Source organism: Sphingobium sp. B8D3A, assembly GCF_025961995.1.
GTDB lineage: Bacteria > Pseudomonadota > Alphaproteobacteria > Sphingomonadales > Sphingomonadaceae > Sphingobium.
Map to the genome: position 1 here is coordinate 1,866,534 of NZ_JAOQOS010000001.1, position 57,671 is coordinate 1,924,204.

50 protein-coding genes and 1 riboswitch (2 of these 51 cut by a window edge) are annotated in these 57,671 nt (G+C 65.4%); of the genes, 35 read left to right on the forward strand and 15 right to left on the reverse strand.

Annotation, left to right across the window (positions count from 1 at the left end; translation table 11 throughout):
• The 5 genes in view from M2342_RS08585 to trxA are tightly spaced (at most 29 nt apart) and all read left to right on the forward strand, a layout consistent with a single transcriptional unit that may run on beyond the window.
• Positions 1-356: the 3' end of an aminoglycoside phosphotransferase family protein gene (locus tag M2342_RS08585; RefSeq protein ID WP_264580018.1), read on the forward strand. 637 nt of this gene lie to the left of the window's left edge; only the last 356 of its 993 coding nucleotides appear in the window; its start codon lies off the left edge, out of view; the stop codon is at positions 354-356.
• Positions 353-1,078: a nucleotidyltransferase family protein gene (locus tag M2342_RS08590; RefSeq protein ID WP_264578766.1), complete on the forward strand. Its 726-nt coding sequence runs from the start codon at positions 353-355 to the stop codon at positions 1,076-1,078. Before M2342_RS08585 ends, M2342_RS08590 begins: the two co-directional genes overlap by 4 nt.
• Positions 1,071-4,100 carry a double-strand break repair protein AddB gene (gene addB, locus M2342_RS08595; protein ID WP_264578767.1) on the forward strand — a complete coding sequence of 1,010 codons (3,030 nt, stop codon included), beginning with the start codon at positions 1,071-1,073 and terminating at the stop codon, positions 4,098-4,100. The genes M2342_RS08590 and addB overlap by 8 nt, the downstream gene beginning before the upstream one ends.
• Positions 4,093-7,569: a double-strand break repair helicase AddA gene (addA, locus tag M2342_RS08600; protein ID WP_264578768.1), complete on the forward strand. Its 3,477-nt coding sequence runs from the start codon at positions 4,093-4,095 to the stop codon at positions 7,567-7,569. Before addB ends, addA begins: the two co-directional genes overlap by 8 nt.
• A gap of 29 nt (positions 7,570-7,598) precedes the next feature.
• Positions 7,599-7,919, forward strand: coding sequence for a thioredoxin (trxA, locus tag M2342_RS08605; protein ID WP_181559514.1), 321 nt, complete (start codon positions 7,599-7,601; stop codon positions 7,917-7,919).
• 103 nt (positions 7,920-8,022) lie between these two features.
• On the opposite strand, the gene M2342_RS08610 is transcribed toward trxA, so the two are convergent.
• Entirely contained in the window at positions 8,023-8,820 is a 798-nt protein-coding gene (locus M2342_RS08610) for an inositol monophosphatase family protein (protein ID WP_264578769.1), read from the reverse strand.
• Between the two features lie 5 nt (positions 8,821-8,825).
• Complete coding sequence (gene argJ, locus M2342_RS08615) at positions 8,826-10,049, reverse strand: bifunctional glutamate N-acetyltransferase/amino-acid acetyltransferase ArgJ (RefSeq protein ID WP_264578770.1); 1,224 nt, start codon at positions 10,047-10,049, stop codon at positions 8,826-8,828.
• Positions 10,050-10,241: 192 nt separating this feature from the next.
• On the opposite strand from argJ, the gene M2342_RS08620 reads away from it, so the two are divergent.
• Entirely contained in the window at positions 10,242-10,706 is a 465-nt protein-coding gene (locus tag M2342_RS08620) for an energy transducer TonB (protein ID WP_264578771.1), read from the forward strand.
• Between the two features lie 85 nt (positions 10,707-10,791).
• Here the strand turns inward: M2342_RS08620 and M2342_RS08625 are convergent, their stop codons facing one another.
• Complete coding sequence (locus tag M2342_RS08625) at positions 10,792-11,259, reverse strand: Hsp20 family protein (RefSeq protein ID WP_181559518.1); 468 nt, start codon at positions 11,257-11,259, stop codon at positions 10,792-10,794.
• A 589-nt stretch (positions 11,260-11,848) separates the two neighbouring features.
• On the opposite strand from M2342_RS08625, the gene M2342_RS08630 reads away from it, so the two are divergent.
• From M2342_RS08630 to M2342_RS08640, 3 genes are read left to right on the forward strand one after another with little or no spacing between them, the layout of a single operon-like run.
• On the forward strand, positions 11,849-13,099 hold the full coding sequence (locus tag M2342_RS08630; protein WP_264578772.1) for a lipoprotein-releasing ABC transporter permease subunit: 1,251 nt from the start codon (positions 11,849-11,851) through the stop codon (positions 13,097-13,099).
• Positions 13,092-13,763, forward strand: coding sequence for an ABC transporter ATP-binding protein (locus M2342_RS08635; protein ID WP_264578773.1), 672 nt, complete (start codon positions 13,092-13,094; stop codon positions 13,761-13,763). The genes M2342_RS08630 and M2342_RS08635 overlap by 8 nt, the downstream gene beginning before the upstream one ends.
• Positions 13,764-13,816: 53 nt before the next feature.
• Entirely contained in the window at positions 13,817-14,482 is a 666-nt protein-coding gene (locus M2342_RS08640) for an SDR family oxidoreductase (RefSeq protein WP_264578774.1), read from the forward strand.
• A 70-nt stretch (positions 14,483-14,552) separates the two neighbouring features.
• Here M2342_RS08640 and M2342_RS08645 read toward each other — a convergent pair whose 3' ends face one another.
• Positions 14,553-15,716, reverse strand: coding sequence for a Yip1 family protein (locus tag M2342_RS08645; protein WP_264578775.1), 1,164 nt, complete (start codon positions 15,714-15,716; stop codon positions 14,553-14,555).
• A gap of 186 nt (positions 15,717-15,902) precedes the next feature.
• On the opposite strand from M2342_RS08645, the gene dnaE reads away from it, so the two are divergent.
• Both dnaE and M2342_RS08655 read left to right on the forward strand, forming a co-directional pair.
• A complete protein-coding gene (gene dnaE / locus M2342_RS08650; RefSeq protein ID WP_264578776.1) occupies positions 15,903-19,439 on the forward strand; it encodes a DNA polymerase III subunit alpha in 3,537 nt (1,178 codons plus the stop codon).
• Between the two features lie 193 nt (positions 19,440-19,632).
• Positions 19,633-20,235 carry a PEPxxWA-CTERM sorting domain-containing protein gene (locus M2342_RS08655; RefSeq protein WP_181559524.1) on the forward strand — a complete coding sequence of 201 codons (603 nt, stop codon included), beginning with the start codon at positions 19,633-19,635 and terminating at the stop codon, positions 20,233-20,235.
• Positions 20,236-20,261: 26 nt separating this feature from the next.
• Here the strand turns inward: M2342_RS08655 and M2342_RS08660 are convergent, their stop codons facing one another.
• Positions 20,262-21,341, reverse strand: coding sequence for a PA0069 family radical SAM protein (locus M2342_RS08660; RefSeq protein WP_264580019.1), 1,080 nt, complete (start codon positions 21,339-21,341; stop codon positions 20,262-20,264).
• A gap of 107 nt (positions 21,342-21,448) precedes the next feature.
• Between M2342_RS08660 and M2342_RS08665 the strand changes: the two genes are divergently transcribed.
• Entirely contained in the window at positions 21,449-21,961 is a 513-nt protein-coding gene (locus M2342_RS08665) for a YbjN domain-containing protein (RefSeq protein WP_264578777.1), read from the forward strand.
• A 132-nt stretch (positions 21,962-22,093) separates the two neighbouring features.
• Entirely contained in the window at positions 22,094-23,482 is a 1,389-nt protein-coding gene (gene rmuC, locus M2342_RS08670) for a DNA recombination protein RmuC (protein WP_413715164.1), read from the forward strand.
• Here the strand turns inward: rmuC and M2342_RS08675 are convergent.
• Positions 23,479-24,171 carry an HAD family hydrolase gene (locus tag M2342_RS08675; protein ID WP_264578779.1) on the reverse strand — a complete coding sequence of 231 codons (693 nt, stop codon included), beginning with the start codon at positions 24,169-24,171 and terminating at the stop codon, positions 23,479-23,481. The two genes, rmuC and M2342_RS08675, sit on opposite strands and share 4 nt — an antisense overlap.
• 112 nt (positions 24,172-24,283) lie before the next feature.
• Here M2342_RS08675 and M2342_RS08680 point away from each other — a divergent pair, with 112 nt between their 5' ends.
• Both M2342_RS08680 and M2342_RS08685 read left to right on the forward strand, forming a co-directional pair.
• Positions 24,284-25,576, forward strand: coding sequence for an amidohydrolase (locus M2342_RS08680; protein ID WP_264578780.1), 1,293 nt, complete (start codon positions 24,284-24,286; stop codon positions 25,574-25,576).
• Between the two features lie 92 nt (positions 25,577-25,668).
• Positions 25,669-26,202, forward strand: a complete 534-nt coding sequence (locus tag M2342_RS08685) for a TPM domain-containing protein (RefSeq protein WP_264578781.1) — start codon at positions 25,669-25,671, stop codon at positions 26,200-26,202.
• Positions 26,203-26,242: 40 nt separating this feature from the next.
• Here M2342_RS08685 and M2342_RS08690 read toward each other — a convergent pair whose 3' ends face one another.
• The gene (locus M2342_RS08690) at positions 26,243-26,623 is read right to left on the reverse strand and encodes a hypothetical protein (protein ID WP_264578782.1); all 381 of its coding nucleotides are present in this window, start codon (positions 26,621-26,623) and stop codon (positions 26,243-26,245) included.
• 246 nt (positions 26,624-26,869) lie between these two features.
• Between M2342_RS08690 and prsK the strand changes: the two genes are divergently transcribed.
• Entirely contained in the window at positions 26,870-28,957 is a 2,088-nt protein-coding gene (gene prsK / locus M2342_RS08695) for an XrtA/PEP-CTERM system histidine kinase PrsK (RefSeq protein WP_264578783.1), read from the forward strand.
• Entirely contained in the window at positions 28,957-30,321 is a 1,365-nt protein-coding gene (prsR, locus tag M2342_RS08700) for a PEP-CTERM-box response regulator transcription factor (RefSeq protein WP_264578784.1), read from the forward strand. Before prsK ends, prsR begins: the two co-directional genes overlap by 1 nt.
• A 58-nt stretch (positions 30,322-30,379) precedes the next feature.
• On the opposite strand, the gene M2342_RS08705 is transcribed toward prsR, so the two are convergent.
• From M2342_RS08705 to M2342_RS08715, 3 genes are all read right to left on the reverse strand, one after another.
• Positions 30,380-30,745, reverse strand: coding sequence for a glycine zipper 2TM domain-containing protein (locus M2342_RS08705; RefSeq protein ID WP_181559532.1), 366 nt, complete (start codon positions 30,743-30,745; stop codon positions 30,380-30,382).
• A gap of 110 nt (positions 30,746-30,855) precedes the next feature.
• Positions 30,856-31,212 (reverse strand): GntR family transcriptional regulator, encoded by a 357-nt coding sequence (locus M2342_RS08710; RefSeq protein WP_264578785.1) that lies wholly within the window; start codon positions 31,210-31,212, stop codon positions 30,856-30,858.
• Positions 31,213-31,270: 58 nt separating this feature from the next.
• Entirely contained in the window at positions 31,271-31,849 is a 579-nt protein-coding gene (locus M2342_RS08715; protein ID WP_264578786.1) for a nitroreductase, read from the reverse strand.
• Between the two features lie 219 nt (positions 31,850-32,068).
• Here M2342_RS08715 and M2342_RS08720 point away from each other — a divergent pair, with 219 nt between their 5' ends.
• From M2342_RS08720 to M2342_RS08765, 10 genes are all read left to right on the forward strand, one after another.
• Entirely contained in the window at positions 32,069-33,652 is a 1,584-nt protein-coding gene (locus tag M2342_RS08720; protein WP_181559535.1) for a peptide MFS transporter, read from the forward strand.
• Positions 33,653-33,702: 50 nt separating this feature from the next.
• Positions 33,703-35,055 (forward strand): phosphoglucosamine mutase, encoded by a 1,353-nt coding sequence (gene glmM / locus M2342_RS08725; protein ID WP_264578787.1) that lies wholly within the window; start codon positions 33,703-33,705, stop codon positions 35,053-35,055.
• On the forward strand, positions 35,048-35,272 hold the full coding sequence (locus tag M2342_RS08730; RefSeq protein WP_264578788.1) for a DUF1272 domain-containing protein: 225 nt from the start codon (positions 35,048-35,050) through the stop codon (positions 35,270-35,272). Before glmM ends, M2342_RS08730 begins: the two co-directional genes overlap by 8 nt.
• A 90-nt stretch (positions 35,273-35,362) precedes the next feature.
• A complete protein-coding gene (locus M2342_RS08735) occupies positions 35,363-35,686 on the forward strand; it encodes a TraR/DksA family transcriptional regulator (protein ID WP_264578789.1) in 324 nt (107 codons plus the stop codon).
• 52 nt (positions 35,687-35,738) lie between these two features.
• On the forward strand, positions 35,739-36,860 hold the full coding sequence (gene thiD, locus M2342_RS08740; RefSeq protein WP_264578790.1) for a bifunctional hydroxymethylpyrimidine kinase/phosphomethylpyrimidine kinase: 1,122 nt from the start codon (positions 35,739-35,741) through the stop codon (positions 36,858-36,860).
• Positions 36,857-37,438, forward strand: a complete 582-nt coding sequence (locus tag M2342_RS08745; protein WP_264578791.1) for a ribonuclease HII — start codon at positions 36,857-36,859, stop codon at positions 37,436-37,438. Before thiD ends, M2342_RS08745 begins: the two co-directional genes overlap by 4 nt.
• 37 nt (positions 37,439-37,475) lie before the next feature.
• Positions 37,476-37,661: riboswitch (yybP-ykoY riboswitch) on the forward strand.
• A gap of 3 nt (positions 37,662-37,664) precedes the next feature.
• Positions 37,665-38,234 (forward strand): TMEM165/GDT1 family protein, encoded by a 570-nt coding sequence (locus M2342_RS08750; protein ID WP_181559541.1) that lies wholly within the window; start codon positions 37,665-37,667, stop codon positions 38,232-38,234.
• A gap of 238 nt (positions 38,235-38,472) precedes the next feature.
• Positions 38,473-39,612, forward strand: a complete 1,140-nt coding sequence (locus tag M2342_RS08755; protein ID WP_319801088.1) for a site-specific DNA-methyltransferase — start codon at positions 38,473-38,475, stop codon at positions 39,610-39,612.
• 114 nt (positions 39,613-39,726) lie between these two features.
• The gene (folP, locus tag M2342_RS08760) at positions 39,727-40,869 is read left to right on the forward strand and encodes a dihydropteroate synthase (RefSeq protein WP_264580020.1); all 1,143 of its coding nucleotides are present in this window, start codon (positions 39,727-39,729) and stop codon (positions 40,867-40,869) included.
• A gap of 26 nt (positions 40,870-40,895) precedes the next feature.
• Positions 40,896-41,993 carry a Gfo/Idh/MocA family oxidoreductase gene (locus tag M2342_RS08765; RefSeq protein ID WP_319801089.1) on the forward strand — a complete coding sequence of 366 codons (1,098 nt, stop codon included), beginning with the start codon at positions 40,896-40,898 and terminating at the stop codon, positions 41,991-41,993.
• A gap of 15 nt (positions 41,994-42,008) precedes the next feature.
• Here the strand turns inward: M2342_RS08765 and M2342_RS08770 are convergent, their stop codons facing one another.
• The 3 genes from M2342_RS08770 to M2342_RS08780 all read right to left on the reverse strand — a co-directional run bounded on the left by M2342_RS08770 (position 42,009) and on the right by M2342_RS08780 (position 45,569).
• On the reverse strand, positions 42,009-42,614 hold the full coding sequence (locus M2342_RS08770) for a TadE/TadG family type IV pilus assembly protein (RefSeq protein ID WP_264570190.1): 606 nt from the start codon (positions 42,612-42,614) through the stop codon (positions 42,009-42,011).
• Between the two features lie 95 nt (positions 42,615-42,709).
• Complete coding sequence (locus tag M2342_RS08775; RefSeq protein WP_264578792.1) at positions 42,710-43,372, reverse strand: TadE/TadG family type IV pilus assembly protein; 663 nt, start codon at positions 43,370-43,372, stop codon at positions 42,710-42,712.
• A 1-nt stretch (position 43,373) separates the two neighbouring features.
• On the reverse strand, positions 43,374-45,569 hold the full coding sequence (locus tag M2342_RS08780) for a TadE/TadG family type IV pilus assembly protein (RefSeq protein WP_264578793.1): 2,196 nt from the start codon (positions 45,567-45,569) through the stop codon (positions 43,374-43,376).
• Positions 45,570-45,714: 145 nt separating this feature from the next.
• On the opposite strand from M2342_RS08780, the gene M2342_RS08785 reads away from it, so the two are divergent.
• Both M2342_RS08785 and M2342_RS08790 read left to right on the forward strand, forming a co-directional pair.
• A complete protein-coding gene (locus M2342_RS08785; protein WP_264578794.1) occupies positions 45,715-46,386 on the forward strand; it encodes a hypothetical protein in 672 nt (223 codons plus the stop codon).
• A gap of 21 nt (positions 46,387-46,407) precedes the next feature.
• Complete coding sequence (locus M2342_RS08790) at positions 46,408-46,890, forward strand: EF-hand domain-containing protein (RefSeq protein WP_264578795.1); 483 nt, start codon at positions 46,408-46,410, stop codon at positions 46,888-46,890.
• Positions 46,891-46,929: 39 nt separating this feature from the next.
• On the opposite strand, the gene M2342_RS08795 is transcribed toward M2342_RS08790, so the two are convergent.
• Both M2342_RS08795 and M2342_RS08800 read right to left on the reverse strand, forming a co-directional pair.
• Positions 46,930-48,279, reverse strand: a complete 1,350-nt coding sequence (locus tag M2342_RS08795; protein ID WP_264578796.1) for a neutral/alkaline non-lysosomal ceramidase N-terminal domain-containing protein — start codon at positions 48,277-48,279, stop codon at positions 46,930-46,932.
• A 131-nt stretch (positions 48,280-48,410) separates the two neighbouring features.
• Positions 48,411-50,039, reverse strand: a complete 1,629-nt coding sequence (locus M2342_RS08800; RefSeq protein WP_264578797.1) for a GMC family oxidoreductase — start codon at positions 50,037-50,039, stop codon at positions 48,411-48,413.
• A 63-nt stretch (positions 50,040-50,102) separates the two neighbouring features.
• Here M2342_RS08800 and M2342_RS08805 point away from each other — a divergent pair, with 63 nt between their 5' ends.
• The 6 genes from M2342_RS08805 to M2342_RS08830 form a co-directional block, all read left to right on the forward strand.
• Positions 50,103-51,533, forward strand: a complete 1,431-nt coding sequence (locus tag M2342_RS08805) for an aldehyde dehydrogenase family protein (protein ID WP_264578798.1) — start codon at positions 50,103-50,105, stop codon at positions 51,531-51,533.
• Positions 51,534-51,546: 13 nt separating this feature from the next.
• On the forward strand, positions 51,547-52,221 hold the full coding sequence (ligK, locus tag M2342_RS08810) for a 4-carboxy-4-hydroxy-2-oxoadipate aldolase/oxaloacetate decarboxylase (RefSeq protein ID WP_319801101.1): 675 nt from the start codon (positions 51,547-51,549) through the stop codon (positions 52,219-52,221).
• Between the two features lie 86 nt (positions 52,222-52,307).
• On the forward strand, positions 52,308-52,574 hold the full coding sequence (locus tag M2342_RS08815) for a DUF2171 domain-containing protein (RefSeq protein ID WP_181559551.1): 267 nt from the start codon (positions 52,308-52,310) through the stop codon (positions 52,572-52,574).
• 1 nt (position 52,575) lies between these two features.
• Complete coding sequence (egtB, locus tag M2342_RS08820; protein WP_264578800.1) at positions 52,576-53,850, forward strand: ergothioneine biosynthesis protein EgtB; 1,275 nt, start codon at positions 52,576-52,578, stop codon at positions 53,848-53,850.
• Positions 53,851-53,852: 2 nt separating this feature from the next.
• Positions 53,853-54,842 (forward strand): L-histidine N(alpha)-methyltransferase, encoded by a 990-nt coding sequence (gene egtD, locus M2342_RS08825; RefSeq protein ID WP_413715127.1) that lies wholly within the window; start codon positions 53,853-53,855, stop codon positions 54,840-54,842.
• Positions 54,843-55,101: 259 nt separating this feature from the next.
• A protein-coding gene (locus M2342_RS08830; RefSeq protein ID WP_264578801.1) for a TonB-dependent receptor plug domain-containing protein crosses the window boundary here: on the forward strand, positions 55,102-57,671 show its 5' portion. It continues 370 nt past the right edge of the window; only the first 2,570 of its 2,940 coding nucleotides appear in the window; the start codon lies at positions 55,102-55,104; its stop codon lies beyond the right edge, outside the window.

Here is a 57,671-nt window from a genome sequence, read left to right on the forward strand (position 1 = left end):
CCGGCCACCCGGCTTATGACCTCGTCTCGCTCCTGCAGGATGCCCGGCGCGATGTGAGTCTCGCTGTGGAGCAGGCAATGCTGGCGCGTTATCAGGCGCGCGCGAAAGTCTCGCCGGATTTCAAGGCGGCTTATGCGGTGCTGGGAGCTCAGCGCAATGCCAAGATCATCGGCATTTTCACGCGGCTGTGGAAGCGCGATGGCAAGCCGCGCTATCTCGATTTCCTGCCGCGCATGTGGGGGCTGCTGGAGCGCGATCTTGCCCATCCCGCGCTCGCGCCGGTGGCCGACTGGTTCGCGCAGAATGTGCCCGCCTCGGCGCGGGGCCGGCTGGATGCGGGGCAATCCGCGCAATGAGCACCACGCTTGAGACGGCGATGCTGATGGCCGCTGGCCTCGGCAAGCGGATGCGTCCGCTCACGGCCACACGGCCCAAGCCACTGATCCGCGTGGCCGGCCAGCCGCTCATGGATCACGCGCTGGACCGCATCGAGGACGCCGGCATTCGCCGCACGGTGGTGAACGTCCATTATCTTGCCGGGCCCATCGAGGCGCATCTGGACTCGCGCACCCGGCGGACGGGTGCGAGCTATCCGGTCTCCGACGAGCGCGCCCGGTTGCTGGAAACCGGCGGCGGCCTCGTCAAGGCGCTGCCGCTGCTTGGCGACAAGCCCTTCCTCTGCGCGAACAGCGACAATCTGTGGATCAACGGGCCGTTCGATTCCATCCGTGCGCTGGCCGACCGCTGGGATGATGATGCGATGGATGCGTTGCTGCTGCTCATCCCGCACGCCCGCGCCACCGGTCATCGTGGTCTTGGCGATTTCCACATGGAGGCCAATGGTCGCCTGAGCCGGCGCAAGCCCGGCCGCGTGGCGCCGTTCGTCTTCACCGGCGTGCAAATCCTCTCGCCGCGCCTGGTGCGCGATCCGCCGGGCGAGGTCTTCTCGACCAATATTTTCTGGGACCGCGCGATCGAACAGGGCCGCGCCTTTGGCCTCAGCCATGGCGGCCAATGGTTCGATGTCGGCACCCCGCAGGCGATTCCGCTGGTCGAGGCAGGATTGGCTGATGGCTGAGCGCCGCGCGCCGGCCATCTTTACCATCCCCGCTCACCGGGCATTTTCGGATGCGCTCGCCGCCGGGCTGCTCGCCCAGCATGGTGGGCGTGATGGCGGGCTGTCGCTCGCACGCGGCATCATATTGCTGCCGAACAATCGTGCGGTGCGGGCGGTGCGCGATGCGTTCGTGCGCGCCTCCGGCAACGGGTTGCTGCTGCCGAGGCTGGTGCCCATCGGCGATATCGATCTCGATGAAGCGCTGGGCAGCGCGCTCAGCCCGATCGGCGCGGAAGCGGATATTCCGCAAGCCATCGCGCCGGCCGAGCGGCTGATGATCCTGACCCGGCTGGTGATCGACCAGCGCGCACGGCGGGGCGAGCGGCTTGAGACGGGCGAGGGCTGGCGGCTGGCGACGGCGCTGGCGGGCGCCTTCGACCAGTTGACCGTCGAGCGCAAGGCGCTTGCCGATCTCAAGGCGCTGCAGCCCGATGACCTCTCGCACCACTGGCAGGCCGCGTTCAGCGATTTCGATGCATTGGCGGCCCAATGGCAGCAGGAGCTGGCCGCGCGCGGGCTGATCGACATGGCCGAGCGGCGCAATCGCCTGCTCGATCATGTTGCGGCCCGCTGGCGCGAGGTGCCGCCGGAGCGCTTCGTTGTCGCCGCTGGTATCGTCACCAATACGCCAGCCGTGGCCGGGTTGCTCAAGACGGTCGCCGGCCTGCCGCGCGGCGCTGTAGTGCTGCCCGATCTCGACCAGAATCTCTCGGATGAGCAATGGGATGCGATCTGCCCCGTCGCGCGCCCGGAGCCGGGGCGCGATCTGCCGCCGCCCGCCAATGAATCGCACCCGCAATTCGCGCTCAAGCTGCTGCTGGAGCGGATGGATGCCCACCGCGCCGAGGTCGCGCTTTGGCGCTGGGGCAGCGAGCATGATGCCCGCGCCGCACGGGGGAAGGCCATCAGCAACGCCATGCTGCCGGCCTTGCTGACCGGAGGCTGGCCGGATGTGCCGACCGCGCAGCGTTCGCTCAAGGATGTCCGCGCCATCGAGGCGGCAAACCCGGCCGAGGAGGCGCAGGCCATCGCCATCGCCCTGCGCGAGGCGGTGGAGACGGAAGGGCGCACGGCCGCGCTCGTGACGCCGGATCGCGCGCTCGCGACGCGGGTGTCCGCGCATCTGCGCCGCTGGGGAATCGACGCTGACGACAGCGCCGGCCGTCCACTCTCCCAGCTTCCGCCCGGCACGCTGCTGCTGGCGCTCGTGCAGGCCGGTGCCGAACAGTTCGCGCCGGTGCCGCTGCTGGCGCTGCTCAAGCATCCGCTGGTGATGGCTGGTGACGAGCGGCTGGCGTGGCTCGAATCCGTGCGCCGCCTTGATCTGGTGCTGCGCGGCCCCCGGCCGGCGGCGGGATTGGCCGGTGTCACCGCCTTGCTCGCGGAAAAGGGCAGCCGGCAGCAGGTGATGAGGGAAACGCTGCGTCCCTGGTGGGCGCAGGTCGTGGCACTGCTGACGCCTCTGGAGGCCGCCTTTTCTGAAGAGCAGAGCCTGCCTGGCCTGTTTGCTGCCGTCCGCGAGACGGCCTCGGCCTTGACGGAGGAGCGCGTCTGGGCCGGTCATCAGGGTCATGCCGCCGCGCAATGCCTGGGCGATGCGGAAGCCGCAGCACCGCAAGGGCCGGCGCGCGCGGATGGCGCCGGCTTCGTGGGGATGCTCGCGCAGATCCTCGGCGGGCAGGCCGTGCGTCCCCCGCAGGGTGGTCACCCGCGCCTGCAGATCCTGGGCTTGCTGGAAGCGCGGCTGCAGCAGGCCGATCTGATGATCCTTGCCGGCCTCAATGAAGGCGTCTGGCCGGGCCTGCCGTCTCCGGACCCATGGCTCGCCCCGCGCATCCGCCGCGCGCTTGGCCTGCCGGGGCTGGATTATCGCATCGGTCTCTCCGCGCATGATTTCGCCAATGGGCTAGGCGCGCCGCAGGTGATCCTCTCCCGTGCCCGGCGGGATGCCTCCGCGCCCACCGTCGCCTCGCGCTTCTGGCTGCGGCTCAAGGCCATGACCGGCGCGCGCTGGGTGGAGGATGACAGGCTGATCGCGCTGGCACGGGCCATCGACAGGCCCGATGCTCCTGCGCCGGCCTATCGCGCACCGGCGCCTCGCCCACGCGCCGACCTGCGCCCGCGCGAGATCGCCGTCACCGATGTCGATCGCTTGCGGGCCGATCCTTATGCCTTCTACGCCGCGCGCATTCTGCGTCTGGCGCCGCTGGACGTCGTGGATGCCGACCCCGGCCCGGCCTGGCGTGGTACCCGCGCGCATGATGTCCTCCAGCGCTGGATGGAAGAAGGCGGGCACGATCCGGCGCGGCTCTCTGCGCTGGCGCAGGAAATGATCGCGCAGGCGCAAGCCCATCCGCTGCTCAAGACGCTCTGGCAGCCGCGTTTGCTGGCCGCGCTCGACTGGGTGGCGAGCGCCGTGCGCGGTCAGGCCGGCCAGGGGCGCGAGGTGCTGTTCGGCGAAAAATGGGGCCGCATCGAGCGGGCAGGCGTGACCCTGCGCGGCAAGCCCGACCGAATCGACCGGGTTGCGGACGGCACGCTGGCCATAGTTGATTACAAGAGCGGCGCGACCGCCTCGGTCAAGCAGGTCAAGGCCGGCTTCTCGCTCCAGCTCGGTTTGCTAGGGCTGATCGCGCAGGCCGGCGGGTTTGCGAAGGAAGCGGGTCTTGCCGCCGGATCGGATGTGAGCGCCTTTGAATATTGGAAGCTCGGCAAGGGCACGGATGGCAATTTCGGCTTCAAGCGTCCGTTGACCGACCCCAAGGGCAGCTACAGGCGGATCGTGACGGCAGATTTCCTCGCGATGGTCGCCGGCTTCTTCGATGATGCCGTGGCGCGCTGGCTGACAGGCGACGAGCCGTTCGCCGCACGCCCGCACAGCGATGCACCCGTGTTCACCGATTATGACCAACTCATGCGGCTGGATGAGTGGTTCGCGCGGGATCGGCGGGCCGAGCCCCTGCCGGAGGTGAACTATGGCTGAGGCGGGCGAACTCAACCGGCTGACGCACGAGCAGGCCAGCGCCTCGGACCCCGCCGCCCATCGCTGGGTGCGCGCCTCCGCCGGCACCGGCAAGACCGCTGTGCTCTCGGCCCGGGTTCTGCGGCTGCTGCTGAGCGGCGTCGCGCCCGAGCGCATTTTGTGCCTCACCTTCACCAAGGCGGGCGCTGCGGAAATGGCCGAGCGCGTGCACAGCCGGTTGGCGCGCTGGGTGCAGGGGCAGTCCGTCGACGTCGCGCGCGATCTGGTGGCGCTCGGCGAGGATCCGGGGCCGGAGGCGATCGCCCGCGCCCGCCTGCTGTTCGCGCGCGTGCTGGATGCGACCGGCGGCGGGCTGCGCATCCAGACCATTCACAGCTTCTGTCAGGCCCTGCTGACTGCCTTCCCGCTGGAGGCAGGGCTGGTCCCCGGGTTCCGGCCGCTCGACGAGCGCGGGCAGGGCGAGCTGGCCCGGCGTGCGTTGATCGCGATGATCGAGGAGGCCGGGCAGGCGCAGGACGATCCGGTGCTGGCGGCGCTGGAGATGCTGGCCCTGCGGCTGGGCGAGGAAGGCACGCAGGCCTATCTCGCGCGCTGCGTGCCCGCGGCGCAACTGCTGGAGATGTTGCCGGAAGATCTGGCGGGCTTCCTCCTTGCCTTCCTCGACCTGCCGGATGGCGACATCGATGCGCATCTGGCGGATCGCTGCGCCGAGGGCGTGTTTCCGGTGGCCGCGTTGCAGGCCGTCGCGCGGGCCAATGGTGCATGGGGTGCCAAATCCGGCCTAGCGTGCGCTGATATGATCGCGGCTTGGCTAAGCGGCTCCGAGGTCCAGCGCGCCGAGGGACTGGCGGACCTGCTCGGCGTGCTGCTCACCAAGGAAGGCGAGGTCAAGAACCGCGCCAACAAGAACCTGCTGGAAGCCGAGCCGGATTATGTCGATCTCGCCAGCGCGTGCGGCGCGGCGATCAAGGCTCTGCTCGATCTGCGCAAGCAAGCCGCCTTCGCGCGCACGGCGGCGCAGGGACTGACGGCGGGCCGTGCTTATGCGCGGGCCTATGCCAAGGCCAAGCGACAGGCTGGCGCTGTCGATTTCGATGATCTGATCGGCCGCGCGAGCGCGCTGCTCATCCAGCCCGGCATGGCGGACTGGATCCGCTACAAGCTCGATCAGCAGGTCGACCATATCCTGGTGGACGAGGCGCAGGACACCAATGACGCGCAGTGGGACATCGTCTGGTCCATCGTCGAGGAGTTCCTCGAGGTTGAGCCCGACGAGCAGGCGCGGCTGCGCACCCTGTTCGTGGTGGGCGATACCAAGCAGGCGATCTTCGGCTTTCAGGGCACCAGTCCCGAGGCCTTTTCCAGCGCCCTGCAGCGCTTCCGCGAGGCAACCGAGCGCGTCGGCCACCCCTTCGCCGAATTGCCTTTGGCCCGCAGCTTCCGCTCCATGCCGGCCGTGCTCGATGTCGTCGACGCGGTGCTGGACGCGGTGGGGCATGATCGCCTGGGGCTGGAGTCGCCGTCCGCCCCCCATCAGGCCGCCCGCCAGCATCCCGGCGAGGTGCTGCTGCTTCCGCCGACCTCATTGCTGCCGAGCGAGAGCGATGAGGACGGCGAGGCTGACGAGACTGCCGGCGAGGGAGAGGAAGACTGGCTGGCCGATCAACAGCGCCGCCATGCCGAGAAGATCGCGCGGCTGGTCAAGGGCATGATCGGCACGCCGCTGGCCACGCAAGGTCGCCCGGCGCGCGCCGGCGATGTGCTGATCCTGCTCCGTAGCCGCAGCGCGCTCTCCCGGCTGATCGTCGCGCGGCTGTATGAGGTGGGGGTGCCGGTGGCGGGTGTGGACCGGCTGCGGCTTCAGGCCCCGCTCGCCGTGCGCGATCTGTTGGCGGCCCTGCGCTTTGCGGTGCAGCCCGAAGACGATCTCAATCTCGCCAACCTGCTGGTCTCGCCGCTGATCGGCTGGACGCAGGATGAATTGCTGGCGCGCGCCGTCCCGCGCGATGGCTCGCTGTGGAGCCATGTCCGGGCCACGTTGGCGGCGGAGCTTCAGGCCCCGCTGCGCACGCTGCTGGGGCAGGCCGATTTCACGACGCCCTATCGCTATCTCGAGGCCATTCTCTCCGGCGCCATGGACGGTCGGCGCAAGCTGATCGCCCGGCTCGGCGAGGAAGCGCGCGATGCCATTGACGAGCTGCTCAATGTCGCTCTGGGCTTCGAGGCCGACGATCATCCCTCGCTGCAGCGGTTCATCGACTGGTTCGACCGTGGCGACGCGGACATCAAGCGCGAACTGGGCGAGGGCGGTGACATGGTGCGGGTGATGACCGTGCATGGCGCCAAGGGGCTGGAGGCGCCCATCGTCATTCTGGCCGATGCCGCCTTTGATCCCAGCCAGCGCCCCCGCGCCGACGCCGTGAGCCTGCCGGTGACCGAGGCCGCCCGCTTGCCGCTCATCCGCCCCGCCAAGGGCGAAGCCGCGCCGGCGATCGAACAAGCCATGCAGTCCGCCGAGCGGCTCGACATGGAGGAACATTGGCGCTTGCTCTATGTCGGCCTCACGCGCGCAGAAGAGCGGCTGATCGTCACCGGATCGCTCGGTAGCCGCGCCAAGGGTGAGCCGCCCAGGGAAAGCTGGTATCAGGCTGTCGATCTCGCGATGCGGACGCTCGGGGCTGCCGAGGCGGACGTGCCCGACTGGGGCAAATCCCTGCGCTGGTCCGGCCCGGCGGGTCTTGCGCCAGCCAAGCCGAAGAAGGCCCGCGAGGCAGATGCCAGCGCCGCAGAACCCGCGCTGCCCGCCTGGCTGCGCGCGCCGGCGCCGCAGGAAGCACGGCCGCCGCGTCCGTTGTCTCCCTCCGCGCTGGTCGAGGATGACGTGCCCAATCCGCCGCCGGATGCCGCCATGCGTGCCGCCGCAGAGCGGGGCCGGCTGCTCCACGCGCTGTTCGAGCGTCTGCCGGATCTGCCTGCCGCCGAGCGCTCTGCTGCCGCCTCGCGCTGGCTGCAGCGGGCCGGCGTGGCCGATGCCGGGATGCGCACCGACCTGCTCGCGCATGTCCGCGCCGTACTCGACGACCCCGAGCATGCCGCGCTGTTCGGCCCGGATGCGCTGGCAGAAGCGCCCATCGCGGCCGTCGTAGCCGGGCAGGTGATCGCGGGCACGGTGGACCGGCTGCAGGTGACGGATGATCTCATCCATATTGTTGATTTCAAGACCGGGCGGCATATCCCTGACAATGCAGTGGATTTGCCTATGACGCATGTTCGCCAGATGGCGGCCTATGCGGCGGCGCTGGCCGAGATTTTTCCCGGTCGTCCGCAACGGGTAAGTCTGCTTTACACAGCGGCCCCCCGCCTCATCGATCTGCCGCCGGCCTTGCTTGCCGCGCACAAGCCCGGCTTGCTGGCACAGGAGCACAAGTTGGGCAGCACCGACCTTGAGGCGGACGCCTCGGCAACCTAGATAGACGTTCGACAGAAGGAGTTTCGACGATGGCTACCAAGGCAATTTCCGACGCCAGCTTCCATGAGGACGTGATTGCGTCCGACAAGCCTGTTCTGGTCGATTTCTGGGCTGAATGGTGCGGCCCGTGCAAGATGATCGGACCCGCTCTGGAAGAAATCAGCGAGGAATTGGGCGAGAAGGTGACCATCGCCAAGCTCAATATCGATGACCATCCCGACGCGCCGACTCGCTATGGCGTGCGCGGCATCCCGACCATGATCCTGTTCAAGAATGGCGCGCCGGCCGCGACCAAGGTCGGTGCCGCCCCCAAGAGCGCGCTCAAGGGCTGGATCGAAGGCGAGCTTTAAGGCAATCGGCCACCACTGGCGGTAAGCCGAAGAAAGGGCGCCAAATGGCGCCCTTTTTGTTTTCAGTTATCGTTAAAAAACAGCATTTTGTGCTGGGTATTGATTAACCGTACAGAACCGCCGCTGCGCGATCCCACAGAGCCGGAGACGCCGCCGCAAGCAGGCCGCGCCCCGGATCGGCCGCCAGCCGATAGGGTGAGCTATCCGGGCGGGCGACACGGCCACCCGCCTCGTTGACGAACAGCGCGCCGGGAGCGTGGTCCCAAGGCAAGGTGCGCTCGAAGGCCGCGAGATCATGCACGCCCAGCACGATGCGGGGATATTGCTCCCCGGCGCAGCGCGGAATGTCGGCAATAGCGAACTCGCCTTCGACGCGGTCGATCATCGCCTGCCGGTCGGCGGGGTTCAGGAACAGCACCGACAGTCCGGCGACCGGGATATCCGCACCGCTCTCCCTGGCCTCGACCCGTTCGCCATCGATCCACGCCCCCTGTCCGAGCGAGGCCTCGCACAGGCGCCCGGTCAGCGGATCAAGAATCCAGCCCGCCTGGATCACGCCGGCATCGGCCAGCGCGACCATGATGGCAAAGGGCGGCTTTCCGGAAGCGAAATTCGCTGTCCCATCAATGGGATCGATCACCCAGTTGAGGCCGGTTTCGAGCTTTTCAGTAAGGCCGGGGTCGGTCGCGCAGGCTTCCTCGCCGACAAGGCCCGCCTCGGGCAGGATGCGGCTCAGCCCTTCATTGAGGCGCAACTCGGCTTCGCGGTCGGCAATGGTCACCAGTTCGCCGACCGTCTTTTCTTCCACCTCGTGATTGGCGAGGTTCTGGTAGCGCGGCAGGACGACATCGCGCGCGACATCACGCAGGAGCGCGCTCACGGCGCTGCTGAGGCTGTTCATGAGGCTTAGCTCCGGTAATCGGCGTTGATCGAGATGTAGCCATGGGTGAGATCGCAGGTCCACACGGTCGCACGACCCGTTCCCAGCCCCAGATCGACGCCGATGCGGACATCCTGCCCCTTGAGATGCGCTGCCACCGGGGCTTCGTCATAGCTGTCCACGGCAAGCCCATGCTGCGCCACCCATTTGTCGGCAAAGCGGATGGCGAGCTTGTCGCGATCCGCCGGTTCGCCGGCCTTGCCGACCGCCATGACCACGCGGCCCCAATTGGCGTCTTCACCCGCAATGGCCGTCTTCACCAGCGGGGAATTGGCGATGGAGAGTCCGATGCGCCGGGCGCTCTCGTCGCTGACGGCACCGGTCACCTCCACCTCGATGAACTTTTGCGCCCCTTCGCCATCACGCACCACGAGCTGGGCGAGCTGGGTGCAGATGTCATTGAGCGCTGCCTGAAACGCGTCGGCGCCGGCATCGTCCATGCTCGTGAGGGGGGCGTTGCCGGCCTTGCCGGTCGCGAAGAGCAGCACGGTGTCGCTGGTGGAGGTGTCGCCATCCACGGTGATGCACGAGAAGCTGCGCCGGTTGGCGGCGCTCAACATCTGCTGGAGCAAATCGGGCGCGATGGCAGCATCGGTGAAGATATAGCCCAGCATGGTCGCCATATCAGGCGCGATCATGCCCGAGCCCTTGATGATGCCGGAGAGGCTGACGGTCTTGTCGCCGATCACCGCGCTTGTCGTCGCACCTTTCGCAAAAGTGTCGGTGGTGCCGATGGTCTCGGCCGCCTGCTCCCAGGTGCAGGGCGTAGCGGCCAGTGCCGCCTCGACGCCAGCGCGGGCCTTGTCGCGGGGCAGGGGCACGCCGATCACCCCGGTCGAGCTCACAAACACGTCGCTGGCGGCGCAACCCAGGTGCCCGGCGACCTGATCGCGAATCTGGTCCACGGCTTCGCGCCCCCGGAAGCCGGTGAAGGCGTTGCTGTTCCCGGCATTGACGATCAATGCGCGCGCCTTGCCCTGCGCGGCGCTTTCGCGGCCAAGCTCGACTTCGGTCGAGCAGCAGACATTGCGCGTGAAGACGCCGGCCACAGCGGTGCCTTCCGCCAGTTCCACATAAGTGAGGTCGCAGCGATCCCACTGCTTGTACCGGGCACGGGCGACGCGCGGGGTCACACCGGCAATATCCGGGAGGGCGGGGAAGGGGCGAGCGAGAGGCGATCGGTCAGTCATGCCGCGCGATTAGCGCAAGATGGTGCAGGGGCCAATGCTTCTGGTGCGGCTATTAATGAAGCGTATCCGGCCTGTTGCGTTGTGACGCACCGCCCGGGCATGATGCTGGAACGGAGATGGGGGCATGAACCGCAAATCGCAGGATTTTATATTGGCGCTCGTCGGTGTGACCGGCCTTGGGGCCTTGCTGCTATGGGCTGGAAAGCCGTGCAGATCGACGTTGATTATGCAGGGCATTTCGAGCGAGCCGAGGCGGCATTCGGCGCCTTGGCGGAAGCGGTGGTCCTCGGCGCGCCCGAAGCGATCGAGGACGACTATGCACATGTCTCGGTTCCGCCGCCTTATGATCCGGCAAAAGATGCCCTGAAAGCGCCAGCAACGGGGGCGAGGCTGCAGGGAGCCGTGCCAGCCGTCGACTATCCTCTGCTCGCCCGGCGTAACGGCTGGGAAGGCGCGACCATCATCCATTTCACCGTCGATGAGACCGGCCAGCCTTTCGATTGCAGACTGGTGGAAAGCAGCGGCCATGATGTGCTGGACAAGGCCTCATGCGTGATGATCACGACGCGTGCGCGGTACACGCCGGCGCGCGATGCGCTGGGTCAGCCAGTGATAAGCGGCTTTAACCAGCGTATTCGCTGGCAGCTCGAGGAATGATGCGGCGCGAAGGTCCGCTACAAAAAAGCGCCCGGGTCTCCCCGGGCGCTCATCTCTCCGACTGGTGAGAGAGGGTTGAAACGGATCAGGCGGCGTTCTTGTCGCTTGAGAGGTCAATAACCTCGCCCTTGCCGTTAATGGCGATCTTGCGCGGCTTCATCGCATCCGGCACCTCACGGACCAGCTCTACGATGAGCAGGCCGTCGGCGAGGTCGGCGCGCTCGACGCGCACGAAGTCGGCCAGCTCGAACCGGCGCTCGAAGCTGCGGTTCGCGATGCCGAGGTGAAGATAATTGGCGCGCTCGCTCTCCGCGACCTCAGCCTTGCGGCCAGTGATCTGGAGCAGGTTCTGCTGCGCCGTGATGTCGATTTCTTCCGCTTTGAAACCGGCGACGGCGACCGTCACGCGATAGCGATCCTCATCGAGGCGCTCGATGTTATAGGGCGGATAATTGTCCGTCTGCTGCAGGCGCGCGCTGTTCTCGATAAGGTCGAACAGGCGATCGAAGCCGACAGTGGAGCGGCGATAGGGAGTCAAATCAAAGCCACGCATAATCAAATCCTCCATTGGAGCGTGTTTGAACTGCGATGCCAGGCCCGAAGTCGGCGCCCGGTGCATCAGCCGATCCCCATCATGGGCGACCGGACAGGGCAGAGATATGCGCGCGCCATGCCCTTTCAAGAGGGGCAGGTGAGGCGACTGATCATGATTTTTGCACAGTCAAGCGGTGCCGCTCGCGCTGACATCATCCGGCAACAATCGGGTGCTAGGCGTGCGGGGAAGATCGCCACAAAGACTAAGCGCCCAGATCGTTGCCGATCCGGGCGCCCGTGGACGATTAATCGTCTCCCCCTTTGGCGTCGCTTCCGCTCACCTGTCCGGCCCCCTCAAGCGAGTCAGGCGGGATGCGACATCCCTGAACCACGGCCTGCTATGATTGCCTGTGTTTCGCCGCTGACGCTAGGATGGCGCACGGCGGCTGTCATCAGGCAAGTTACGACGCTACGAAATTGTTAAGCACCCTGTGCCATATCCGCAACAGGCGCGCCATGCCCCCGGTCAGGCCGCAGGGCCTTGCCACTCCCTCCCCCGCACCATAGAGGTGCGCAGACTGTCCCCCCGCGAGGCTTCTGCCCCTGCCATGATCCTCAATCGTTACGAACGCATGATCGCCCGGCGCTACCTGCTGCCTGGCAAGGGCGAGGGATTCATCTTCCTCGTCGCCTCCATCAGCCTCGTCGCGGTGATGCTGGGCGTGGGCGCGCTGATCGTGGTGATGAGCGTGATGAACGGCTTCCGCGCCGAGCTGTTCGACAAGATCGTGGGTTTGAACGGCCATGCGGTGGTACAGGGCTTTGGCGGGCGGCTGGACAATTGGGAGGAGATCGCGCGGCAGTCGCGAGCTACCCCGGGTGTGACCAGCGCGACCCCTCTGATCGAGCAGCCGCTGCTGGCGACGTTCAACGGCCGGGTGGAAGCCGCCCTGATTCGCGGCATGACGGAAGCCGATATTCACGACAATGCGTCGCTCTCCGGCAAGGTGCTGGCAGGCTCGCTCAAGGATGTGCGGGCCGGCAGTGGCAAGGTCGCGATCGGCTCCCGCCTGGCCGAGGCATTGGGCGTGGGCGTTGGCCAGTCGATCAGCGTCATCAATCCGGCCGGGCGCTCGACGCCCTTCGGCACGGTGCCGCGCCAGCTCCCTTATGAGATCGGCGCCATCTTCGAGATCGGCATCTACGATTATGACAAGGCGTTCGTGATCATGCCGATGCAGGACGCACAGACGCTGCTGCTGATGGGCGACAAGGTCGGCATGGTCGAGCTGCAGACGGAAGATCCGGACCGGGTCGGCGAGATCCTGGCGCCGCTGGCCAAGCAGGTGGCGACGCAAGGCCAGGTGATCGACTGGCGGCAGATGAATGCCAGCCTGTTCGAGGCCTTGCAGGTGGACCGGGTGGTCTCGTTTGTCATCCTGTCGCTGATCATTCTGGTCGCAGTGTTCAATATCCTCTCCTCCCTGATCATGCTGGTCCGCGCCAAGACGCGGGACATCGCGATCCTGCGCACGATGGGGGCGACGCGCGCCAGCCTGTTGCGGATTTTCGTGACGGTGGGCGTGACCATCGGCACGCTCGGCACCGGCGCAGGCCTTGTGCTCGGCTCGGTGATCCTGTTCTTCCGGCAGGGCCTCGTCGATGGCGTGCAAATGCTCACCGGCCAGCAGCTCTGGGACCCGTCGATCCGCTTCCTGACCTCGCTGCCGTCCAAGCCCGATCCGGTCGAGATCGGCGCGATCTGCATCATGGCGGTGGGCTTCAGCTTCCTCGCCACGCTTTATCCGGCCTTCAAGGCTGCCAATACCGACCCCGTACAGGTGCTGCGCTATGAGTGAGGTGCTCTCCGTTCACAGCCTGTCGCGCAGCTTCACGCAGGGCGGCGCCAAAATCGACGTGCTGCGCGGCGTGGACCTGAACGTGCAGGCCGGCGAGATCGTGGCGCTGCTCGGCCCGTCCGGCTCCGGCAAGTCGACCATGTTGCAGGCGATCGGCCTGCTGGAGGGCGGCTTTGGCGGCTCGATCCGCCTTTGCGGCGTCGAAGTTGCAAGCGAGGGCAATGATGGCCGCACGACGCTGCGGCGCGAGAAGCTCGGCTTCGTCTACCAGTTCCATCATCTGCTGCCCGATTTCAGCGCGGTCGAGAATGTCATCCTGCCGCAGCTGATCCTGGGCAAGAGCAAGGTTGAGGCGCGGGCGCGGGCGGAAAGCCTGCTCACCAGTCTCGGTCTCGGCCACCGGCTTGAGCATAAGCCCAGCCAGCTTTCCGGCGGCGAGCAGCAGCGCGTCGCGGTGGCGCGGGCCCTTGCCAATCGCCCGGCGCTGGTGCTGGCGGACGAACCGACCGGCAATCTGGATGAGCGTACGGCCGATGTGGTGCTGGACGAATTCATCCGGCTGGTCCGCGAGCAGGGCTCAGCCGCCCTCATCGCAACGCATAATGAGCGGCTGGCGGCGCGGATGGACCGGATCGTTCGGCTGCATGACGGGTTTCTCGACTAGCGATTTGTGCCGGCGCGCCATGGTGGCCGGCGGCATGCGACAGGAGACGACTCATGGCAACCATCGTGATCGCCGGCGCCAATCGGGGCATCGGCCTGGAACTGGCGCGGCAATATGCGCAGGACGGGCATGATGTGATCCGCGCCATGCGCGGCGCGGACCGGGCCGACCCTATTTTCGGCACTACCATGGCGCTGGATGTGGCGGACGCGCAATCGGTCAGCAAGTTCGCGGCGGCGCTCGATGGCCGGCCGGTCGACCTGCTGCTCGCCAATGCTGGGGTAATCGGCCCCGAGCGTCAGAGCAGCACGGACATGGACTTCGAGGGCTTCCTGCACACGCTCGATGTGAACGTGCTCGGCCCGTTGCGGGTGATCCAGGCACTGCTGCCCAATTTGCGCAAGGCCGTTCATCCGCGCGTGGCGGTGACCTCCAGCCGCATGGGGTCGATGGCCGCGCCACAGTCCGGCCATCTCGCCTATCGCGCCTCCAAGGCCGCGGTGAACAAGGTCGTACAGTGCCTCGCGTCCGATCTGGCAGGCGAGGGGATTGCGGTGGCCTCCCTCCACCCCGGCTGGGTGCGCACCGATATGGGTGGCCCCGGCGCGGACATCGACGTCGAGACCAGCGCGGCGGGGCTGCGGCAGGTGCTCGATGGCCTGAGCATGGAGAATAGCGGCCGCTTCTGGGCCTATGATGGCGAAGTGCTGGACTGGTAATCGCCGACGCTTTCAGCCTCGCGCCTGAACCGCTCAGGCGCGGGCGATTTTTGAAGGGATAGGCGTCCGATTAGCGTCCCAGACCTTTCAGCTTGGCCATGTCAATGGCAGCGACGGCGGCCTTCAATTCGTCGATGCTGCCCGTGTCGCCCTCTGCCTCGACCATGAAGCGCTTGTCGACCGTGGTTGCGAACGATCCGTTGCCGGCGCCGCGGTCCCAGCGTTCGATGACCATATTGTCGTCCACCGTCGTGGTGCGCTCATAGCTGTCGCCATCCTCGCGACTGGATTCAACGCCCATGGCGCTTGCCATGCCGGCAATCGCGCCCATCACCGCCATATCGGAGACCTTGAGGGTGAAGCGCTTGCCAGCTGCCTCATAGCTTGCCTCGGCCTGGCTGGTGGGGTCGGCCTTGACGCTGCTGATCGCCGTGCGCTGATAGGCGCCGATGCTGGCGGGCAGGAGCGCCTGCAATTGCGCCGGAGCGACGGCTTCACGGGTCTGCGCGGCTTCCATGTCGCGCGCTGCCTGCTCGATCTTGTCGGTATCGATGTTGCCGACGCCGGGCAGGGCGATCGTCGCGCCATCCTCCGTCGTCACCGTGCCGCCGCCCAGGCTGCCCGAGGGCGAGAAGCCGAAGGTGCGGCCCACCGTGGCGGTGATCGCGCCGATGACGATATAGATCACCAGCACGCACAGCACCGTCACGATCGTGTAGGTCAGCGCCTTCTCGGGCGGCACTTTCATCAGCGGGGCCGCGCCGACATAGAAGAGATAGAAAGAATAGAGGCCGAGAATTCCAAGGAAGCTGAGTGACGGCACGATACTGAAGATGCCGGCTAGCCAACTGGCCGTCATCGAATAGGCGACGAGCTTGAAGGCGTTGCGAGAACTGCCGACGCCGCCGAATTTGGGCGCGAGCTTGTTGGCGATGAAGCTGATGAGGAACAGGCTGACCAGCGCCAGAATGAAGCTCGTCACCGCCATGGAGAGGCCGCCCATCAGCGACGGGCGATAGCTGAAGCCGAACGCGCCGAAGCCGAAGAGCTGGCCGCCGACGAAGGCCGCGATCGGGCTGATCGCCGCCAGTGGCAGGGCGTAGTTGGTGAAGATGTCACCGCTCGGCGTCGTCTCCGCCGCAATCACCGGCCATTCCGCCTTGGGCTTGAGAATGATCGCCTTCGCGCGTTCCATGAGCGATGGCGCCGTGCCACCCGTCGGTTCGATGTCCATAATCCCGTCCCCTGTTTCTGCGACTCATTGAACCATCTTGGGTCCGGGGCGCAAGTCCTTGCAAGATCGGACGTTCAGGGGGATTGCGGGGATGGCCCAGTGCCGGCGGTCTCAGTGGTGCAAAGCCTGTGGGTAACTTGCGCGCGGCCCTTTCCAGATGGGTGCCAAGGCCCCATAACAGCGGTCATGCCGCACCAGCCCTATGTTCCGCTCCGTAACCTGTCGGCCTACACCCTGCTGGAAGGCGCGATTGCGCCCAAGCAGCTTGCCGCGCGGGCCAAGGAGCTGGGCTTCCCGGCTGCGGCGCTGACCGATCGGAACGGCCTTTATGCGGCCATGGCCTTCTCCGACGCGGCCGCCAAGGCCGGCGTGCAGCCAATTATTGGCACCACGCTCGCGGTGGGACGCCCCGGCCGACCCGACAATGCGCCGGTGCAGATCGACTGGCTGGTCCTGCTGGCGCAGGATGATGTCGGCTATGGCAATCTCTGCGCGCTGGCGAGCCGCGCCCATGTCGAACGCCCTGAAATGGAGGAGGCGCATGTCTCCTTCGAGGCGCTGGAGCGCCATGCCGATGGGCTCATCTGCCTGACGGCCAGCGGCGAAGGCGCACTCGCCCGGTTGCTGGCGGAAGGCCTGCCGGAGGAAGCCGGTCGCTATCTTGGCCGGCTCTCCGCCCTCTTTGGCGATCGCCTCTATATCGAGCTGTCCCGCACCGACGATGCGATCATGGCGGCGGCGGAAGACGCGCTGATCGACCTCGCTTATGCGCGCAATCTGCCGCTCGTGGCCACCAATCCCGCTTGTTATGCCGATGCCGGCTTCCACCCGGCCCATGACGTGCTGCTCTGCATCGCCAACAGCAGCTATGTGGAGAGCGACGACCGCCCGAAAAGCTCGCCGCAAAGCTGGATGAAGCCTGCCGATGCGATGCAGCAATTGTTCGCTGATCTGCCGGAGGCCATCGCCAACACCCTCGTCGTCGCGCAGCGCTGTGCGGTGATGGCGCCCAAGCGCAAGCCAATCCTGCCCAGCCTTGCCGGCGACCGCGACGGTGAGGAGGCGCAGTTGCGCGTCGATGCGACGGCGGGTCTGGTCGGGCGCCTGCGCAAGATCCATCAGCACACGCATGGCGAAGGCGCGGCCGAGCTCGACGAAGCTGCGCTGCGGGAGAGCTATCCGGATTACTTCACCCGGCTCGATTTCGAGCTGGATATCATCATCCAGATGGGCTTCCCCGGCTACTTCCTGATCGTGGCCGACTTTATCAAATGGGCCAAGGCGCAGGATATTCCGGTGGGGCCGGGGCGTGGTTCGGGCGCTGGCTCGGTCGTCGCCTGGGCGCTGACGATCACCGATCTCGATCCGCTGGCGCTGGGCCTGCTGTTCGAGCGCTTCCTCAATCCCGAGCGCGTCTCGATGCCGGACTTCGACATCGATTTCTGCGAAACCCGGCGTGGCGAAGTCATTCGCTATGTGCAGGGCAAATATGGCCATGATCAGGTCGCGCAGATCATCACCTTCGGTACGTTGAAAGCGCGCGCGGCGCTCAAGGATACCGGCCGCGTGCTGCAGATGGGCTATAATCAGGTCGACCGGCTGGCCAAGCTGGTCCCCAATCACCCGACCGACCCGTGGACGCTGGAGCGGACGATGAACGGCTCCGCCGAGTTCGTGGCGGAGTATAAGGCGGACGGGCAGATCAAGCGGCTGGTCGATCAGGCGATGATGCTGGAGGGCCTGCCGCGCAACAGTTCTACCCACGCCGCCGGCGTGGTGATCGGCGACCGTCCGTTGTCGGAGCTGATCCCGCTCTATCGCGATCCCAAGTCCGACATGCCGGTGACCCAGTTCGACATGAAATATGTCGAGAGCGCGGGACTCGTGAAGTTCGACTTTCTGGGCCTCAAGACGCTCTCGGTGCTGCAACGCGCGGTCAAGCTGCTCGCCAAGCGCGGTGTCAGCGTCGATCTGGAAGGGCTGAGCTGGGACGACGCGAAGGTCTATGATCTGCTCAAGCGCGGCGACACGGTCGGCGTGTTCCAGCTGGAATCGGAGGGCATGCGCAAGACGCTCGCCGCGGTGAAGCCGACCAATTTCGGCGACATCATCGCGCTCGTCTCGCTCTACCGGCCAGGCCCGATGGACAATATCCCGCTCTTCGGCCGCCGCAAGAATGGCGAGGAGGCGATTGAATATCCGCACGATCTTCTCGAGCCGATCCTGAACGAGACCTACGGCATCTTCGTCTATCAGGAACAGGTGATGCAGGCCGCGCAGATCCTTGCCGGTTACTCGCTCGGCGGCGCCGACCTGCTGCGCCGCGCCATGGGCAAGAAGGTGAAGGCGGAGATGGACGCGCAGCGCGCGACCTTCGTCGAAGGCTGCAAGGCGCACAACCAGATCGACAAGAAGAAGGCCAATGAGCTGTTCGACTTGATCGACAAGTTCGCCGGTTACGGCTTCAACAAGAGCCACGCCGCAGCCTATGCGCTGCTCGCTTATCAGACGGCCTGGCTCAAGGCCCATTATCCGGCCGAATTCTACGCCGCCTCCATGGCCTTCGATATCCACCAGACGGACAAGCTGACCGTCTTCGTGGATGATATGCGCCGCATGGGGCTGACCTGCCTGCCGCCGGATATCAACGTGAGCGAAGCCGATTTCTCGGTGGAGCCGGACCCGGAGGACGCTAGCCGCCATGCCGTCCGTTATGCGCTTGGTGGCCTCAAGGGCGTGGGCGAGAAGGCGATGGAAACGCTGGTCGAGGAGCGGGTCCGAGGCGGCGCGTTTCGCGATCTCGATGATCTGGCCGGGCGGATCGAGCCGCGCCTGCTCAATCGCCGGCAGCTTGAGAGTCTCGCGGCGGCCGGCGCCTTCGACAGCCTGGGTCTGGACCGCGCGGTGGTCCATGCCGCTGCCGAGGCGCTGCTGGCGGTTGCCGCGAAAGCCGCCGAGCAGCGCGAGAGCGGGCAGGGCGGTCTGTTCGGCGGGGAGGACGTTTCCCATGCGGATGTGCCGCTGCCGGATGTGAAATGGACCGCCGTCGAGCGCATGGCGCAGGAGAAGGAGGCGTTCGGCTTCTATTTCTCGGCGCACCCCGTGGACCGCTATCGTATCCTCGCGCGCGGCAAGGGCGTGCGCAGCTATGCGGAGCTGTGCGGCCAGTCGGATGGCATTGGCGGGGGCGACCGAACCGGCGCGATGATGGCCGGGCTGATCGAGGATATACGCTGGCGCGAGACCAAGCGCGGAGCCCGCTATGCCTCGGCGACCTTCTCGGATTCCAGCGGGCAGTTCCAGGCCAGTTGCTTCGATGAGGAAAGCTGCAAGCTGCTCGCAACCCTGCACGAGAGCAACGAGTGCGCCCTGCTGACCGTGGAGCTGGATCGCCAGCCCGGTGAGGAGACCCCGCGCGTCACCGTGCGCAACGTCCAGTCCTTCGCGCGCCTCGCGGGCACGGCGCGAATGCGGATGGTCATTTCCGTCGAGGAGCCCGGCGCTATTCCTTCGCTCCGGCAGATGCTGGGCGAACGGCGCGGCGCGCGCTCGACGGTGGAGCTGGACGCGGCGCTACCCGATGGCGGGCGGGCGCGGGTCATCCTCGGCGAGGATTTCCAGCTCGATGCCGAGCTTGGCGAGCGGGTCGAAACGGTGCGCGGTGTGACCAAGGTGGTGCTCGCTCAGCACGGGCCACAGCTGGCGCTGGTCGCCTCCCGCTAGACCGTGCCTGAGGCGCGACGTGCTGCACTGCACCGCGCGGGAGCGCGAACCAACGCGGCTTTCCTCGCCTCGTGAGCACAATTGAACGCAGCGCTATTGTGCGTTTGCGAAATGTTAACCATCGCAGCGGCGGGGGTGCCATCCCGTTCATCGGGTGGCGCCGGGGGTGACTCTTAGGACTTGGGAGTTACCGATGAAAACTATGTACAAACTGCCGCTTGTCACAGCGGCGCTCATGGCCGGAGCCGCCTTGGCGGCACCATCACAGGCCGCAATCATCAGCTTCGATGGTCTCTCCGGATCGGGTGATCCGTTCACCAGCTACACGCAGGATGGGTTTACCTTCGCCAATGTGCTGGGGTCTTCCGTGGTCGATACCGGCTCGGGTAATAGCGCGCCCAGCGTCGGCTTTGGCGGCGGGACGGCGCTCAGCCTGTTCGATCTGACGGCGGGCGGCGCGAGCTTCACGCTGGACAGCTTCGATCTGGCGACCGTGGACAGCAACCTGCTCTACAGCGTGACCGGCTTTGCGGGTCAGGTGCCGGTGTTCAGCCTGCTCTCGACCTTCTCCGGGGATTTCTCCACCATCGCCGGCGCCAGCAATCTGGTCGATCGGGTCGTCTTCGGCTTCGTCGTCGGTGGCGCCTCGGCGAACATCGACAATATTGCCGTAAACGGAACCAACGCTCCGCCGGTGCCTGAGCCGGCTGTCTGGGCCATGCTGGTCATCGGCTTCGGCGCGGTTGGCTACACGTTGCGCGGTCGCAAGGCGACGATGCGCGTGTCCTTCAACTGATCTGACATAACCGAAGGGCGGTCTGTTCATCGCAGCATGCTGAACAGATCGCCCTGATCAGACGGCGGCACGAACAGATCGCGCCGCAGCGCAAGGCGGCCCTTGCCAAGGCCATGGCGTGCCTGAGCGACACGGAAGCGCGTGCCGATTAGCTCCGCATAAGCCCCGGACCCACGCATGCGCGTGCCGAAATTGGGATCATTGTCGCGCCCGCTGCGCATCGACTGAATGAGGCTCATCACCTTGGCGGCCCGGTCTGGATAATGGGCATCGAGCCACTCCCGGAACAGCGGCGCGACCTCGAAGGGCAGTCGCACCGGAATGAACGAGACCGATTGCGCGCCCGCCTCTGCGGCCGCCGCGACAAGTGCTTCGATCTCATGATCGTTGATCGCCGGGATCATCGGTGACAGGCTGGCATGGGCCGGCACCCCCGCCTGTGAGAGCCCGCGGATCGCCGCGAGCCGACTGGCAGGCGAGGGCGCGCGCGGCTCCAGCTTGCGGTGCAGCCCGGCATCCAGTGTCGTCAGCGAAATCGCCACCGCGACCAGCCCCTGCGCTGCCATTGGCCGCAGCAAATCGAGATCCCGCTGCACCCGATTGGATTTGGTGGTAATCATCAGCGGATGGCGGCAGTCCGCCAGCACCTCGATGCACGCCCGCGTGATGCGATACCGCGCCTCGATAGGCTGATAGGGGTCGGTGTTTGTCCCCATCGCAATGGTCTTCACCACATAAGCGCGCCTGGCGAGTTCCTGCCGCAGCAGCTTGGCTGCATCCGGCTTGGCGAACAACCGGCTCTCGAAGTCCAGCCCCGGCGAGAGATCGAACCGGGCATGGCTCGGCCGCGCAAAGCAATAAATGCACCCATGTTCGCAGCCCCGATAGGCATTCACCGATTGTTCAAAGCCAATGTCAGGGGAATTGTTGCGGGTGATGATCGTGCGCGCCTGCTCCAGCGTCACGGTGGTGCGCAGGGGTGGCGGCTGGTCCTCCTCGTCCGCCAGTCGCGCATCCAGCCAGTCGCCATCGACCTCGCGCGCGGGCAGGTGGAAGCGGCTCGATACCTCATTGGCCGGGGCGCCGCGCCCCTTGATCGCAGTCATGCGCCAATAGAACATATGAAGAACATATCCGCAATAGGCTTTGCGGTGTGGTGATGTCCGCTTCATCGCGATAAGGCCGTGGCCGTAACGAGCAAATGGGGACGACGATGAAGACGACCGCTTGGATTTCCGCTGCAGCATGTGCGTTTGTGATGATGGCGGAGCCCGCTCATGCGGCCGATGAGGAACCGTGCGGCAAGGGGCTTGTCTGCGCAAATGCGCCCGAGACGGTGGTGAAGGCGATCCAGGACGCCGGCTACAAGGCCAGCCTGAGCCAGAGTGAGTCCACCGGCAACCCGATGATCACCAGCGCGGCGAGCGGCTACAACTTCAACATCTATTTTTATGAATGCGAGGACGGGAAGAACTGCGCCTCGCTGCACTTCTCGACCAGCTTCGTGGATGACGGCAAGAACACGCCAGAGCTCGCCAATTTGTGGAACCGCAAGAACCGGTTCAGCCAGATGGCGGTGGACGAGGATGGCTCGCTCGACCTGACTTATGACGTGACGACCTATGGGGGCCTGACCCAGCGCAATTTCGCCGATGTCGTAGACTGGTGGCAGACGATGCTCGGCGCCCTCAACAGCTTCTTCCGCGAGCAGGGCCATATCGAGTGACGGGCTTGCGCTTGTGGGGCAGGGGCGATAGGTTCTCATTTCGTTCCTGTTTTGCCGCGAGTTGCCGTGACCGTTGAAAGCCTTGTTCTCAGTCTGCTTCTTCTGCTGGTCGGGCTTGCCGCCGGCTGGTTGATGCGCGCCCGCGTGGCTGCACCGGTCGAGGCCGAGCGCAAGGCTCTCGCCGACCGACTCGCCACCCTTGAGGATATGCGCAACGCCGCGCTGCGCGACCTCGCGGTGGCGGCGAGCCGGGCGGAAGAGACCGAAGCCTTGCGTGCGAAACTGGAGGACACCGATCGCGCGCGTGACGAGGCCGAACGGATGCTCGCGGCAGTCCAGGCCGATCAGAAGGCGCGGATGGAGGGCTTCGAGGCCCAGATTCGCGCGCTGGGTGAGGCGCGCGAGCAATTGTCTGCGCAGTTCAGTGAGACCGCCGGCAAGTTGCTGAACGAGGCGCAACGTTTGCTCATCGAGCGCGCCGACCAGCGCTTCCATCAGGCCCATGAGAAGAGCGAGGCCAGCCTCAAGGCGCTGCTGCAGCCGGTCGAGACCACGCTCAAGCGCTATGAGGAAGGCCTGGGCAAGGTCGAGAAGGAGCGGGTGGATAGCTACGCCGCGCTCCGCGAGGCCGTTGAGCAGGTTCGGCTGGGCAGTGCCGAGGCGCGGGTGGAGACGGCGCGACTGGTGAATGCGCTGCGCTCCAGCCCCAAGGCGCGCGGGCGCTGGGGCGAACAGCAATTGCGTAACGTCCTGGAAATGGCGGGCCTCAGCCAGTTCGCCGATTTCCGCTCAGAAGTTTCGGTGGATACTGCTGACGGGCGCTTGCGCCCGGACGTGATCGTGCGTCTGCCCGGGGGGCGGCAACTCATCATCGACGCCAAATGCTCGCTCAACGCCTATCTGGAAGCGGTCGACGCCGTGGACGAGGTGGTGCGGGCCGGGCATCTCAAGGCCCATGCCGGCGCGATCCGCAACCACGCCCAGCAGCTTGGCGCCAAGGATTACTGGACGCGCTTCGGCGATGCGGCGGACTATGTCGTGATGTTCATCCCCGGCGAGCATTTCCTCGCGGCGGCGCTGGAGCAGGATGACGGCCTGTGGGAATGGGCCTTCGAGAAGCGCGTGCTGCTGGCCACGCCGACCAATCTGGTCGCCATTGCGCGCACGGTGGCAAGCGTCTGGCGGCAGGAGAAAATGGCCGAACAGACCCAGCAGATCGCGGCGCTCGGCAAGGAGATGTATGAGCGGCTGGCGGTGGCCGCCGGGCATCTTTCTTCGCTCGGCCGCAGCCTCAATGGCTCGGTTTCCAGCTATAATAAATTCGTCTCCAGCTTCGAAAATCGCGTGTTGGTGACCGGGCGACGCTTCAAGGATCTAAGTGTCGAAACCGGATCGCGGGAGATCGACGCGATCGAGCCGGTCGAAGCGCTTGGGCGCTTGCCGGCGCCATCACCGGGCGAGGGCGCCGCTCAGGAGGCCGATGCCACGGCCGACGAGCAAGTCACCGGGCGCGCGGACTAGCGTCGTTCGACCACGCGGCCTTCCGAAAGCGACGCCAGCACGATCTCGCGCACAGCGTGCAGATCCTCGACGATGTGGGCGCAAAGGTCCTGCATTTCCGCTGTGGTTGCCATTAGATCCGGCACCATCACCGTCATCATGCCTGCCGCGGCTGCCGAGCGCACGCCATTGTGCGAATCCTCAAGGGCAAGGCAATCGGCCGGCGAGACGCGCAGCCGCTCGGCCGCGAGGAGATAGGGATCGGGCGCCGGTTTTCCCGCCTGATAATCGCCGAACGCGACGACATGCATGAACCGATCCGCCAAACCATGATGTGCCAGATGATGCCGGACTTGCTCATGGCCGGAGGACGTCGCGATTGCGCGGAGTAATCCCGCCGCATCAAGCACATCGAGCAGCGCTTCCACGCCGGGCTTGAGCGGCAAGTCCTGCGCGACGAAAAGATCGAAATGCGCCCGCACGCGATGCCGAAAATCATCGGCCGGAAAATCGCCGCCGAAATGGTCGAGCAATTGCTGGCGCGCCGTCGGCCATGGGCATCCCAATGTGGCATTGAACAGCGCTTCGGTGATCGCATGGCCGCCCTCATCGCCGGCGGCAAACATCGCCGCGCGATAGAGCGTCTCGGTGTCGAACAGCACGCCGTCCATATCGAACACCACGGCTTTGGGGGGGCGGTCCAGCTTCATGCTCGCCTCATAAGCAGAGAGCAGGCGGGTTGGAAGCGCTTCGGCTCACTGCCCTTCCAAGGCGCGCAAAAGCGCCTATGATCGTGGCCGTCACGGGGCAGAAGGAACGGGCATGTCTTTCAATGAAGCGTCGAACGAAGCTATTCCGGCCTCCCATATAGACGCGACCATCGATGCGGCGCTGCCTGAACTGCTGGAGATCTACCGCGACCTGCACGCCAATCCGGAGCTGAGCTTTCAGGAGGTGCGCACTGCGGCGACGCTGGCGGCGCGAATGCGGGCGCTTGGCTTTGCCGTTACCGAGCAGGTCGGGCAGACGGGCGTCGTGGCTGTGCTGGAGAACGGCCCCGGCCCGGTGGTGATGATCCGCGCCGACATGGATGCGCTTCCGCTCGAGGAAAAGACCGGTCTGCCCTACGCCTCAAGGGTCCGGGCGACGACGCGCGACGGCATCGAGAGCCCGGTGATGCACGCCTGCGGCCACGATACGCACATGACGGCCTGGACCGGCGCGGCGCAGGCGCTGATTGGGCTGCGGGCGCGATGGTCGGGGACGCTGGTGATGATCCTGCAGCCGGCCGAGGAGATCGGCCTGGGTGCCAAGGCCATGCTGGACGATGGCCTGTTCACGCGCTTCCCCAAGCCAAGCCATGTCCTTGCCTTCCATGACAGCGCCGAGCTTGCATCCGGCACCATCGGCTACACGCCGGGTTGGATATTGGCGAATGTGGACAGTGTGGACCTCACCGTGCGCGGCCAGGGCGGCCATGGCGCCTATCCACACAAGACCATCGACCCGATCGTGATCGCCGCGCGCATCGTCACCAGCCTGCAGACGCTGGTCAGCCGCGAGTGCGATCCGCAGGAGGCGGCCGTGGTCACGGTCGGCAGCTTCGTCGCCGGCGCCAAGCACAATGTCATACCGGATGAGGCAAAGCTGCTGATCACCGTGCGCAGCTATTCCGATGAGACCCGCGCGCGCCTGCTGGGCGGCATCGAGCGGATTGCGCGGGGCGAGGCGATGGCGGCCGGTGTGCCGGAGGACCGGATGCCGATCATGGCGGTGGAGCAGGATTACACGCCGGCGACCTACAACACGCCGCAGTTCAGCGATCATGTCGCGGGCGTGCTGCGCGCCCATTTCGGTGCCGATCGGGTGCGGAAGGTGCCCTCGGTGATGGGCGGCGAGGATTTCGGTCAATATCACCGCGCCGATAGCAGCATCGAGAGCATGATCTTCTGGGTCGGCGGGGTGGACCCCGACAAGGTGGCCGCCGCGCAGCGTGGCGAGATCAGCCTGCCGTCGCTCCACAGCCCGCTCTGGGCACCCGATCCCCATGCGGTGATCGGCACGGCCGCAAAGGCGCTGACGGTGGCGGCGCTGGATATTTTTGGGAAGTCGTAGGCTGACTTTGCTGAGGGCGTGGCTTATGCTTTTCGGTTCGATATACGTTGGTCCGAAACAGCAAAATGCGGACCTTTAGGTCAGACATCGAAATGCTGATCAAGAAGCTCCTCCTCCCCCTGCTGATCATGTTCACTGCGGCTTGCTCTAACGCGCCGCCAGATGACCAGTCCACGACCGATGCGCCGTCTCACGCCGCCCAGACGCAGGCGGAAGTCGCACCTATCGGCCGCGTCAATGACTTCGCCAACATCATTCCAGACAAGCAAGAAGCGGCACTTTCCAAGCGTCTGGCGCGGTTTGAAGAGACCACCCGTCACCAAATGGTTGTGGTGACCGTCAAATCTCTAGGCGGGCGGGATGTTTCAGATTTCACCCGTGACCTTGCCAATGCATGGGGGATCGGCCGCAAGGATTATAATGACGGCGTGGTTCTTCTTGTCGCGCCTCACGAGCGGCAGGTGCGAATCGCGGTTGGCTATGGGTTGGAACAAGCGTTGCCCAACTCACTTTGCAAAAAGATCATCGCCGAACGGATATTGCCGCGCTTCCGAGCGGGGCAGATGAGCATCGGGATTGACGCCGGTGTGAGCGCCTTAATGGACACTTTGACAGCGTCGCGCTGAGCAGCCGGCCTTACGCTCGTCTGTCAAGATCACGCGCGCCTCAATAATGTGGTTTGCCGTCGTCGCCGCCAAACCCGGACTGCGGCGAGAAGTTTTCCGCGTGGGCCGGGGGCGGCGGTGCGGGGACATCCTCGGCGACCGGCTCGGGAAGCGAGACGCGGGCGGACTCCACATCCAGCGTCGGGTTGGCATCGAAGAGGGGATCGGTCGATCCGGGCGCCTGTTCTACCACCGGCGGGGGCGGTGCCTCCGCGACCGGTTCGGACTGCGCCTGTTCCACCGACGGTTCTGGGGCCTGCCCGCCGTTTGCTGCAATCTCTGCCGCCGGGTCCGAAGGGAGGACATTGCTGATGCCCATCACAAGCATCGGGCCACCGATGACGAAGGCGAGGGCGATCAGCAGATAGATGCGGTTGGGCATGAATGGCTCCGGCTCGTCCGGTCTTCGCGGACGTGGGCATGATAAGCAAACAGGCTTAGCATCCGGTAAAAATCGGCATCGCGCACGGGCAGTCTGCGACGTTCAGCATATTTTTGCTATTTGACCATAAGTCGGACGGGTGTCGGATCATCTTACACTGACCTGTAAAGCGGGATGGCGGCGCTGCGGCGTGGGCGGCGTGATCTTCACGGCCGCGCAGTCGCTTAGCCCGGGGGGGGGATGCACATGGCTGTCTGGCTGATTGCCGGCCATCTGGGTCACGCGCTCGCGGCGATCCTGTTCGCCACGCTCGCGATCCTGATTTCGCGGCAGCCCCACCGGATTGCCGCGCCGCAGTTCGTCATCGTCGCGCTGGCGCTGACGGCGCTATGGTCGCTGCGGCACGCCTTTGTCGGCTTCAGCCCGCTCGGCCAATTGAGCGATGGAGTCACCGAGACCATGCGCAACGCGGCCTGGCTGGCGGCACTGGCCAGCCTTTCGCGGGTCTGGCGACCGGGCGGGCGGGCCGGCCCCAAGGTCGTGGTGCTGGCTCTGGCGCTTGTGCTCGCTGTTCAGCTGATTTTCGATCTGCAGATGGGCGAAGGCATTCGGTTTGATCGCCGCATTCTCGTTTATTTCGAAATGACCTGGATGTTGCGCGCTGCCTTCGCTCTGGGCGCGCTGCTCCTCCTGTTTCGCTGGAATACCGGGCGCGGTGACCCGGAATCGGCCCGCCGCGAGGGCTGGCTGGCCGCCGCGCTGGCCTGCATGTGGGCCTATGATTTCAACCATTATCTGCTGGTCTGGTTCGCCGAAGGGAGCATGACCCCGCTCGCGCCGATGCGCGGGTTCGTGATGGCGGTGCTGGCGATCATGCTCGCATTGGGCCTGCGCAGCGACGGCACGCGCGCCTTCGCGCTCTCGCGCACACTGAAGACCCGGCTCGTCTCTGCAGGCCTCGCGCTGTTCTATATCTGCGTCATCCTGCTGCTGGTCGGCTTGCTGAGCGGCATGAGCGCTCCCATGGCGCGCATCGTCCAGTTCGCGCTCCTGTTCACCCTTGCCGTCGCGGTCCTGGCCTTTCTGCCGTCGGCATCCATGCGCTCCTGGCTGCGGGGCGAAATCTCCAAGCATGTGTTCGCGCATCGATATGACTATCGCAGCCTCTGGCTCCGCTTCTCCGCCACGATGGATGGCGGAGACACGGATGACACCAGCCTCGATTGCCGGATCGCGCGGGCGATTACCCAGGCGGTCGATGCGCCTGCCGGTGCGCTGTATCTGAGGCAGGATGAGCATCTGGTCCGCGTCTGCGCCTATGCGTGGCCAGAGGCTAGCGCCCCGCCGCTGACCCTGCCACTCGCCGTCACCGACCGGATGGTTCCGGCCGGAAAGATCCTCGACATCGCGCGTGAGGGGCATGATCTGGGCGACCTTCTCCCCGCCTCGATGCTGGAGAGCCGTATCGCTTGGGCACTTGCGCCGCTCATCTGCCGCGATGAGATCATCGGCGTGATGCTGCTGGCCGCACCGCCACGTTCTCGCGCGCTCGACTGGGAGGATTTTGACGTTCTGCGCGTCGTCTGCGGTGAAGCTGCCGCTCGCGTCGCGGAGGAGCGCCATCGCGAGGCTTTGGCCGAAGCGCAGCGGTTCGAAGAGTTCAACCGCCGCTTCGCCTTCATCCTGCACGATCTCAAGAATCTCGTGAGCCAGATGACGCTGCTGGCCGGCAACGCCCGCCGCCACGCAGACAATCCGGCGTTCCGGGAGGATATGATCCTGACGCTGGAAGAAACTTCATCGCGGATGAACGACCTCATCCAGCGCCTTGGGCGCGGCGGGCAGGCGCGCCCGTCCGAGCGCGAGGAGCTGCTGCTGGGGCCATGGCTCGGCGATCTCGCCCGCGCCTGGGCCGGCGGCACGCGCAATGTCGTCGTGGAGGGTGCGCTCGACCAGCAGGTGATCGTCGACGCGGACAATCTGCAGCGCGCGCTCACTCATCTCGTGCGCAATGCCATCGAAGCCAGCGCGGATGGTGCCTTGGTGCGGATCGTCGTGGAGCAGGGCGATGCCACGCTGGATCTTCACGTTATCGATCGGGGCAGGGGGATGAGCGCCGCCTTCATGCGCGACCGTCTGTTCCGCCCCTTCAGCTCCACCAAAGCCAATGGATTTGGCCTTGGCGCACATGAGACGCGCGCGCTGGTCGAGGCGATGGGCGGCCGGCTGCTCGTCCAGAGTGTCGAGGGAGAAGGCAGCCAGTTCACGATCCGGCTGCCAGTTACCAGCCCAAGTGAGAACGCAACAGACATGCCGATGCGGAGTGCGATGTGATGGGGGATAGTCGCCCGAAATTGCTGATCGTCGAAGATGATCCAGGTCTGCAGCGCCAGTTGCGCTGGTCCTATGACGGTTATCACATCCTGATCGCCGGCGACCGGGAGGAGGCGATGGACATCCTGCGCGCAGAAGCGCCGCCCGTGGTCACGCTCGATCTGGGGTTGCCGCCGGACCCGGATGGAATCACCGAAGGCATGGCCGCGCTGGCGCAGATCCTCGCCGAAGCCCCGGCGACAAAGGTGATCGTAGCGTCCGGTCAGGGCGACCGCGCCAGTGCCCGGCGTGCGATCGGGCAGGGGGCGTGGGATTTCTACCAGAAGCCGCTCGACATCGACTCGCTGGGGCACATCGTCGCGCGCGCCTTTCACGTCCACACGCTGGAGCAGGAGAACCGGCGGCTTGCCGAGGCGGTCCCCGCCGATGCGCGGGTGCTCGGGCATATGATCACGGCATCGCCCGAAATGCTCAAGGTCGCGCGCATGATCGAACGGGTGGCGAGCGCCAGCGTGTCCGTGATGCTGCTTGGCGCCAGCGGCACTGGCAAGGAGTTGCTCGCGCGCGGCCGGCACGAAAAGAGCGACCGCGCCGCCGGGCCGTTCGTCGCGATCAACTGCGCGGCGATCCCTGAGACGCTGCTGGAAAGCGAACTGTTCGGGCACGAGAAGGGTGCATTCACCGGTGCAGTCAAAACCACGCCCGGCAAGATCGAGCAGGCGCAGGGCGGTACGCTGTTCCTCGATGAAGTGGGCGACATTCCGCTGGCCCTGCAGGTGAAGCTGCTGCGCTTCTTGCAGGAGCGGACCATCGAGCGGATCGGCGGACGCCAGCAGATCGCGGTCGATTGCCGGATCGTCTGCGCGACCCACCAGAATCTAGAGGAGATGATCGCCCAGAGCCGCTTCCGCGAGGATCTCTATTATCGTCTGGCGGAGATCATCGTGCGCATCCCCGCTCTGGCGGAGCGAACCGGCGATGCCGTGCTGCTCGCGCGCCACTTCGTCGCCCGCTTCGCCCCGGAACTGAATGCACAGGTGCGCGGCCTGGCAGGCGATGCCATCGCCGCCATTGATGCCTGGCATTGGCCAGGCAATGTGCGGGAGCTGGAAAACCGCGTCAAACGCGCGGTCATCCTGGCCGAGGGCAAGATGGTCACCGCAGGCGATCTTGATCTGGATGGAGCAGCCGGCGAGGATGGCCCGGTGGTGAATCTGCGCGCGGTCCGCGAGGCGGCCGATCAGGCGGCGATCCGGCGGGCGATCGCCCGGTCCGAGGGCAATATCTCAGGCGCGGCACGAATGCTGGGAGTGAGCCGGCCGACGCTCTACGATCTCATGAAAAGCTATAATCTTCAGAGTTGAGCGGCCCGTGCCGGAGCGACATTGTGGCCACTCCGGCGCGTCCAAACTCAATCGCCGATCAGCGGCAGCGCGCGCCGCTGCGCTCGATTTCCCGACCGAGCAAGGCGCCACCGGCCGCTCCAAGCACGGTGCCGAGCGTGCGGTCGCCGCGCGTATCGATGGTCCGGCCGAGCAGTGCGCCACCGGCTGCGCCGATGATCAGGCCCGTCGTGCCGTTGGCGCGCTTGCAATAATAGCGGCCATCGTCGCCGCGCCATGTGCGCGTGTCGCGGGTGATCGGGCGGGGCTCGCGATAATAGCCGCGGTCGTCATACATACGGCTGGCGCCGTGCCCGTGCCGATGCTTGCTCTTATGGGCTTCCGCAGGGGCTGCGCTCATCATCACGCCGACAGCGGCGAGGGTAGCAAGGGCGGTCTTGATCATGTCTTGTCTCCGTTTAACCTGATGCGACAAGTCTGGCGAGGCCAATCGCAACGGAAGATGAACGAGGGATCAGACGCGATAGGTCGATGGGCTGGAGCGATGGGCCGTGGTCAGCCGGTGGTCACGCGATCCCGCTCGACAAGCTCTTCCAGCGTGATTCCAATGCGATGCATCTGCTCGGAGACACCTGGCCAGACCGCGCTGAAGAAGCGTTCGCGCTCCATCGCCCGCAGGCGACGCGATGCGCCCGGTGCGACAAACATGCCGACACCCCGGCGGACCTGCACCAGCCCTTCATCCTGAAAGCTCTGATAGGCTTTGGCGACGGTCAGCGGATTGGCGCCCTGCTGGGCCGCAAAGGCCCGCACGGATGGCAAGACATCCCCATCTGCAAAGCGTCCATCCAGAATGGCGGCGGCAATTTCGTCGCGCAGGCGCAGATAAACGGGCCGGCTCTCATCGATCATGCTGCATCAGTGACATAATACAGTGGATCGGTCAAGGCGCCGGCCAGAAAGCGTGCGGTCAGCCGCCCGACCAGATCGACAACACGTCGTCCAGCTCCGGCCGGGGGCGCTCGTCCAGATCCCGCGAGGGCGTGCCGATGAACACGAAGCCAGCGATCCGCTCCTCGCTGGTGCCGAACGCATCGCGCACGGCCTCGTTATAGGACGGCCAGCCGGTCAGCCAGCCTCCCGCAAAACCCATGGCATGGGCGGCATGCAGCAGATTCATTATCGCCGCACCGACGGAGAGCTCCTGTTCCCACACCGGAATCTTGGAAGGCTTGGGCGAGGACAGGACAATGATCAGCGCCGGCGCCTGATGCGCGAACTGGTGCATCGCCTCGATTTCCAGCCGGCCAGCCTCGGGCTTCTCGGCGAGGTAGGCGCGCTCGAGCAGGGCGGCCAGCGCCGCGCGCTGGTTGTCGGGCACGATCACGAACCGCCAGGGGGCCAGCTTGCCATGATCGGGGGTCCGCGTCGCGATCCGTACCATTTCGCGCTGCTCATCGAGCGAGGGGCCGGGCGCCGCGAGATCGCGCGGTTTGCCGGATCGGCGGGATGCGAGATAGGCGGGGATGGAAGAGCGGTCGTTGAACATGCCGCATCGCTAGACAAATCCGGTCGATCCGCCAAGCGCCTTTGCGAATTGATCGCAATGTCGGTGCGGTAGCGGCGGTTTTCGCTACGGCAGGGCCGATGGAGCGGCTCCCATCGAGGCCGGCAGAAAAAAGCGCTTTTCTCAAATGTCAGACTCTCTAAGTCTCGTGGGCATATTGTCGCGGCCGGCGTCTCGCCGTTGCCCGGACCAGGAGACTTTATGGCGACCATTCCAGCCATCGCCCTCATCGCACTCGTCGTGCTTCTTGCCGGCGGCGCGGTTGGGCTTGTGAGCAAGAAGCAGGAGTTTATCGGCCATCCCAAGGGCCTCTACATTCTGTTCTTTGCCGAGATGTGGGAGCGCTTTTCCTATTATGGCATGCGCGCCCTGCTGATTTTCTACCTCACCAAGCATTGGCTGTTCAGCGATGGACAGGCGAACCTCGTCTACGGGGCCTATACCAGCCTCGTCTACGTCACCCCGGTGCTGGGCGGCTATCTCGCCGACCGCTATCTCGGCCAGCGCAAGGCCGTGCTGTTCGGCGCGCTGATCCTCACCGCTGGCCACTGCCTGATGGCATTTGAAGGCTCGGGCGGACAGGATGATCCCACGATCAACATCTTCTGGCTGGCGCTGAGCTGCATCGTCGTTGGCTCGGGCTTCCTCAAGGCCAATATCTCGGTGATCGTCGGCCAGCTTTACGGGCTCACCGATCCCCGCCGCGACGGCGCCTACACGATTTTCTATGTCGGCGTGAATGTGGGCGCGGCCATCGGCACCATCATGGCCGGCTGGCTCGGCGAGACCTACGGCTGGAAATACGGCTTCGGCGCGGCGGGCGTTGGCATGTTGCTGGGCGCGGCGGTGTTCGTCATCGGCAAGCCGTTCCTCATGGGCAAGGGGGAGCCGCCCAAGCCGCTCACCCTGCGGACCGAATGGCTGCTCTACGCTATCGGTGTCGCTTCCATCGGCGTGATCTGGTTCCTCGTCCAGTATCAGGATATCATCGAGACGCTGCTTATCGTCGCGGGCGTCGCCCTGCTCGGCTATGTGCTCTACGCCGCGATGAAGCTGCAACCCGATGCCCGCGATCGCATCTTCGCGATCGTTTTCCTCGTCGCCCTCAACCCAGTCTTCTGGGGCCTGTTCGAGCAGGCGGGCGGCAGCCTCAATCTGTACACGGATCGCTATGTCGACCGTGGCGGTTTCCAGACCACCTTCTTCCAGTCGCTCAACCCCATCTACATCGTGCTGCTCGGGCCAGTCTTCGCCTGGCTGTGGCTGTGGCTGGGCAAGCGCGGCTGGGAACCGTCCGCACCGGCCAAATTCGGTCTGGCGCTGGCACAGGTCGGCTTCTCCTTCTTGATCTTCGTGTGGGGCGCCCAGTCCGCGGGCATGGCGGCGCTGACGCCGGTGCTGTTCGTGTTCCTGGTCTACCTGTTCCAGACCACCGGCGAACTGTGCCTCTCGCCTGTCGGCCTCTCCGCCATGAACCGGCTGGCGCCCAAGCATCTCGCCAGCCTCATCATGGGCGCCTGGTTCTACATGTCGGCGGTCGGCAATTTCGTCGCCGGCAAGATCGGCGAGGCGACCGGCGGTCATGATGGCGAGATGACCAAGGAAGCGACGCTCTCGGTCTACAACACCATCGGCTGGTGGACGATCGGCATCGCCGTCGCGGTGCTGGCGGTCTCTCCGCTGGTAAAGCGCCTGATGCATCTCGACACGCTGAAGGAAGAGGATGAACCGGTCGATGACCGCCCGGAGGAAGGCCTGCGGGACCAGACGGCGCCTGTGCGGTGAGCCTTCAAGGGGGCTGGCGCTGCCGGCCCCCGATCCGCTAAGCACCGGCGATGACCAGACGCTTCTTCGGCACGGATGGCATCCGGGGCCGCACCAACCAGTCCACGATGACGGCCGAAATGGCCATGCGAGTGGGCATGGCCGCCGGCCGCCACTTCATGCGCGGCAGCCATCGCCACCGCGTGGTGATCGGCAAAGATACGCGCCTTTCCGGCTATATGATCGAGAATGCGCTGGTCGCGGGCTTTACCAGTGTCGGCATGGACGTGGTGCAATTCGGCCCGATCCCGACCCCCGCCGTGGCGATGCTGGCCGCATCGATGCGCGCCGATCTCGGCGTGATGATCTCCGCCAGCCACAATCCTTATTATGACAATGGCATCAAGCTGTTCGGGCCGGATGGATACAAGCTCTCCGACGCCGATGAACTGAAGATCGAGGCGCTGATCGAGGGCGGCGAGATACCGCTGGCTCCGTCCGAAGGCATCGGGCGCGCGCGGCGGGTCGAGGATGGGCGGGGGCGCTACATCCACTTCGTCAAATCGACCTTCCCGCAGCATCTGCGGCTCGATGGGCTCAAGGTCGCGCTCGATTGTGCCAATGGCGCCGCCTACAACACCGCGCCCTACACCTTCTGGGAGCTGGGTGCTGAGCTAGTCCAGATCGGCGTGACGCCCAACGGCACCAACATCAACGATGGCTGCGGCTCGACCGCGCCGCTGCTGCTGCAGGAGACGGTCGTGGCATCTGGCGCCGATATCGGCATCGCGCTCGATGGCGATGCCGACCGCCTGATCGTGGTGGATGAGACTGGCACCATCGTGGATGGCGACCAGATCATGGCGCTGATCGGCACGAGCTGGGCGCGGCAGGGCATGCTCAAGGGCGAAGGGGTCGTCGCCACGGTCATGTCCAACCTGGGGCTGGAGCGAAAGCTCGCTAGCGAGGGCATTCCCCTCATCCGCACCAAGGTCGGTGACCGTTATGTGCTGGAGGAGATGAAGGCGCGTGGCTGCAATGTCGGCGGCGAGCAGTCCGGCCACATGATCCTCTCCGATTATGCGACGACGGGCGACGGCACCATTGCCGCGCTCCAGGTACTCGCCGCGCTCGTGCAGAGCGGCAAGCCGGCCAGCGCCCTGCTGCGCCAGTTCGAGCCGGTCCCGCAATTGCTCAAGAATGTCCGTTTCGCCGGCGGTAAGCCGCTTGAGGCGCAGAGCGTCCAGGCCGTGATCGCCCAGGCGGAAGCGGAGCTTGAAGGGGTGGGGCGTCTCGTCATTCGGCCGTCCGGCACCGAGCCGGTGATCCGCGTGATGGCCGAAGGGGACGATGGCGATCAGGTCGTGCGTGTGGTGAACCGCATCTGCGATGCCGTGGCAAGCGCGGCGGCCGCCCATGCTTGAGATGCGCCCGGATTGCGAGCGCTGCGGCGCCGATCTCCCCGCCGATGCCGGCGGCGCCTTCATCTGCTCGTTCGAATGCACCTTCTGCGCCGAGTGCGCCGAGGACATGGATGATCGCTGCCCCAATTGCCGGGGCGAGTTGCTGGACCGGCCCAGCCGGACTGGCGACGCGCTCAAGCGAAACCCTGCTTCGACGGAGCGCCGCTTCAAGGGCTGAGCGCCCCCGCGACCCATTTGATCTGGCGCATGGATTGGCGCGCATCATTCCCTAGACTGGCATCGAGCAGTCGGACGGAGAGGTGTGACCATGGACATGATGGACGCAAAGGCACGGCTTCTGGCCATGCGCGATGATCTGAAAGCCCGGCAAAAGCGGCTTGCAGTCGATCTCGATGAACCGCTGAATGCCGATTCAGCCGAACAGGCAAGCGAAGTGCAGGATGATCGCGCGCTGGAGCAGCAATCTGCACTGGTGGCGTGCGAGATCGGCTCGGTCAATCGTGCACTCGCGCGGATCGAGGCCGGCGCTTACGGCGCCTGCGTGCTGTGCGGCGAGCCCATCGCGCCGGCGCGTCTGGCGGCCCGGCCCGAGGCATCGCTGTGCATCGTCTGCGCCCGCAAGGAACAGTGAGGCGCAGCGCCAGCGGCTCGACTTCCGCGCCGGCAAGGGGCAAAAGCGCCTCATGAGCTATCCTCGAATCCTGATCATCGCCGGCTCGGACTCCGGCGGCGGCGCCGGCATCCAGGCGGACATCAAGACCGTCACCATGCTCGGCGGCCACGCCATGACCGCGATCACCGCGATCACCGCGCAAAATACGCTGGGCGTGCAGGCCGTGCATCCCGTGCCGACGGAGATGGTGCTGGCGCAGATCGACAGCGTGGTCAGCGACATCGGCGTGGACGCCGTGAAGATCGGCATGATCGGCTCCGCGGAGACGGCGCTGGCGGTCGCCGACCGACTTGAGAGCATCGGCGCGCCGGTGGTGCTCGATCCGGTGATGGTCGCGACGAGCGGCGGCGTGCTCGCGGACGCCGCCACCATCGAGAGCCTGCACGAGCTGATGGGCTGGGCGTTCGTCACGACGCCGAATCTCCCCGAACTGGAGGCGCTTGGCGGCGAGGCGGACCTGACTGCGCGGGGCGAGATGCTGCTCATCAAAGGCGGCCACGCGCCCGGCGAGATCATCACCGACCGGCTTGTCGGTTCGGAAGGCGAAATCGCCCGTTGGGAAGGGGCACGCATCCATACCGAGGATACCCATGGCACGGGCTGCACCCTGGCCAGCGCCATCGCGACCGGGCTGGGGCAGGGGCTCGATCTGCCGGAGGCGATTGCCCGGGCGCGGCTGTTCGTGCGGCTGGCTCTGCGCACTGCGCCCGGCCTCGGTCGCGGGCATGGTCCGATGGCGCATGGCGCGGTGCGGCTCGATATGGGACCGAGCGGCCGCCTCAATCAGATTTCCGTGCCGGTCAGTGATTATGCCGCCTCGCGCGATTTCTACGAGGATCTGGGCCTCACCCTGATCGTGGACAGCCCGGACCAGCCCTATGCCCGGTTCGAGGCGCCGGGCGGCGCGACCCTATCCCTTCATGGCCAGCAGCATGGCGTCTATCTGGAATGCGATGATCTCGATGCCCGGGTGACGGCGTTGATCTCGGCGGGCCTCGTCTTCGATAATGAGCCGGTGGATCAGGCATGGGGCTGGCGCGAGGCCTGGCTGGTCGATCCGGCCGGTAACCGCGTTTGCCTTTATTCGGCGGGCGAGAACCGGCGCTATCCGCCCTGGCGGGTCGAGGGATGATCGCGGGTGTCGACGAGGCCGGGCGTGGGCCGCTGGCCGGGCCGGTGGTCGCGGCGGCGGTCGTTCTCTGCAAACCGCGCCCGTCCGGCCTGGATGACAGCAAGAAGCTGAGCGCCGCCAAGCGCGCGGGTCTGGAAGCGACGATCAAGCGCCGCTGCCACTGGGCGGTCGGCGTGGTGGACGTCGCCGAGATCGACCGGCTCAACATCTTTGGCGCGACGATGCTGGCGATGACGCTCGCGGTCGAGGGGCTGTGCGCCCGCCTGGGATGCGATCCGCGCGAGGTGCTGGTGGACGGCAATCTCACGCCGCATGGCCGGCGCCCCGAGTGGCGCTGGTCGGCGCGGGCAATCGTCGGAGGGGATGCATTGGAGCCCTCCATTTCCGCCGCGTCGATCATCGCCAAGGAACATCGCGACGCGCTGATGCGGGAAGCCGCGCGCGATCATCCGCATTATGGCTGGGAGCGGAACAAGGGGTACGGCACCGCCGATCATCTCGCCGCGCTGCGCCAGCATGGCCCAAGCCCGCTTCACCGCCGCAGCTTCGCGCCAGTCGCGCAGCTGGCCTTTCTGTAGGGCGCCCGTTGACGGGAGACGGCCGAAGGCCTAAGGCGCTGGGGTCATCTGGGGAGTAGCCAGCTGCCGGTTTCCGGCAGGCCTGCCCGTCAACATACTCGGTCGAGAGGCCGTGGCGGCAGGGAATCCAAGCATTCCGGCGAGACCAATGACATCGAGCTTCCGTCCAGGCCGGGCGGGAGGCGCGGTGTCATTGTTTGTCTTGTTGCCCGGCTGAGGATTTTTCATGGAAGCCCTGTTCACCTCCACCGCCGTCGTCGCGCTCGCCGAAATCGGCGACAAGACGCAGTTGCTGGCCATCCTGCTCGCCACCCGGTTCAAGAAGCCGGTGCCGATCATCCTCGGCATTCTCGCGGCGACGCTGGCCAACCACTTTCTGGCAGCCCTGCTCGGCGCAAGCGTGGCGTCCATCTTTCAGCAAAACTGGTTCCACTATCTGGTCGCGGCCGGCTTCCTCGCCATGGCGATCTGGACGCTGATCCCCGACAAGATCGATGATCTGGAGGACAAGCCGGCCCGCTTCGGCGCGTTCGTCACCACCACGATCGCCTTCTTCCTGGTGGAGATGGGCGACAAGACGCAGATCGCGACCGTCGCGCTTGGCGCCCAGTTCCATCAGGTCGGTCTGGTGACGATGGGCACAACCCTGGGCATGCTGATCGCCAATGTCCCGGCAGTGTTCCTCGGGCACGAACTGCTCCGCCGCGTGCCGCTCAAGGTGGTGCGCATCGTGGCGGCCAGCCTGTTCGCGGTCATCGGCCTGTGGTTGCTGATCCAGGGGCCGGGTAGCCTCTGAAAATCGATAGCGCCGGAGGCTCGGTTAAAATATTTTTCCGCCCGTCGCGGTCCTGAGTCTTCGGCGCAACACCACAACATGTTGAGTCCTGCCTGAATCGCAGGACTCCATCCCTCGTGTGGGACTCGTTTCGTTCTCATTTCCGCGCCGGATTCTTCGCGTGACTCCAGTCCGTTACCGCTCTTGACGGTGGACTCGTCGTGACTCACACCGGGCGCACAAACGGGGGTGAGACGACATGAGCGTGATGGAAAAACTGACGAAGCGACCGGTGCGCGCAAAGGTCCTGCCGGCCAACACGCCGCCCGTGCTGCCGCTCGACACGCTGCTGCAGGGCGACTGCATCGCCATCATGCGCACACTGCCGACGGCAAGCGTGGACATGATCTTCGCTGATCCGCCATATAATCTCCAGCTCGGCGGCGATCTGTTCCGCCCCGAGGGCGGGCGCGTCGATGCGGTCGATGACGCCTGGGATCAGTTCGACAGCTATGCCGCTTATGATGCCTTCTGCCGCGAGTGGCTGGCCGAAGCGCGTCGCATCCTCAAACCCGATGGCACGATCTGGGTGATCGGCAGCTATCACAATATCTTCCGCGTCGGCGCGCTGATGCAGGATCACGGCTTCTGGATCCTCAACGATATCGTGTGGCGCAAGGCCAACCCCATGCCCAATTTCAAGGGCACGCGCTTCACTAATGCCCATGAGACAATGATCTGGGCGAGCCAGGGCGAAAAGGCGAAATATACCTTCAATTATCGCGCCATGAAGACGTTGAATGACGAGCTGCAGATGCGCTCGGACTGGGTGCTGCCGATCTGCGCCGGGCAGGAACGCCTCAAGCGCGGCGGCACCAAGGCGCATCCCACCCAAAAGCCGGAGGCGCTGTTGTACCGCGTGCTGCTCTCCTGCACCAACAAGGGCGATGTGGTGCTCGATCCCTTCTTCGGCACCGGCACAACCGGCGCCGTGGCCCGCCGCCTGGGGCGCCGCTGGATCGGCATCGAGCGGGAAGACAGTTATTGCGAGGTCGCGCGGGAGCGTATTGCTGCAGCGCTCCCGCTGGATGAGAGCGCGCTGACCATCATGCAATCCCCCAAGAGCCAGCCGCGCGTGGCGTTCGGCACGCTGGTCGAGACCGGCATGATCGCACCCGGCACTGTGCTCACCGCCAGCAAGGGGCGCTTCAAGGCGCATGTCCGCGCCGATGGCTCGCTGGAGTGCAAGGGCCAGACCGGCTCGATCCACAAGATGGGCGCCACGCTGCAGGGCGCGCCAAGCTGCAATGGCTGGACCTTCTGGCAGATCGAGCACGAAGGCGCCGTGAAGCCGCTCGATGCCATGCGCCAGCTTTACCTGCTCGCGACGGAGCCATAAGGCATCGTCGTTGGGGCCCGGACGGCGCGCTCCCACCGCGGGTCCGGGCTCCTGCTTCCGCTTTTCTGTCGGGCAAGCTAAGGCGCGCGGGATGCACAAGGATATCGCCCGATGATGATGGAAACCCCGCCGCCGGACGCCCGCCTCTATCTGCGCCCGATCTGGTTCATCGACACGCCTGTCGGGCTGGAGACGCATGAATTCCGCAGGCTCGCCGGTGGATTGATCTGGTTCCAGGGCCTCGAGGTCCGTTGGGCGGGTGCGGAAGGCGCTGCCGGCAAGGCCATCGTCCCCGTTGCCATGTTCGAGGACTGGCAAAGCCGCCTGAGCGATGCGCAGGCTGAGCGGGTCGCAGCGCAAATGGAGGGGCTGACGGCGCCGCGCGCACCCCTGACGCTGGGCGAGCGCGTCATTCGCTTCGATACGCCGCAGGTCATGGGCATCCTCAACATGACGCCGGACAGTTTCTCGGATGGCGGCAAGCTCATCGGCGATGCCGAGCGCGCCGCCGATGCGGGCTTTGCCATGCAACTGGCCGGCGCCTCGATCATCGACGTCGGCGGCGAGTCCACCCGGCCGGGCGCGGCTACCGTGTGGGAGGGCGACGAGATCGCCCGGACCGTGCCGGTGATCGAGCGACTGGCGAAGAGCGGCATCGTGGTCTCCATCGATACGCGCAAGGCGGCGGTGATGGAGGCCGCGCTCGCGGCCGGCGCCGGCATCGTCAATGATGTGACTGGCCTCACCCACGATCCGCGCGGGCTGGAGGTGGTAGCGAAGGCGGGGTGCCCCGTCATCCTGATGCACAGCCCGTCCGCCGGCGACGATCCGCACGGCGGCGCGGTCAAGTACAAGGCCGGCGCCGTTGCCGGCCCGACGGTGGACATGGCCGTGTTCGACTGGCTGGAGGCGCGGATCGCAGCCTGCCTCGATGCCGGTATTGCGCGGAGCAAGATCATCCTCGATCCCGGTGTCGGCTTCGGCAAGGCGTTGCAGGATGACACGCGGATCATCAACAATCTGGCCATGTATCAGGCGCTGGGCGTGCCGCTGCTGTTCGGGGCCAGCCGCAAGCGCATTGTCGGCGCGCTGACGGACGGGGCGCCGGTCGAGGAGCGGCTCGGCGGCTCGGTCGCCCTGGCGCAGGTCGCGATCGGGCAGGGCGCGCAGATCGTGCGGGTGCATGATGTGCAGGAAAGCGTGCAGGCTGCTCGCGTGTGGCGCGGCTTGCGCGACGCCGCCTTGGTTGCTGCCTGATCGCTGGGGAAGCGGAGGCGCCTGTCATGTTGAACATGGCCATGATTGGCGGAGGCGGGCTCCTGTCCATCGGCCAGACCCACCGCATTGCGGCGGAGGCGACCGGACAGATCAGGCTGGTTGCGGGCGTGTTTTCATCGGACCCGGCGCGATCCCGGCAGGCGGGCCTTGCTTATGGCATCGATCCCGCCCGCGCCTATGCCGATGTCCCCGCCCTGCTAGCGGGCGAGCGGGACCGGGTGGATGGCGCCGATTTCGCGACCATCGTCACGCCCAATTATCTCCATTACCCGGCTGCCGTGGCCGTTCTTGAGGCTGGCCTTGCCGTGATGAGCGACAAGCCCATGACCGCGCGGCTCGATGAAGCCCGCAGGCTTGCCGCGCTTGTGAACGAGACGGGCCGCCCCTTTGCGGTCAGCTATCCTTATGGTGGCTTTGCCGCCGTGCGCGCCGCCCGCGCGATGGTGGCCGCGGGAGAGCTGGGCGCGATCCGCAAGGTCAGCGCAGCCTATGCGCAGGGCTGGCTGGCGAGCGCAGCCGGCCATGCGCAGGCCGCCTGGCGTGTAGACCCCGTGCGCTCCGGCGCGGGCGGCTGCATTGCGGACATCGGCGTCCACGCCTTCCATCTCGCCGAGTTCGTCTCCGGCCTGCACGTAAGCCGGATCATGGCCGACCTTGGCAGCGTCGTCCCGGGGCGCACGCTGGACGACGACTGCGTCGTGCTCCTGCGGTTCGACAATGGTGCACGCGGGACCATAATGGCCTCGCAGATCGAGGCGGGGGAGGGCAACCGGCTGCGCCTGCGCTGCGATGGGGAGGCCGCCAGTCTGGTCTGGACGCTCGATGATCCCCATGCTCTCGCGCTGCATCCGATCGACGGTGCCAGCCTTCGGCTCTCGTTCGAAGAGCACGAGCCCACGATCGCCTGCCCGCCCGGCGTCCACCATGCTGACGGCTATATGGCGGCCTTCGCCACCCTCTATCGCGATTTCGCGGCGGTTCTTCAGGGCAACGCGGCGCCTTCGCTCCCCGGCGTGCAGGAGGGGTTGCGCGGCATGGCGTTTATCGAGACAGCCGTTGCCGCCTCTCGGGCCCAAAGTGGGTGGGTGGATCTGGCGCTCTAGACCCGCGCTATCGCCTCAGCTGCTGCAGGTCGAGGCGGTGACGCCTTCATTATTGTAGACGCCCGTGCCGCCATTGCCATTATAGTCGCGGTCGTCGCGCACAGTCATGGCGGCAGTGTCCACAATGACGGTCGTCGGCACGATGCTCGCCGAAATGAGCGGCGTATAATCATAGGCCACTTCAACAAAGATGACCGCGCCGCCATCGGGCGCCGTCACCTGCTTGCCGGTTTCGCCCATCGCCGGCAGATCGGTGTCGCCCTGCACGCCATGGGTCGAAGCCCAGCTTTTGGCGCCGAAGCAACGCTGCCAGTGAATGTGGAATTTTTTGGGTTCGGGATTGGGATTGGCGACCGGCTCCAGGCTCGAGATGATGATCCGCCCATTGGTAGCAAGATCGAGCGCGCCGGACTGCATATTGGCGCCGATCAGCAGATCGTTGATCTGCGCTTCGCTGATCTGCGGCGCGGTGAGCAGGCTGTTGGTGCCGATGCGGGAGGCATTATCGGCGACATGCAGGGCGATCTGGCTCACCTGCATCCGCGTGATCGCAAAATTGGTGAGTTCCGCGCCGGCGAGGAACATCCCAAGGATCACCGGAGCCGTGAGTGCGAATTCCACGGCGGCTACACCGCTCTGGGCGTGCCCTAGATGCGCGACGTTCCCAAGCCGAACACCGCAGAGCGCGCCTTTGCGCTTGAGGAGCCTCACCGCACTCATGAGCAATACCGCACAGTTGGCGTGCCATCGGTGCCCTGGTCGCCATAGGGCTGGTTGGAGAGGACGGTCCTGGCCACGACATGCGTGATCCCATGCCCGCCGATGAGTCTGTCGATCGGGAACAGGCGCGGATAAGAGACCGTCACGGTGAACACGACATTGTCGCGCGCGCCCGCGGCGTTGATGGCATTGCCACCGTCGGCATCCCAAACGCCGTTGTTATTGTTGTCTACAAACGGCTCGCCGCCGTCGCAAACGCCATTCTTGTTGGGGCCGCTGGCACTGTCCGTAAACGGCTCGGCCTGGGCAGCGGCGGCTTGCGAGAAGCTGCGATAAAAGCGCCGCTGGACCGAAACCTCCGCGTCATTATGCAGCTGCTTGATCTGGCTTTCCACGACGGCATCGATCGCATCGCGCGAGGTCGCGTTGGTGCCGGCGGATGTCTCCAGCGTGCCGTCCCGCGCGGCCTTCTGCACGGCGCCCTGCACCACGCTCTGCATGTAGAGCGTGTGCCCAACATCCAGAGCGCCCAGCAGCATGATGAGGAAGCCCGGCAGAATGAGCGCGAACTCGATGATCGTCACGCCCTCCTGCGCCTGCGCGAACTGACGCAGGACAGGCAGGGCGCGTGGGCCGAAGAGGTGAGGCGCGCGCCTCATCTCAGTTGGTCAGCCTCAGATCGGCGATTTCAGATGCGATCTGCTTGAAATTGCTGATCAGCGTTGGCGTATCGTCGGCTTTGAAATATTTGCCGGGCGTCGCGCAATTCTCCAGGCGCGCTTCAGTCTCGGTGTCGACACCGCCGCCATAGGAGACCACCCACAATGTGATGTTGCGGTTGCGGATCGCGGTGCACAGTGCGACGAGCCTGCTGTTGAGGATGTTGGTGAGCTGCGTGTCGTTGGGCGCATAGGTGGTCTGGCGCCGGTCCCACCAGGGAATGCCATAGGCCGTATAATTTGTGTTGTCTGTCATCGTGGCGCCGTCGGTCATGAAGATAATGTGCCGCTGGATGGCGCCGCCAGTGGGGGTCTCTCTGTTTTCGTCAGCAAAGATACCGGTCGGCGAAATGAACCGGGCGCCCCAGATCATCCCTATGTCGTGGTACGTGTTGCCGATGGCGCGCAAGGAGTTGACATAGGTTTCAAATCCCCCTGGTGTGTACCAGGTCTGGAGCTTCTTCGCTTCGGTCGAGCAATAATAACTGAATCGGTCCTTGCGGGGATGATAAGGATTCGGATCCGAAGTCACTACAGGAGGATCTACGGTCCAATTGTAGTTATAATTGGTACCCGTGTAGCGCGCCCAGACTACACCAGGCAGCATAGGTTTCCACTGCGTGTCCGGGTTGGAGGGATCGGGCACCGCATCGATGTTCATATCGCGCGCGCCAGTCGGAATGGAATTCCATTCATCGCTCGCATCGCCGTCGCTGTTTAGAACGGTCTTGCGCTCCTCAATACACCCATCCCAAGTGACCTCGGCATTCGCGGCAATATAGAGCGTCGTGTCCGCGTTGGAGCCGGATAGTTTGACCGCTGGAACGGTCGATGTCGCTACCGGCAGTGCGACGCTATTATTCCAGTTTGTACCACCAGCTTTCAAAGCGGAAACGTCGAACGACATTTGTTTATATGTCCAGCCGGTTACGCGTTGCCGGTGTGTAGTCCAAGTGATGGAGCGTGTGCCAGTCGCCGTCTTTGAGCGCGTGTATGTGCGCGCGTTGCTGCTCTGAAGACGGCAACTGCTGTTTGACCATGAGTATTTGTATGCGACGACGACATGGTTGTCGTCCTGCCGATGGGTCCGAACTTGTGGATCTTCCGGATACACCGGAGCTACGTCGGTGGGGTCCTGTAGGCTGCCAGTATCCGTGTAAGTAAGTACCGTCCCGTTCGAGTTGAGGTTGGAGCAGTTTGAAGAGTTCCTGTCGGTGCGCCGATTGCTGTATGATGTGCCGTTAATAGTAGTTGAACTGTTGTTGTTGCTGTTCGTAATATTAGACCAGCCGGAATAGGTGCTGGCATTATTTAGATTCGTCGGAGAACCTGACCAGTTTGTCCACGGGGTCATTGTTTCGGTGCCCGCTTGCCATGAGTAAACTGTTTCAGTTTTTGGCTCGCGCGACTGGTAGATCGCTGTGCTAGCCATCCAGTCATTGTTCAGAAGCTTGCCGACGTTCACGTTTACCGAATAGGGCATGAACCCCAAGCGGATTTGCGCCGTGCCGGCATAAGTGGTGGCTGCAGGGTCGTTGCCGCAGGTCTCCGTGGTGTTAACCCGCAGCAGAGCTTCATAAAAGCATTTGACGGCGCTCTTCAACCCAACAAGGCGGGCATTACTTGCCGGGCTATTGTTATTGTTGCCGCCCGGGCAGTAGCTGCCATCGGCCGGGCAATTCATCGATCCCGTCACGTCCAACACGAACATCACGTCGGTATTCGGGATTTCCATCTTGGCGGTGCAGGTTACGTGCATGGTCCGCTCGGTGATGCCGAAGATGCGCATGATGGTCATGGGCACGGAGACGTCCGCAAAGCCGGTGACCTCGCCGTCATCCTCCGAGAAATCGTGGTCGAGCAAGGTCGTGCCGTAGGCGCCGTCCGTGAAATTGGCGTTGAACAGTTCGAGCGCGCGGCTGCGGGTGCTGGTGCTGCCCTCTTCGGTCCAGCTTCCCGATCCCATCGCGCGGCGACCGGCCAGCACGCCGGCGTCACAAGCCTGTTGCAGTCGCGTCTTTGTGAGGTAGAGACGGCTCATGTCCACGCCGCCGCCAATCAGCCCCGCCAGCGGAATGAGGGCCGCTGCCGAAATGGCGATGACGTTGCCGCGCACGTCGCGGCCAAGCCTGGTCATGAAGCTTGCGCCTGCCCGGTTGCGCATTCCTGTCCTCACTGCCCTTGAAGCCACCCATCCGGCGAACGATTGCACCGCCACCGGCCCGATCCTCGCCTTATTCAGAAGTGGTGGACAAATGCCTAATTCGGTTGGTTGATCGTTGGTGAATGCGCCGCCTACCGCGCTCGGTGCCGATCACGAGCACGCCCCGTTGCAGCGCCTGTTGCTCGCGCACACGCCTGCGGGGGAGCGCTCATGGCATGCGCTGTGCTGGCAATTGGACGCCCGGCTGGCTGAGCTGATCCGTCGACGGGCCGATCCGACCATCGCCGCCATTCGCCTTGCCTGGTGGGATGCCGTGTTGGTGGAACGGGATGATGCCAAGGGGCGCGGCGAGCCTCTGGTCGATGCTTGGCGCCAGCAAGCGGACGCCGGCGCCAGCGCGGCGGCAGAACGGCTGATCGACGGATGGCGCGTGCTTGCCTCGCCCGATCCGCTCAGCGACGAGGATTTGCGGGACTATGCGCTTGCTCGGGGCGGTGGGCTGTTTGCGCTGCTGGCTGGAGGAGAGAGCGAGGCGGCTAATCGGCTGGGCGCGCTCTGGGCTTCGTGGGATCTGGCCGGTCACGCCAGCGAGGAGGCTCTTGCGCGTCGGAGCCTCGCACTTGCCTCGGATTTTCTGCCTCGGGATGCACGATCAGCCCGCAGCCTGCCGCGCCCCCTGCGTTTGCTCGCCGCTGTCGCCATGCCGGATGTTCGCGCCGCACGGTTGCCATCGCGCGGCTTCACGCCCCGCCAGTACAGCCGCTTGCTGATCGCCGCCCTGCGCGGTTAATCTCTCTGCGGGGGGCCTGCGATGGGGCGATTCTTTGCCGGTGTACTTTCCGCGCTGCTGTTCGTCGCGGCGGGGCTGTTCTGGTGGCAGTCCGCCGTGGATGCGGACATGCAGCCGCGCGTCGCCAATGGTGGCCTGCGCGCAGAAGCGCTGCCCTTGCCCGGGCCGGGCGATCCCAATGCACGCGGGGCGCCGCCGCCCGACGTCCCGGAAGCCACAGAGCGGACGCGCGAGCAGAAGCGCTTCGACCGCTATGATCGCAATCGCGATGGCGTGGTGACGCGCCTGGAGATGATGGCAAGCCGAACGAGCGCGTTCCGCAAGCTGGATAAGGACGGCAACAACCTCCTCTCGTTCGAGGAGTGGGCCGTGGCGACATCGACCCGCTTTGCGGGCGCCGATGCAAACCGCGATGGCCGGCTGGTCCCGGTCGAATTCGCGACGACTGCACCCCGGCCCAGCGCGACGCGCGCGGGGCCGGTCTGCAAGTGCGAAGAGGATTGAGCGAGCGGGGGTGGGAAGGGGGCCGTAGCCCCCTTGGCCTTACTTGGCGGCGTCAGTCTGCTCGACCAGATCGAGCAGGCCGTTGACGATGCCGCTTTCCGCGCAACCCGGCTTCAGGCGCGAGGACACCACCTCGAAGGTATATTGGCCAAAAGCCGCATCGTTCGGGATGTAGCCCGATGGGCCAAAGCCGTTGGTCAGTGTCGCCATCATCGTGCGGCGCGAGGGCGCCTGCGCCTTGAAGCTGGTCGCGATGGGGTTGAACACCTCGCCATTCACGCCGCCGATGAAGACATCGCCGATCTTCAGCATGCTCAGGTGAATGGGGATGTCGGCCGCATCGACATAGGTGCCGGCATAGCCTGCGCGGCCCTTGTCGGTGCGCTCGCGGCCGGGGCACACCAGCGTCTTGCTGGCACCGGCGATGCCCTCCACCTTCTCGGGTCGTTCAAGGCGCGTGCGCATGGTCTGGAGCACTTCCTCGCCGAGCATCTGCCCCATGGACTGGGCCATCTGCTTTTGCTGCTCCATCAGCTTGGCGACCTGCGGGTTCTTGCGGTCCATGCCGACACCGCCGGGCGGCATGGCATTGCTGATGTCTTCGCCGCGCTTGGCATAATCGGCGATGCGGATCGCGCGCAGATCGTAGGTCTGCTGGAAGAAGATGGGGTTCTGATCGCCCGCAGCACCCTCGGACCATACGGCCACCACATCATCGCCCATCGCATTTTCGATATAGCGGGAGGCGGCGCCGGGCAGATCGCCGCTCACCAGATCGAGATTGCCGGTCAGCACGGCATGGACGGCGTAGTTATAATAGACGGCGACCGGCTTGCCGGCCGCATTCTCGAAGCGCAGCACGGCCACCGTCTTGTCGGACGGGCCATCGACATTGGGGCCTTCCCACCAACGGCGGTTGTCCGGGTCGATGATGTTGCGGTTCACGTTGATGTAGGACTTGCCTTCGCCGAAGGCGACCTTGCCCGGCTGCATCTTGCCGACCGCTTCGCGCACGGCCTGGACGATCTGGTCCTCCAGCTTGGGGTGCGGACCCCAGGGCACGCTGTGGGTGTGGGTCGCGGTGAGCATGACGCGCTCCGGCGCAATGCCGAGGTCGCTGCTCAGTCGAGCGGTGACGCCGCTCCACAGGTCCGTCGGGATCGCGCCCACATCCACCGTCACGAGCGCGGCGCGCTCGCCATTGCTCTCCAGCGCGATCGCGCGCACGTAAATGGGGTCGAGAACGCCGGTATAGGGTTCTTTCAGACTCTTGGCGGCCGGGGTCCAGTCGACCTTGGCGGCGCCGACTTTCAGTTCTGCCTGAGCGGGCGCAGCGAGCGCCGTGCCCATGGCCAGCATGGCGGCGCCGGCGATCAAAAATCTCTTCATTTCAAAGCCTCCTCATCCTCGTGCGGCTGCGGCGAGTCTCGCATCCAGCGGGTCGATGGGCGGGAGGGGTAGCGAAGCGAGGCGGGCAGGGCCAGTAAAAATGCAATCGATTGCCGCGGGAGTGTCCCCCTTCAGCCGGACTGCGGCGGGGCGACGCCCAGAATCAGGTCAGCAGCCTTATCCGCGATCATAATCACCGGCGCATTGGTATTGCCGCCGACGATGCGGGGCATGACAGAGGCGTCGGCCACGCGCAGGCCTTCGATGCCACGGACCCGCAAGGTCGGGTCGACCACCGCCTGCTCATCGGCGCCCATCGCGCAGGTCGAGGAGGCATGATGGGCGAGCACGCTGCTGCGGCGATTATAGGCGTCGATGTCCGCATCGCTCTGCACGCCACTGCCCGGCATGATCTCGCCTCCGGCAAGGTCGCGCAGCGGCGCGGTGGCGAAGAACTCCCGCAACATGCGCACCGCCCGGCGCATCGTCAGCAGATCGCGTTCGTCCTCATACATGTTGATCCGGATCTCGGGCGCGTCCGCCGGGTTGCGGGAGCGCAGGCGCACGCTGCCCCGGCTTTCGGGCCTCAGCAGCACGGCGAACGCGCTCATGGCATGACCGGCGCCCTTGCGGATGCCGGGGAACCAGACGCGGGCATCGAGCCGGGTGGGGTAGATATTGGCCTTGATATCCGGCCGCGCCAGCCCGGGCCTGGTCGGCATGAAGCCAAAGGCGGTGACCGGCAATTGAGTCGCCCGGTCCCCCCGGCCGAGGAAGAAGCGTCCCACATTCAACAGAAGCCGGTCGAAGCGCAGATTGCTTTCGAAGCCGATGGGCTCGGTCAGCGTGTAGCCAATCCCGGTGAGCGGATGCTCCTGAAGATTGCGGCCAACCCCGGGCAAGTCGGCCACGACATCGATGCTGAGCGCGCGTAAGTCGTCCGCCGGGCCGATCCCGGAGAGCATCAACAATTGCGGCGAGTTGTAGGTGCCCGCGCACAATATGACCTCACGCCGTGCGCGCAGCAAAGTCGGGCGGCCTTTGTACATGATCTCGACGCCCACCGCGCGCCCGGCCTCGATGGCGATCCGGGTGACCGTGCAGCCGGTCCGAATGGCCAGATTGGGCCGGTGCGCGACGGGGTGCAGGAACTGCCGCGCACTGCTGGCGCGGCGGCCCTTGTCCACCGTCACTTCGGGCGGCACGAAGCCGTGACCGCTATTGGGTCCATGCTGATCGTCGAGGATGGGATGGCCAAGGGCGCGGGCGGTCTGCATCACCGCATCATGCAAAGGCCCAGTCGTCTCGACCGGGCTGACCGTCAGCTGCCCTTCGGCGCCATGATCTGCGCTATCGCCGCGCCAGCTCCGCTCGGAGCGACGGAAATAGGGGAGCACCTCGCCCCAACTCCAGCCAGTGGCGCCCAGCGCGGACCATTCATCGTAGTCAGCCGGGTGGCCGCGCGCGTAGACCATGCCGTTGATCGAGGAGGTGCCACCCAAAACCTTGCCGCGTGGCAGCCATAGGCGCCGGCCATCCAGCCCCGGCTCCGGCTCGCTCCAATAGGGCCAGGTCAGGGACGGCATGAATTGCAGCTTCATGAAAGCGAAGGGCATGCGGATCAGCGGGTGGCGATCGCGCCCGCCCGCCTCCAGCAGAAGAACGCGGTTTTCCGGCGCGGCCGACAGGCGGTTGGCGAGGACGCATCCCGCCGACCCCGCGCCGATGATGATATAATCTGCGCTTTCCGATTGCGGCACCGGTCCCTCTCTGAAATAGTATATTCTCGTGCTATACAATCCTCACGCCAAGGTGTCACGACTTTGAATGCTCCGCTGTATCAGGATCGTCTCTTCATCGGCGGCACTTGGGTCGAGCCGCACAGCCGGGAAATCGTGGAGGTTCGATCTCCGGCGGATGGAACGCTGCTCGGGCGCGCGGTCCTCGGCGATGCGGTCGACGCAGATCGCGCGGTCGCCGCTGCCCGGCAGGCGCTCACCTCATGGTCGCAGAGCAGCATCGCGGAAAGGCTGGACGTGCTCGCCCGGATGCGCGGCGCCTTCGAGGTGCTGGCACCCGCGCTCGAGGATCACCTCATGCGGGAGATCGGCCTGACGCGCATGGTCGCGCAGGGGCAGAGCATGATGTGCCGAGCGCATTTCGACAGCATGGCCGAGATCCTCGCGCGCTATCCCTTCGCCCAGATGATGCCCGGCGGCTTCGAGATCGTGCGGGAGCCGATGGGCGTGGTGGTCGCAATCACCAGCTGGAATGCCCCGGTCAATCAGATGCTGTGCAAGGCCGTGCCGGCGATTGCTGCGGGATGCACGGTGATCGTCAAGCCGAGCGAACATGCGCCATTGTGCGGCGGGCTGCTCGCGGAGGCGATGGCACAGGCGGACCTGCCGCCCGGCCTGTTCAATCTCGTCAATGGTCGCGGCGCGGATTGCGGGCAGCGCCTCGCCGCGCATCCTGATGTAGACATGATCTCGATCACCGGATCGGTGGCGGGCGGCGCGGCGGTCGCGGCGGCGGCGGCACCGACGATCAAGCGAGTGCATCAGGAACTGGGCGGGAAGGGCGCCAACATCCTGCTGCCGGAAGCTGATTTTGCGGCGGTCGTCCCGCGCAGCGTGGCGGCGTGCATGATGGTGGCAGGGCAAGTCTGCGCCGCGCCGACCCGGCTGATCGTCCCGGCCGACCGCTTCGAGGAGGTTTCCGCGCTTGCCGTGGCCGCCGCGCAGGGCCTTGTCGTGGGGCCGCCCGATGATCCCGCGACAAGCTTCGGCCCGCTGATGAACGCGGCGCAGTTCGATCGCGTTCAGGGCCTGATCCGGCAGGCGATCGACGAAGGCCAGCCCCTACTGACCGGCGGCCTTGGACGACCCGCCCATCTGCCGACCGGCTATTACGCCAGGCCAACCATCTTCGGTCCGGTCGCGCCGGATGCCGCCATCGCCACGCAGGAGGTCTTCGGCCCGGTCCTGTGCATCCTCACCTATCGGAATGTTGACGAGGCGGTGGAAATCGCCAATGCCACCGACTTCGGCCTCGCCGCCTATGTGCAGTCGGCCGATCCCGCATCGGCGCGGGCCGTCGCTGCCCGCGTGCGGGCAGGCTATGTGTCGATCAACTTTCCGCCATGGACGGCGGCGGCGCCGTTCGGGGGATACAAAAGGTCCGGCAATGGCCGGCAATATGGTGTCTTGGGACTGGAAGAGTTTCTGGAGACCAAGACAATCATCGCAAGCTGAGAGGGCAGGAGCAATCATGGGTGTGGTCGTACAGAATATCGAGCGTGCTGATCCTGAGGTGATTGACGGTCTGGCGGCATGCGGTGTTGCGACGGTTCATGAGGCGCAAGGGCGCACGGGCTTGCTGGCGAGCTACATGCGGCCGATCTACGCTGGCGCGCGGATCGCGGGCAGTGCGGTGACGATCAGCGCGCCCCCGGGCGATAATTGGATGGTGCATGTCGCCATCGAGCAGTTGAAGGCGGGCGATGTGCTGCTGCTGGCGCCGACCAGCCCCTGCGAGGATGGCTATTTCGGCGATCTGCTGGCGACCTCGGCGCAGGCGCGCGGCTGTCGCGGCCTGATCATCGACGCCGGCGTTCGCGATGTGCGCGATCTGACCGAGATGAACTTCCCGGTCTGGTCCAAGGCGGTCTACGCGCAGGGCACGGTCAAGAACACGCTGGGCAGCGTCAACATTCCGGTGGTCTGCGCCAATGCCCTGGTCAATCCGGGCGATGTGATCGTGGCCGATGATGATGGCGTGTGCGTCGTCCCCCGCGCCAATGCGGCTAAAGTGCTGGAAGCATCGCGGGCACGGGAGGCGAACGAGGCTGGCAAGCGCACGCGCCTTGCAGCCGGAGAGTTCAGCCTCGACGTATTCGATCTGCGCCAGCGGATCATGGACGCCGGGTTGCGCTACGTCTGAGCCGAAGATTCGCTCGGATCGCCCTGCATCCAATATCCGCCTTGCGCGTTAGGCTATCGGGTTCCCGATCAAGCGTGGAGGCAATTGTGGCCGATCTCAGCAACGTCAAAGAGCATATGTCCATCATCGGCGCGGATGGCGTGCATATCGGCACGGTCGACCATGTCGAGGGTGACCGCATCAAGATGACGCGCGCGGACAGCGGTTCGCATGGCAAGCACCACCATTATCTGTCGGGCGGGCTCGTCGCAGAGGTGGAAGGCGACAAGGTGCGGTTGTCCGCAACTGGAGCAGCGGCCCTGCTGTTCGAAGAGGAGCAGGACGGGAAGCCGATCGCGGACATGAATCCCTGAGATGGCGAGCCGCGCGCAGGTCGCCGAGGCATGTTCTGCAGACCTGGCTGACCGCTTCCAATCTGTCCGCTCGCTTTCTGTCGATCTGGCGGCGCCGCTGAGCGATGCTGACGCGACGGTGCAGTCGATGCCCGACGCCTCGCCGGCCAAGTGGCACCTCGCCCATACGACCTGGTTTTTCGAAACCTTCCTGCTGCGCGACCATGTGCCGGGCTATGTCGCGCATGACGAGCGCTGGGCCTATCTCTTCAACAGCTATTACGAGGCGGAGGGGCCGCGACACCCGCGCCCGCATCGAGGCCTGCTCACGCGCCCGACGCTCGCGGAGGTCCGCGATTATCGTGCGCGGGTCGATGAGGCGGTCCTGAACGCGATGCCTCTGCTCGCGGAGGCGTGCCCGGACTTGCTCACCCTCGGCCTCCATCATGAGCAACAGCATCAGGAACTGATGCTGACCGATCTCAAGCATCTGTTTTCGTGCAACCCGCTCGATGTCGCCCTGTGGCCCGCACAACCGCGAGGACATAGCGAGGCGCCGGTCGTGCGTTGGATCGAGCGGCCGAGCGGCCTTGTCGAGGTCGGTCATGCAGATGGCGCTGGCACCTTCGCCTTCGATAATGAGCAGCCGCGTCATCCCCATTATCTCGCGCCCCACGCGCTCGCCAATCGACCGGTCAGCAATGGCGAGTGGCGCGCGTTTATGGAGGATGGCGGCTATCGCACGGCATCCCTGTGGCTGTCCGACGGCTGGGATTGGTGCAATCGTGAGGGGATCGGCCATCCGCTTTACTGGCGGGAGTCGGATGGCGCCTGGGAGCAGTTCAGTCTCTCGGGCTGGCAGGCCGTGGATGATGCCGATCCGGTCACGCATATCAGCTTCTACGAGGCCGATGCCTTTGCGAGCTGGTCCGGCGCGCGCTTGCCCACCGAGCAGGAACTGGAAGCGGCGGCGCAGGGTGCCGATCCTCACGCTGGTATCCAGCTTGACCGGCCGGGACCGGTCACGCCGCGATGCCCGGAAGACGGGCCAGGCCTTCTCTCGCTGTTCGGCAATGTCTGGGAATGGACCGGTTCGGCCTATCGACCCTATCCCGGCTTTCGCACCGCAGAGGGCGCGGTCGGCGAATATAATGGCAAGTTCATGAGCAGCCAGTTCGTTCTGAAGGGCGGGAGTTGCGCCACGCCACGCGGGCACATGCGCGCCTCGTACCGGAATTTCTTTCACCCTCATCAGCGCTGGCAGTTCACCGGACTGCGGCTCGCAAAGGACTGCTGACCATGGCGACGATGCCCAAACTCGATCTGCTGGACCGCCGCGCGCCCGACGAAGGAGGCCGGGCATTTTGCGAGGACGTCCTATCGGGCCTGTCGCAGCGGCAAAAGGCCATCCCGGCGCGCTGGTTCTACGATCTTGTCGGCTCGGAACTGTTCGAGGATATCACGCGGCTGCCCGAATATTACCCGACCCGCACGGAAGTCGGCTTGCTCAAGGCCCATTGCGGCGATGTCGCAGCCCTGATCGGTGAGGGGCGGGTGGTTGTGGAGTTCGGCTCCGGCAGTTCGCTCAAGACCCCGCATCTGCTGCGGCAGGTCAGTCCTTCCGCTTATGTGCCGATCGACATTTCCGGGGAATTTCTCCTCCAGTCCAATGCCGATCTCGCGCAATTGCTGCCGGATCTACCAATCTATCCGGTCGAAGCCGACTTCACCAAGACCGTGGCGCTGCCCTCCGCGCTGCGGGGCAGTGCCATGCTCGGCTTCTTTCCGGGCTCCACCATCGGCAATCTCGCGCCCTTCGCCGCGACGGACCTCTTGCGCTCGATGCGCGACACGCTCGGCCATGGCTCGTGGCTGCTCATCGGCATCGACCGGGTGAAGCCAATCGATCGCCTGATTGCCGCTTATGACGACGCGCAAGGCGTGACCGCGCAATTCAACCTCAATCTCCTGCACCGGATCAACCGGGAGCTTGGCGCCGACATTCCGGTGGACGATTTCCGCCATGTCGCCCGCTGGAATTCTGCCGCGAGCAGGATCGAAATGCATCTTGAGGCGCAGCGGGACGTCGCGTTTCAGGTCGAGGACCGCCTGTTCTTCATGCGCGATGGTGAAACCATCCATACTGAGAACAGCCACAAATATACCGAACAATCTGCGCGTGCTTTGCTGGCAGCGGGTGGCTGGACCCCTCGGCAGGTTTGGACCGACGCGAGGGAAGACTTCCTCCTGATCCTCGCCGAGGCGGAGACGATTCCCCTCGCTCCCTGACCTCGCTGGGGATTCTGGTGCTCAGAAAACCCCATCCGAGTGGACTTTTTCAACGCAATGCCCCGGTTTTGTGACGGATATGTCACACCTCGCCAATGAGGCAGTTAACTCGCGCTAAAGGTGTTGAGGGATCAATTCTCCCTTGATAGTCCGTCATCGTTGTTTTTCCAGCATGTCGAACGGGGGCGGGCATTGTCTTTGCGCGCGCGCCGTTCGGCAAAGCTTGTGCCTAGTGCCTGATCAGGAGAGGAGATTGTCCATGTCCCCATTCATTACACGTTCGCGCGTTTTGAGGGCCGGTGCCGGTGCCAGCCTGAGCGCTCTCGCGCTCGGCATGGCTTTTGTCGCCACGCCCGCTTTCGCCCAGGACGCCGCGCAGCCGCAGGATGATGAGGCCGGCGAGGCGATCATCGTCACCGGCTCGCGCATTGCGCGCACCGGCTTTGATCAGCCCACGCCCGTCTCCGTCGTTGGCGGTGAGCAGATCGCCCGCCAGGCCGCCGTCAACGTCGCGCAGGTTTTGAACGAGCTGCCGTCCTTCCGTCCGCAGGCGACGCCGAGCACCAACGCGATCTTCGCCAACAACATCGGCGCCTCTACCGCCGACTTGCGCGGCCTCGGCGCCAACCGCACGCTCGTGCTCATCAATGGCCGTCGCGTGGTGGCCTCGACCGTGCAGGGCAGTTCCTTCGCCAATGCCGGCGCGGTTGACCTCAACATCATCCCGACGTCGCTAGTCGAGCGCGTCGATGTGGTGACCGGCGGTGCCTCGGCTGCTTACGGCTCGGATGCCGTCGCCGGCGTCGTCAACGTCATTCTCGACACCAACCTGACCGGCCTCAAGGGCTCGGCGCAGTACGGCATCAATGATGCGGGCGACGGCAAGGAGTATCAGTTCGCGCTCGCCGGCGGCATGAGCTTCGCCGGTGGTCGCGGCCACATCATCGCGGGCGTCGAGTATTCGGACAATAAGGGCACCGATGGCTGCTATTCGCGCGACTGGTGCTCGCTGGCTTACAACACGGTTGCCAACCCGCTTGTCAACCCCGCCAATCGGAGCCTCGGCCGCGTCGGCGCGGGGCTGCCCGCCACGCTGATCCTGCCGAACACGCGCACGGCGACGGCGTCCTACAATGGTCTCATCGTCTCCGGGCCGGCTGCGAACGCGGCAGCCTTCAATGCGTCGGGTCTGCGCGGCATGGAATTCCGGCCGGACGGCACCCTCGTGCCTCATGATTATGGCACCTATTACGGCGTGCCGATCTTCCAGAGCGGTGGTGGCGATGCGCGTCAGGCTTTCTACGAAAACTTCCCGATCGCCGCGCCCGTCGAGCGCCTCAATGGCTTCACCCATCTGAAGTTCGAAGTGGCTGACGGCGTCGAGTTGTTCGCCGAGGGCTCCTACAGCCGCGTCAATGGCTCCACCATCGGGGCGCAGCGTCGCGACCTGGGTTCGCTGGTGATCCGCGCCGACAACGCCTTCCTGCCGGATTCGGTCGCAGCCACCATGGCGAGCGTCGGCCTGCCGTCCTTCAACATGGGTCGCGTGTGGAACGACCTCGGGCCGCAGCGTTCGACCGTGAAGCGCGACACCTACCGCGCGGTCGTGGGTATCAATGCCGAAATGTGGGGCGACTGGAAATTCGATGCTTATTACCAGTTCGGCCGCACCGACTACTGGCAGCGCGGCTACAACACCTCGATCACGCCGCGCCTGCAGTTTGCCATCGACGCCGTCGATCAGGGCGAATTCAACGGCGGTCCTGCCAACGGCAACATCGTGTGCCGCGCAACCCTGCAGGGCAACCCGGCGGCTGCTGGCTGCGTTCCGCTGAACCCGTTCGGTGAGAACAACTTCTCGGCCGCCGCCAAGGCGTGGACGCATGGCACGGTGGAGCAGGACACGCGGATCACCCAGAACGTCGTTGCCGCATCGATGAACGGCACGCTGTTCCAGGGCTGGGCCGGTCCGATCAAGGCCGCAACGGGTGTCGAGCTGCGCCAGGATATCGCGCGCGGCAATGCCGATGCGATCTCGCGGGCGCTGCAGTTCTACACGGGCCCGGGCGCGCCGATCGACGGCAAGGTCGATGTCTTCGAGGCCTTCGGCGAACTCGACGTTCCCGTCGCGCCGGGCGTCTATCTGAACGGCGCGCTGCGTTACACGGACTACTCGACCAGCGGCGATGTCATGACCTGGAAGGTCGGTGTCGAGGCTTCGCCGCTTGACTGGCTGCGTGTGCGCGCGACGCGCTCGCGCGACATTCGTGCGCCCAACCTCTTCGAGCTGTTCGGGCCGCTGCAAACCAGCTTCCAGAACGTTCGCCCGAGCGAAGGCGGTCAGGTGCTCACCTCCGTGCTGCTCGGCGGCGATTCCACGCTGGTGCCGGAAGAAGCCGATACCTTCACGGTCGGCGTCGTCCTGCAGCCCGATCTGGGCAGTGCCGGTCGCCTGCGCTTCTCGATCGATTACTTCGACATCAAGCTTGATAAGGCTGTGTCGCAGCTAGGTGCGCAGGTCATCGTCGATGGTTGCGAGCGCGATGGCATCCAGGAGTATTGCAGCCTTATTACCCGCGGTCCGGTCGCTCCGGGGCGTCGTTTCGGTGATATCCAGTCGATCGTGAACACGAACGTGAACCTGGGTAGCTTGATCACGCGCGGTTGGGACATCGAGGCCGCTTACACGCTGCCGGTCAACCTGTTCGGGGGCAGCATCTCGCTGCGCGGCATGGCGACGATCATCGACGATCTGATCACCAACTCGGCCAGCGGTACGGTCGATCGTGCCGGCATGAACGGCTCGCCGGTTTCGCAGCCCTCGGGCAT

Coding starts and splice junctions, on each gene's coding strand:
- M2342_RS08590 (WP_264578766.1), top strand. CDS start 353: ATGAGCACCACGCTTGAGACGGCGATGCTGATGGCCGCTGGCCTCGGC.
- addB (WP_264578767.1), top strand. CDS start 1,071: ATGGCTGAGCGCCGCGCGCCGGCCATCTTTACCATCCCCGCTCACCGG.
- addA (WP_264578768.1), top strand. CDS start 4,093: ATGGCTGAGGCGGGCGAACTCAACCGGCTGACGCACGAGCAGGCCAGC.
- trxA (WP_181559514.1), top strand. CDS start 7,599: ATGGCTACCAAGGCAATTTCCGACGCCAGCTTCCATGAGGACGTGATT.
- M2342_RS08610 (WP_264578769.1), bottom strand. CDS start 8,820: ATGAACAGCCTCAGCAGCGCCGTGAGCGCGCTCCTGCGTGATGTCGCG.
- argJ (WP_264578770.1), bottom strand. CDS start 10,049: ATGACTGACCGATCGCCTCTCGCTCGCCCCTTCCCCGCCCTCCCGGAT.
- M2342_RS08620 (WP_264578771.1), top strand. CDS start 10,242: ATGGGCTGGAAAGCCGTGCAGATCGACGTTGATTATGCAGGGCATTTC.
- M2342_RS08625 (WP_181559518.1), bottom strand. CDS start 11,259: ATGCGTGGCTTTGATTTGACTCCCTATCGCCGCTCCACTGTCGGCTTC.
- M2342_RS08630 (WP_264578772.1), top strand. CDS start 11,849: ATGATCCTCAATCGTTACGAACGCATGATCGCCCGGCGCTACCTGCTG.
- M2342_RS08635 (WP_264578773.1), top strand. CDS start 13,092: ATGAGTGAGGTGCTCTCCGTTCACAGCCTGTCGCGCAGCTTCACGCAG.
- M2342_RS08640 (WP_264578774.1), top strand. CDS start 13,817: ATGGCAACCATCGTGATCGCCGGCGCCAATCGGGGCATCGGCCTGGAA.
- M2342_RS08645 (WP_264578775.1), bottom strand. CDS start 15,716: ATGGACATCGAACCGACGGGTGGCACGGCGCCATCGCTCATGGAACGC.
- dnaE (WP_264578776.1), top strand. CDS start 15,903: ATGCCGCACCAGCCCTATGTTCCGCTCCGTAACCTGTCGGCCTACACC.
- M2342_RS08655 (WP_181559524.1), top strand. CDS start 19,633: ATGAAAACTATGTACAAACTGCCGCTTGTCACAGCGGCGCTCATGGCC.
- M2342_RS08660 (WP_264580019.1), bottom strand. CDS start 21,341: ATGACTGCGATCAAGGGGCGCGGCGCCCCGGCCAATGAGGTATCGAGC.
- M2342_RS08665 (WP_264578777.1), top strand. CDS start 21,449: ATGAAGACGACCGCTTGGATTTCCGCTGCAGCATGTGCGTTTGTGATG.
- rmuC (WP_413715164.1), top strand. CDS start 22,094: ATGCGCGCCCGCGTGGCTGCACCGGTCGAGGCCGAGCGCAAGGCTCTC.
- M2342_RS08675 (WP_264578779.1), bottom strand. CDS start 24,171: ATGAAGCTGGACCGCCCCCCCAAAGCCGTGGTGTTCGATATGGACGGC.
- M2342_RS08680 (WP_264578780.1), top strand. CDS start 24,284: ATGTCTTTCAATGAAGCGTCGAACGAAGCTATTCCGGCCTCCCATATA.
- M2342_RS08685 (WP_264578781.1), top strand. CDS start 25,669: ATGCTGATCAAGAAGCTCCTCCTCCCCCTGCTGATCATGTTCACTGCG.
- M2342_RS08690 (WP_264578782.1), bottom strand. CDS start 26,623: ATGCCCAACCGCATCTATCTGCTGATCGCCCTCGCCTTCGTCATCGGT.
- prsK (WP_264578783.1), top strand. CDS start 26,870: ATGGCTGTCTGGCTGATTGCCGGCCATCTGGGTCACGCGCTCGCGGCG.
- prsR (WP_264578784.1), top strand. CDS start 28,957: ATGGGGGATAGTCGCCCGAAATTGCTGATCGTCGAAGATGATCCAGGT.
- M2342_RS08705 (WP_181559532.1), bottom strand. CDS start 30,745: ATGATCAAGACCGCCCTTGCTACCCTCGCCGCTGTCGGCGTGATGATG.
- M2342_RS08710 (WP_264578785.1), bottom strand. CDS start 31,212: ATGATCGATGAGAGCCGGCCCGTTTATCTGCGCCTGCGCGACGAAATT.
- M2342_RS08715 (WP_264578786.1), bottom strand. CDS start 31,849: ATGTTCAACGACCGCTCTTCCATCCCCGCCTATCTCGCATCCCGCCGA.
- M2342_RS08720 (WP_181559535.1), top strand. CDS start 32,069: ATGGCGACCATTCCAGCCATCGCCCTCATCGCACTCGTCGTGCTTCTT.
- glmM (WP_264578787.1), top strand. CDS start 33,703: ATGACCAGACGCTTCTTCGGCACGGATGGCATCCGGGGCCGCACCAAC.
- M2342_RS08730 (WP_264578788.1), top strand. CDS start 35,048: ATGCTTGAGATGCGCCCGGATTGCGAGCGCTGCGGCGCCGATCTCCCC.
- M2342_RS08735 (WP_264578789.1), top strand. CDS start 35,363: ATGGACATGATGGACGCAAAGGCACGGCTTCTGGCCATGCGCGATGAT.
- thiD (WP_264578790.1), top strand. CDS start 35,739: ATGAGCTATCCTCGAATCCTGATCATCGCCGGCTCGGACTCCGGCGGC.
- M2342_RS08745 (WP_264578791.1), top strand. CDS start 36,857: ATGATCGCGGGTGTCGACGAGGCCGGGCGTGGGCCGCTGGCCGGGCCG.
- M2342_RS08750 (WP_181559541.1), top strand. CDS start 37,665: ATGGAAGCCCTGTTCACCTCCACCGCCGTCGTCGCGCTCGCCGAAATC.
- M2342_RS08755 (WP_319801088.1), top strand. CDS start 38,473: ATGAGCGTGATGGAAAAACTGACGAAGCGACCGGTGCGCGCAAAGGTC.
- folP (WP_264580020.1), top strand. CDS start 39,727: ATGATGGAAACCCCGCCGCCGGACGCCCGCCTCTATCTGCGCCCGATC.
- M2342_RS08765 (WP_319801089.1), top strand. CDS start 40,896: ATGTTGAACATGGCCATGATTGGCGGAGGCGGGCTCCTGTCCATCGGC.
- M2342_RS08775 (WP_264578792.1), bottom strand. CDS start 43,372: ATGAGGCGCGCGCCTCACCTCTTCGGCCCACGCGCCCTGCCTGTCCTG.
- M2342_RS08780 (WP_264578793.1), bottom strand. CDS start 45,569: ATGACCAGGCTTGGCCGCGACGTGCGCGGCAACGTCATCGCCATTTCG.
- M2342_RS08790 (WP_264578795.1), top strand. CDS start 46,408: ATGGGGCGATTCTTTGCCGGTGTACTTTCCGCGCTGCTGTTCGTCGCG.
- M2342_RS08795 (WP_264578796.1), bottom strand. CDS start 48,279: ATGAAGAGATTTTTGATCGCCGGCGCCGCCATGCTGGCCATGGGCACG.
- egtB (WP_264578800.1), top strand. CDS start 52,576: ATGGCGAGCCGCGCGCAGGTCGCCGAGGCATGTTCTGCAGACCTGGCT.
- egtD (WP_413715127.1), top strand. CDS start 53,853: ATGGCGACGATGCCCAAACTCGATCTGCTGGACCGCCGCGCGCCCGAC.